Origin of the sequence: Lysobacter sp. 22409 (assembly GCF_052045105.1) — a bacterium.
Classification (GTDB): Bacteria; Pseudomonadota; Gammaproteobacteria; order Xanthomonadales; family Xanthomonadaceae; genus Lysobacter; species Lysobacter antibioticus_B.
Map to the genome: position 1 here is coordinate 1 of NZ_JBQEOE010000046.1, position 47,472 is coordinate 47,472.

Below are 47,472 nucleotides of genomic sequence, written 5' to 3' on the forward strand. Positions count from 1 at the left end.
GGACATCCCTGTCCCGATGAAAAACGGCGCGCATCCCTGCGCGCCGCCCTCCGGGTCTTCGATTGCCTTCGCTAGTGCGAATCGGCGCACAGCAACAGCAAAATCATTACGGCAACTGCCACGGCCACGGCCAAGGCCAAGGCCAAGGCTAGAGCTAGGCTGGGCTAGCAACGAATCTGAAACTGGAACAGCACCCAGCCGGGCCAGGCACCAACCCGGCGCGACGACCCATCGAGAGCCCCCGTCAGCCCGCCAGGAAATCCCGGTGCGCACGCATCATCGCGTCGACCATGTCGCGTTCGGCCAACGACAGCAGCGGGTTCCAGACGTCGAAGATCAACACCACGCGCAGTTCGTCGCTGTCGTTGTGCGCCTCGTGCTCGATCGAGTCGTCGAAGATCAGCACTTCGCCGACCTTCCACTCGCGCCGCTCGAAACCGACCCGGTAGCGGCAACGCTCGGGCACGATCAGCGGCAGATGCACGACCAAGCGCGCATTGGTCTCGCCGTGGTGCGGCGGGATGTGGGTGTGCGGCGCCAACGCCGAAAACATCGCGTTCGGGCAGACGTCGGCAATCTGGGCCATTTCCACCGCTTCCAGCGCGGCGCGGGTCTGCGGGCACAGCGCCAAGTGCTCGTGCACCGGCTGCGCGTAGCTCCACAGTTTGTAGGTGCTCCAGCGCCGCGAGTGGTTGAGCTCCTGCCACTGGTTGACCGGGTCGCCGGGCTGGTACTCGATATAGGGCGTGAACTCGGCCTGCTCGTTGCGCAGCACCTCGCGCATCTCGCGTTGGATGTCGTAGGTGCGCGCTTCCAGTTCGGGCACCCAGGGGAACTGGGCGCGGTCGTAGAACGGAATCGCCGGCAGCCGCGGTATGCACAGTTGGTTGCAATCGGAGTGATACGGCTTGCTGCGCCCGACCATGATCGAGGCGGCCTCGTCCCAGCGACCATGCACGCCGGCCTCCAGCGCGGCGCGCGGACCGCCGACGCGATGGGCGAGAAACTCGCTGAACTCGTCGGAATACTGCTGGACCTTGCTCTTGGCGTGGAGCAACTGGGTCTTCAGCATGTCCGGCCAATGCGGCTCCGGCGGCGCGACCGTCAAGGCGTTGCGATAGGCCTGCGCCGCCGCCCGCGACTTGCCGGTGCGTTCGAGGAAGGCGGCCTTGGCCAGCAGGCCGGCCAGGAAATACGGATCGGCGACGAGCGCGGCGCTGATCGCCTCCCACTCGGCGGTGGCGTCGCCGCGTTCGCGTTCGACCATGCCGATCGAGAGCAGGATCATCGGATCGTTCGGCGCGGCGCGATGCGCGGCCTGCAGCAGTTCGACCGCGCCGCGGGTGTCGCCGCGCTGCAGGGCGTGGATGCCGAGGCTGTAGAGGGCCTGCGGGTGCTGCGGCGCGAGGCTGCGCACCTGGCTCCAGAGCGCTTCGGCTTCCTGCCAACGGCCCGCGCGCGAGGCCAGGCCGGCGGCCTGGACGAGTTGATTGACCTGTTCGTTCAAGACCGCTTCCCTCGCCGGACGGAACTGCGACCGCGTCCCAGGGGCGCGATCGGCACTGCATCGATGGCGCGGCTGACGCGCCTAGGCGAGGAACATACACCGGCGGCGTTGCGCCGCACAGAGTGGCCGCGGTTACGGCCTGCGAGCCGGAGAAATAGGCGATTCCGGCAATCCCGGCGCGTGCACAGCGCTCAGTTCAGCTCCAGCGTCGCGTCGCCGGAGAAGGTCTCGATCTTGATCGAACCGCTGCCGTTGCCGTAGCGGTGCTCGAAGCTCGAACCCGGGCCGTGCTTGGGCCGGACGATCTGCGCTTCGGGCGCGCTCAGGTCGCCGCTGAAGCTCTGTCCGCGCACGGTCGCCGACAGCACGCGCGGCAGCGACAGGCGGACGTCGCCGCTGACCGTTTCCAGCGAGATCTCGCCGCCGTCGGCCAGGGCCCCGGTCACGCGCAGGTCGCCCGACACCGAGTTGCCCGACAGCTTGGCCAGACGCGATTCGCGGGTGGTCACGTCGACCTTGCCGGACACGGTCTCGATGTCGACCTCGCCGTTGAGCCGGCCGCGCAGACTGAGGTCGCCGCTGACGGTCTGGGCCGAGACTTTCGCGCTGTTGAGGGTCAGGCGCAGGTCGCCGCTGACGCTTTCGATTTCGGCCTCGCGCGGGGCCGCGGCGACGATCACATCGCCGCTGACGCTGTCGATGCTGAGGTCGCGCGGCGCGACGCCGTTGACGTCGACGGTGGCCGAGACCGCATCGATCTCCAGCTTGGCCTGCAGCGGCACGGTCAGGCGCAGCTCGGTCGGCTCGCTCTTGTCGCCGCCGACCAGGAAGCCCATGCCGCTGCCGCGGTTGGGGTAGCGGACCTTGATCGACAGATGCTCGCGGTCGCCTTCGATCTCGAGCTTCTCGACGCCTTCGCCGAGGCTGCCCTCGATCCTGACCTCGGGACGGTCCCAGGCGCGGACCTGGATCAGGCCTTTGACGTTGTCGATGTCGATGCTGCCCATCGGGTCGAGCGGACGGGTCTCGTTGATCGGCGTCGCGGCGCAGGCCGGCATCGCCGCGACCAGGGCCAATGCCAACAGGCCGAGCACGGGGGCGATATGGCGGCGATTGCGGAGAGCGCTGCGGTTGCGGGGGTGAGCGGTGGTCATCGTGGCGTCCTCCGTGGATCAGGTGTAGACCACGCGCTGTGCGAGCGCGAGGCGGCGGGCGTAAGTGCGGCGCAGTTGTTCGAGCAACAGTCGCGAATCGGGGTCGTGGGCGAGCGCATCGAGAATCAGCGCGGCGTTGCGGTCGAGTTCGTCGAACGCCGGCTGCATCACTTTCGCTTGTTCGGTGGCCGGGGCGATCTCGCGGATCGCGGCCTGGTATTGGCGGGTCATGCCGTCGGCTTCGCGCTGGACGAGGCTGGCAGGCGCCTTGGCCTGAGCGGCGACCGGCACCGACGTTTCGGGCTGGGCGCGGTACTGCCCGGCGATGCCGATCGCCAATGCGGCGACACTGGCCGCCAGCGCGAACGGCGCCATCCAACGGTTGCGGGTGGTTTCACGCGCTCGCAGGGCGGTCACCGGCGCGGTGGCTTGCGCTTCGGCGGCAACAACCGGCGTCTGCGCGGCGGCCGGCGGGGCCTGCTCGCCGAGGCGCGCGGCGATGCCGGGCCACAGATCGCGCGTCGGCGGCGCATCCCGGCGCAGCGCACGCAGCTGCCAACGCAAGGCGTCGGGCAGCTCGCCTTCCGGGGTGTTCGCTTCTGGGGTTCGGTTGTGGTCGCTCATGCCTGCTCTCCAAGTCGCGACCGCAGCAGACTGCGGGCGCGATGCAACTGTGCTTTGGAACTGCCGACCGCCATGCCGAGCTCGGCGGCGATCTCCTCATGCTTCCAGCCTTCGACGTCGTACAGCACCAACACGGCACGGGCGCGGGGCGGCAGCGTAGCGACGGCGCGTTCCAGATCCATCGACAAGGCCATCACATGACCGGCCGAGTCGACGCTGCCGATCAGCTCGAAAGCGTCCTCGTCGCTGTCCTCGAACGGCCGGCTGCGCCGTCCGCGCAGCTCCATCAGGGCGGTATTGACCGCCAGCCGGTGCAGCCAGGTGCCGAACGCCGATTCGAAGCGGAAGTTCGGCAGGGCCTGCCAGGCGCGGACGAAAGCTTCCTGGGTCAGGTCCTCGGCGCGGGCGCCGTGGTAACCGACCAGGCGGGCGATCACACCCTGGACCCGACCGGCGTGCCGGCGGTAGAGCGCTTCGAAGGCGGCGACGCCGCCGGCCGCCGCGGCGGCAACCAGGGCACGGTCGTCGTCGACTTCGATCGAGGCTGCGGTGTCTGGCATGTGGTCGTTCACGGCGGTCAGCATACTGAGTCCGATGCGGGGTCGGGGCTCAGGGTTTAAAGGCAGGAACGAGAGATCAGGAACGAGGAACGAGGGGCGTCGCCGGGCAGCTCCCTCCCCTGGCCCGGCGGAAGTCCTCGGCCGGGAAGCCGGAAATGGGGGAGACCGAGGTACCAGGAACGGGCAACGAGAGGCGCCGTGGCCAGCCCGTGCTTGGCCCAGCGATGCGCCCACCGAGCCGGAAACGAAAGAGGAACGAGCCCCGAGCAGGCTCGACTGCGGCCCACTCGTTACTCGTTCCTCTCCACTCGTTCCTAAGCTACGGCCTCAGCCCTTCAGCACTGCAGCGATCCGCTGCTGCTCGTCGTGCAGGGCCTGCGGCATGCGCGGGCCATACTCGCGCAGGTAGTCGCCGATGCTGTCGAACTCGGCGCTCCAACCGGCATGGTCGAAGCCGAACAGCTTCGCGTAGGCCTCGTCGCTGAGGCTGACGCCGGCGAGGTTGAGGTCCTGCGCATCCGGCAGGTGGCCGATCGGCGTTTCGGTGGCGCCGGCCTCGCCCTTGACCCGGCCGATCATCCACTCGATCACGCGCAGGTTGTCGCCGAAGCCCGGCCACAGGAACTTGCCGTCGTCGCCCTTGCGGAACCAGTTGACGTGGAACACCTTCGGCAGCTGCGCGCCGTCGCGGTCGAACGACAGCCAGTGGTTGAAGTAGTCGGCGAAGTTGTAGCCGCAGAACGGCTTCATCGCCATCGGGTCGCGGCGCATCACACCGACCGCGCCGGTCGCGGCGGCGGTGGTTTCCGAGCCCATCGCGGCGCCGACCAGCACGCCGTGGGTCCAGTCGCGGGCCTCGAACACCAGCGGCACCAGCGACGCGCGGCGGCCGCCGAACATGATCGCCGAGATCGGCACGCCGGCGGGGTTTTCCGCTTCCGGCGAGTAGCTCGGGCACTGCTTGGCCGACACGGTGAAGCGTGCGTTCGGATGCGCGGCCGGGCCCTTGGCGGCGTCATACGGGTTGCCGCGCCAGTCGGTGACCGGCGTCTGTCCGTTGTCGAGGCCTTCCCACCACGGCTGGCCGTCGGCGGTCACGCCGACGTTGGTGAAGATGGTGTTGCTCTGGATCGACTTGAGCGCATTCGGGTTCGACTTGGCCGAAGTGCCGGGCGCGACGCCGAAATAACCGGCTTCGGGATTGATCGCGTACAGGCGGCCATCGGCGCCCGGACGCATCCAGCAGATGTCGTCGCCGACCGTCCACACCTTCCAGCCGGCGTGGCGATAGCCTTCCGGCGGAATCAGCATGGCCAGGTTGGTCTTGCCGCAGGCCGACGGGAACGCGGCGGCGACGTAATGGGTCTCGCCGAGCGGGTTCTCGATGCCGACGATCAGCATGTGCTCGGCGAGCCAGCCTTCGTTGCGCGCCTGGTGCGAGGCGATGCGCAGCGCGTGGCACTTCTTGCCGAGCAAGGCATTACCGCCGTAGCCCGAACCGAACGACTTGATCGCCAGTTCGTCGGGGAAATGCATGATGAAACGGCGTTCGGGATCGAGCTCGCCGATCGAGTGCAGGCCGCGCACGAAGCTGCCTTCGCGCTCGATGCGGGCCAGCGCCTGCGCGCCCATGCGCGTCATCACGCGCATGTTGGCGACCACGTACGGCGAGTCGGTGATTTCCACGCCGCAACGCGCCAGCGGCGAATCGATCGGGCCCATGCAGTACGGAATCACGTACAGGGTGCGGCCGCGCATGCAGCCGTCGAACAGGGCGTCCATCTGGGCGTGCGCCTGCGCCGGCGCCATCCAGTGGTTGTTCGGACCGGCGTCTTCGCGCTCGTTGGTGCAGACGAAGGTCAGGTGTTCGACACGGGCCACGTCGTCGGGATGCGAGCGGTGCAGATAGCTGCCCGGGTGCGTGTCCTGATTCAGCGTTTCGAGGGTGCCGTCGGCCAGCATCCGGGCGACCAGGGCGTCGTATTCGGCATCGCTGCCATCGCACCAGTGAATCTTGTCGGGACGGGTCAGCGCGGCGACTTGCGCGACCCATTCGTTGAGTGCGACCAGCAGACTGCCCGCGCTCCCCGGCACGGCAGTCGCGGGGGCGGCGTCTTTCAAATTGGCATTCACGGCATTGCTCTCCAGCCGGGGGAACGGGAAAAAAAGCGAATCAAGTGGAAACAAGGTTCATGACGAAGGAATCAGCGTGGCCATCATGTGCTCGACATAGGCCTCGAATTCGTCGTGTTGCATGCGGGTCTGGTGCAACTGCAGGTTCAGTTGCAGGAAGCCGACATAGGCGGCGTAGAGCAGGCGCGCGCGATGCTGGGCATCGGTGCGGCTGAGGCCGGCCTGGCGGAAGGAGGCGGTGAGGTAATCCAGGCGGCGTTCGGAAACGCGCCCGATCACCGGCTGCACGGCGGGATGGTCCAGCGCCTTGAGCAACTCGGAATAGATGATGTGCGACTTGACCTCGTGGGCGACGAGGTGGAACAGCGAACGCAGGCGCTGGCGCGGATCGGGAATCGGCTCGAGCTGGCCGAACACGGTTTCCTGTTCGACTTTTTCCCAGCGCTCCAGCGCGGCGACGAGCAACGCGTCGCGCGACGGGAAGTGCCAGTAGAAGCTGCCCTTGGTGACGCCGAGACGGCGCGCGAGCGGTTCGACCGCTACCGCAGCGACGCCTTGTTCGGCGATCAAGTCGAGGGCGGCCTGGGCCCAGTCGTCGGCGCTGAGGCGGCCGCTGCGCTCAGGCTTGGCCTCCGGCTTGGCGTCGGCGGCCGAGACGGCGGGCGGGGTGTCGAGCTTCGGCTCGGGCTTGTTCGAGGCAGGCTGGTTCATGGATGACAAGTTTAACCATACGCCACGGTCGGGAACAGTACGCAGTGCAGCAAAAACGACGGGAATCGGGAATGGGGAGTCGGGAATCGTTCAAATAAAGAGCTGCAGCCCAATTCAGAGAACCCGCGCCGGCCTGCGTGCCCAGCGCCGATTGCCGATTCTCGATTCCCGATTCCCGCCTCGGTTGACAGCTCGAAACGGCGATTCCATACTCGGCCGTATGTTAAGTGTTTGATGCCAGCGTTTGAATGCCGATCGGCTTGCCGCCAGGGAGCATCGCTATCCGCACTGACATCACACATGCCCCATTAGCTTGAATCTCAGCTTGAGTCTTAGCCGCATCCTCCGGAGCGCCGCCATGAGTATCGCGATCCCCTTCCTTGCCTTCCTTCTGGTCGGCGCCATCGCCGCCTATCACCGCCTGCGCCTGCCGGTCTGGGCCGCGCTGACCGCGACGGTGCTGGTGGGCTGTTACCTGCTGGGCGCCAACCCCGTCGCGACCATCGTCGCCGCGGCCCTGGTCGCGCTGATCGCGGTGCCGCTGCTGGTGCCGGCGATCCGCCTGCCGCTGATCACCAAGCCGCTGCTCGGCTTCTACACCAAGATCCTGCCGCCGCTGTCGGAAACCGAGCGCACCGCGCTCGAGGCCGGCACGGTCGGGTTCGAAGGCGAGCTGTTCTCGGGCAAGCCCGACTGGCAGCAATTGCTGTCCCAGCCCAAGCCGGTGCTGAGCGCCGAGGAACAAGCCTTCCTCGACGGCCCGGTCGAAGAGCTGTGCAAGATGACCAACGATTGGCAGATCACCCACATCGATGCCGATCTGTCGCCGGAGCTGTGGGGCTACATCAAGAAGAACAAGTTCTTCGGCCTCAACATCCCGAAGGAATACGGCGGCCTGGGCTTCACCGCGCTCGCCAACCACAAGGTGATCCAGAAGCTCGCTTCGGTGTCCAGCGTGGTCAGCTCGACCGTCGGCGTGCCGAATTCCCTCGGCCCGGCCGAGCTGTTGATGCACTACGGCACCCAGGAACAGAAGGATCACTACCTGCCGCGCCTCGCCGACGGCCGTGAAGTGCCCTGCTTCGGCCTGACCGGCCCCTGGGCCGGTTCGGATGCGACCTCGATCCCGGACTTCGGCATCGTCACCATGGGCGACTGGAACGGCGCGCGCGTGGTCGGCGTCAAGCTGACCTTCGACAAGCGCTACATCACCCTGGCCCCGGTCGCGACCCTGATCGGCCTGGCCTTCCGCATGTACGACCCGGACGGCCTGATCGGCGACAAGCGCGACATCGGCATCACCCTGGCGCTGCTGCCGCGCGACACCGCCGGCGTCGAAGTCGGCCGTCGCCACTTCCCGCTCAATTGCACCTTCCAGAACGGCCCGGTCCGCGGCAAGGAAGTGTTCATCCCGCTGAGCCAGCTGATCGGCGGCGAAGCCTACGCCGGCAAGGGCTGGCAGATGCTGGTCGAATGCCTGTCGATCGGCCGCTCGATCACCCTGCCCTCCTCGGGCAGCGGCGGCGCCAAGATGGGCGCCATCGTCACCGGCGCTTACGCCCGCATCCGCAAGCAGTTCGGCCTGTCGGTCGGCCGCTTCGAAGGCGTCGAGGAAGCGCTGGCGCGCATCGCCGGCCATGCCTTCGCGGTCAGCGCTTTGTCGCAGGCCACCGCCGCCGCGGTCGCGCGCGGCGAAAACCCGGCCGTGCCTTCGACCATCGCCAAGTACCACTGCACCGAGATGGCCCGCGAAGTCGCCAAGGACGTCATGGACATCCACGGCGGCAAGGGCATCATCCTGGGGCCGAAGAACTACGCCGGCCGCAACTGGCAGGCGCTGCCGATCATGATCACGGTGGAAGGCGCGAACATCATGACGCGCTCGCTGATGATCTTCGGCCAGGGCGCGATCCTGTGCCACCCGTGGGTGCTCAAGGAAATGAAGGCGGCGATGCTGCCCGACGAGACCGAGCGCCTGCGCGAGTTCGACAAGAACCTGTTCGGCCACATCGGTTTCGCCATCTCCAACGCCGTGCGCAGCTGGTGGTACGGCCTGACCGCCGCGCGCATCGGCGCCGCCCCGGGCGACGCTTACACCCGCCGCTACTACCGCAAGCTCAACCGTTATTCGGCGACCTTGGCGGTGATGGCCGACACTTCGATGCTGCTGCTCGGCGGCAAGCTCAAGTTCAAGGAATCGCTGTCGGGCCGCCTCGGCGACGTGCTGAGCCAGCTCTACATCGCCAGCAGCATGCTCAAGCGTTACGAGGACCAGGGCCGACCGGCCGGCGACCAGCCGCTGCTGGCCTGGGCCTTCCACGACGCCGTGCACAAGATCGAGCTGGCGCTGTCGGGCGCGTTGCGCAACTTCCCGATCCGTCCGGTCGGCTGGCTGCTGTGGGCGCTGATCTTCCCCTGGGGCCGCCGCGCCCAGGCGCCGAGCGACCGCCTCGGCCACCGCGCCGCGTCCTTGCTGATGTCGCCGAACGATGCGCGCGACCGTCTCGCCGAGGGTCTGTTCATCACCCCCTGCGAGAACAACCCGGCCGGCCGCATCAACAGCTACCTGCAGAAGGTCATCCTGGCCGAGCCGGTCGAGCGCAAGTTCCTCAAGGCGCTCAAGAACAGCGACATCGAAGCGCTGGACTTCCCGAGCCAGCTCGACGAGGGCGTGCGCGAAGGCTGGATCACCGCCGAAGAACGCAAGCAACTCGAAGAGCTGCGCGAGATGACCATCGATGCGATCAGCGTCGACGACTTCGACGCCGCCGAGCTGCGTTCGGCCGGCTACAAGGCGCAGCACGCAGCCGACCACGGCGACGCCCGCGCCGCGGCATAAGCGCAGGCCTCGCATGCGACACGCTGCATGAATCGAAACGGCGGATCTTCGGGTCCGCCGTTTTGGTTTCCGGCATCGGTCGCTTAGCTTCCGACGCCCCACATCATGCCGCGCCGCCTCCTGCCGTCATCCCCGCGAAGGCGGGGATCCAGAGACTTCAGAGTTATGTCGCGATGAAGCTCTGGGTCCCCGCCTGCGCGGGGACGACGATCTGAAAATATCACCGCACTCAAACCTTCAACGACAACTCGGTTTCCAACACCCACACCGCACCACGTCTTCTCCTGCCGTCATCCCCTTCTCCTGCCGTCATCCCCGCGAAGGCGGGGATCCAGGGCTCCATCGCGACATGGCTCTGAAGTCTCTGCCGCCCGGCCAGGGCGCACAGCACCCTGGCGTTCATGGATGCGCGAGCCAGCGGCTCGCAAACGCATCCATTCGCCCCTTCTGCGCGGGGACGAGGGCAAGAAATAACTCGCGCCCCCTCCACCACCCATCCGGCCACCGCCCATGAGCACCGACGTCCTGTCCCTGTACAAGAAGATGACCCGCTGGCCGGCCGGCCACTGGCTGTTCTCGCGCGCCATCTGCTGGAACGCGCCCTACTTCGCCAGCATCTCGCCGCGCTTCGAATCGCTCGAACCCGGCCGCTGCAGCGCGACCATGCGCCACCGCCGCAAGATCACCAACCACCTCGGCACCGTGCACGCCATCGCCATGTGCAACCTGGCCGAACTCACCGGCGGTGTCATGACCGACGTCAGCATCCCGCGCTCGATGCGTTGGATCCCGGTCGGCATGAGCGTGGAATACCTCAAGAAGGCGGTCGGCAGCGTCCGCGCCGTCGCTACCCCGGCCGCGCCGATCGTCGAATCCGACAGCGCCTACGACCTGCCGGTCGACGTCGTCGTCACTGACCCCGCCGGCGACACGGTGTTTCGCGCCCGCATCGCGATGCGCGTCTCGCCCAAGCCCAAGCGCGGCTGATTCGCGCTCCCGGCACAGCCCGCGGCCGGGGCCCGGCGTAGCATCCAACCGGGAGCAATCAGCACCGGGAGACCCGTCATGAGCGCAAACGCCTGGATCTGGCTAGGCGGCCTGCACAGCCTGGCCTTCGCCATGTTCCATATGGCGTTCTGGAAACTGTTCGGCTGGCGCCGCAGCCTGCAGACCGCCACCGTCGCCGACCGCGCCATCCTGCAGATTCTCAATCTGCGCCTGATTTACATACTGCTCGGCATCGCTGTGTTGTGCTTCGTCTATACCGACGAACTGCATACCACCGCACTCGGCCGCGCGCTGCTGATCGGCATGTCGCTGTTCTGGGTCGGGCGGACGATCGAGCAGTTCGTGTTCCTGCGGATCAACCGGCCGATGATTCATGTGTTGACCGCACTGTTCGTGCTTGGCGCTGCGATCTTCGCGATACCTTTGCTGCTAGTGGCGTGATTGCACGCTGAGGGTGATGACTATCGATTCCGTAGTTTTCACCACATTCAATATCGTCGTGCATACGACAGTTGATACTGCGTTCTGGCGATAGCAATCTTTGCCAGGGAGCGTAGAAACTCCTCCCACAACAGCCCCCCCGAAATACCGGTGGCTTTTCGAGCCTGCGGTTTTCGGCACGCCCTACGCATGCGCCTCGCATCGGGAAGGCAGCTAATACAACGGCAAGGCATCGAGCGTCGTGGACGCTATGCCTGGCTGCTGTTCTTGCCCTCTACATATTCAATCGCCCCTTCCCAATGCGCGGATTCCAGCACATTGACGTCCCGCATGGCCATGCGCAACAAGTCCCTTTGCTTGCTTAAAAATGAATTCAACGCGTCGCTCGGCGCATCAATATGCACCAAAGTATCCAGATTTCCCTCCAACCACTGGAGGTACTCTCTAAACACCTTGTCTTCCTGCGCAACCATTTCCCACGAAGCATCCCAGATGTCTTGCGCCAGCTCGAGATAATTAAAATCGAGCATGCACCTGTCTATTTTTCTTAGCACATCATCAAGCACACCATCTCGCTCGCTCATTATTTTCTTCCACCACACGGATTGACTGTGAAGACCGAAAACGGGGTTAGAGCTACTTTTCAACTGCTGCAGTTGCAGCTCGGCCGCCTTACAGAGGTTTCGGCGAAGTTGAAGTCGCAAAGACCGCTCATGCCGTCACGACGGCCAGACCGAGCCGCGTCGAGGACTCACCGCCCCTCGTTCAACCCACGTATCTTGGATTGGCGAACGCAAGACCGGAGCAAGTAATGACGCCCTCGGACACTGATGCGTCTTCAAGCGTCTGAAGAATATATTTCTTGCTTTCGAACGACGATTCGTTGTCCTGGTACAGGTAGCCGACGAACTCCGCGGGCAATTGCTCTAGAATCAATCGGGCCAGAAGCCCTGGCTCGCGCTCGGCCATTATTGGAAAAGCAGGATAACCGGCGGATTTGAGTTCCAGATAAATCCCGCTGGGCTCATAGCCCGAGCCGTCGTCTTCGCTCTCTCTATCCAGGAAGTCGCTGAAGTACGCGCCAAAGCAGCCGTCCGCCGTGTCCACGTCGACGCGGATGCTGTAGGGCAGCGAATCCACTCCCGGATTTCGCCCGAACGAAACCAAGCCGACTCTGATCAGCGCGGGCTCGATTTCCACGGAGTCAATGATGCAAGTTTTCATTCAACGAAATCCCTTGGGAAGTGCGGTGATGGCTCAATTGGGACTGAACGAGATCGAGCCCGAAGCGGGAAAACGGGGTCAGAGCTACTTTTCAACTGCTGGCTCTATCGCAAAGGGGCTCTAACCCCCGTTTTGGTTCGTTCAGCGACGGCGCAGCCTGAACGACAGATACCAGAAAGCAGGCGGCAACACGGCTATAGCAAAAAGAAACAGCACGAATAACGAGTCCGGTAGCATTTGCGACAGCATCCAGATCGCGAGCAACGAACCCGCCATCGAAACAAGGGATCTGCCGAATATTGATGCGGCCGATCCAGGGTCTTTTCCGAAAAGCTTCCATGCGGATAACGCCAGCGTGACCAGCAGTTGGATGCTGTAGAAGCCCACCAAATACATCGCGATACCTGCCGAGTACATGTATTCGTCTCCGGCTGAAGCCTCGTCGGCGAACGAATTGCAGGCGCATGCCACTAAACCTAGCCCGGTAGCCATGGTTCTATAGCAGCGGGAGGAAGTAGCGATATCAGCGGCCATTGCCACACTCGGCGTCATTGAGGTAATTCCAGGGAAAGGGGCTCTGACCCCGTTTTGCTAGCATCAAACCCCATGACCATGGCGTATTTCTTGATCAACTCCGTTTGATCCGAGGGGCCGAGATTCGAATAGATGAAAAACTCTCCGCCCTCTTTGTATGTTTCATAATACCGCCGCAAATCAACCCCCACTCTTTCCGGAAAAAGATCCAGCATGTCGGGGCCGTTGCTTTCAACGATCAAATCAGCGACCGCCAGTGAAACAATATCCCACGGAAACGAACCGCTCTCGGCTTCGCGCGCGAGCGCCAAGATTGAATCAAGTCTCTGCTGAAGGTCGCTCATCATATTTCTCCCGCCTCCCGCATGGCTCTGAATTTCCTTAAATTATCGCCACCCTCGATCACTGCATTGTAATGAAGGTTACCAAACTCCCTGGGCCCAACCATCTTCCAGAATTGCGCATAAGGCATCTGCACCCTGCAAAACTGGGTCTGCAAAACTGAGTCAGAGTGCCTTTTCGTTGTCGGAAAGGCACTCTGACCCAGTTTCGATTCCTTCCGTTTTGCCTTCTCGGCAGTTTTCGTTGAACAGTTTTCGTTCGAGCCTGCCGCTCGAATAAGGATCGCGCGATTCGACCGGGCGGAACCGCGCGACCCATCGCCGCTCACGTCGCGCAATCCACCGCCTCGACCGGCTCCGGCCGGGCACCCACCGACATCAGCACCAGGCCCAGCACCACCGACACGCCCACGATCGCCGAGGCGACATAGCCCAGGCCGCCGACGCCGATGGCATCGATCACGCGGCCGCCGACGATGGCACCGACGCCGATACCCAGGTTGGCGCCGGAAATGTTCAGCGACGCGGCGAACGCCGGCGCCTCGGGCGCGGACTTCATCACCCGCACATGGCTGACCGGGAACAAGGCCGCCTGGGTGACGCCCCACAACGCCAGCGTGGCGGCGAACAGCGGCAGCGAGTGGATCGACGGCACCACCAGCACCAGGCCGAGCGCCATCGGCACGCTGAAGATCATCGAGGCGGCCAGCGGATTGCGGTCGACGATGCGGCCGCCGAGGGTGTTGCCGATCAGGCCGACCGCGCCGAACGCCATCAGCGCCCAGCCGACCACCGAACCGTCGAAGCCGGCCAGGCGCTCGAACATGTCGGCCAGATAGGTGTAGGCGGTGAACATGCCGGTGAACAACAAGACCGATAGCAGCACATGCCCGCTCACGCGCGGATCGCGCAGCACCCGGAACTGCTGGCTCAGCTTCACCTGCGGTTTGTCCATGCGGCTGTCCGGCAGGAACACGAACAGCAAGGTCGCCTTCAATAGCGAAGCGATCGACAGGGCGACGAAGGCCGCGCGCCAGCCGAAGGCATCGGCGATCAGGGTACCGGTCGGCACGCCGATCACGGTGGCGCAGATCACGCCGAAGGAAATCACCGAGATCGCGCGGCCGGCACGCTCCTGGCCGGCCAGGTCGACCGCGGTCTCGCTGGCCAGCGCCCAGAACACCGGCACGCCCAGCGCCGGGATCAAGCGCGCCAACGCCATCACGCCGAGGTTGGGCGCCATCGCCGCGACCGCGTTCGAGGCCGCAAACAACAACAGCACCACGATGAACAAACGCTTGCGTTCGAAGCGCGAAAAGTAAGCGGTCAGGAACGGACCGCTGGCGGCGACCGCGAAGGCGAACAAGGTCACCAGCAAGCCGGCCTGCGACACGCTGACGCCGAGATCGCGCGCCAACGACGGCAGCAGGCCGACCAGAATGAATTCGGTCGTCAGCACGGTAAAACCGGCCGCCGACAACAATAGAAGAGGCAGTAGCACGACAGACTCCGGAGACGAAGACGCAACGGCCCGATCGATCGGGCCGGCGCGGAAGGAAGAGGGGGAAAGATCGCGGCGCGCCGTGTGCGGCGCATGGGTCCAATCTAGAAAATCGCGGCGCGCGGATAAACCGCATCGCCATGCTTTCATCGTTCCGGACAGCGAACGATGGCCGCAGGCCGCACCGTTGCGCGCGTTCGCTGGTTAACGACGATTCGGGACTGTCAATCCCGGATCGCGCGCTAGTCGACGGCGGAACGATGCGGCAAGCTGTCGGGCCTGCGTCGCGAGCTCCGCGCGATCGCCGTCGCGCCGCGACATCGCCCCCGAACCGCGCCGGCCTAGGCTCGATGCCCTATTCGGCGACGAGGCTGCTGCGATGGCGAAGATCCTGGCGCTCTCACTCGGCCTATGGCCACATCGAGACGATGGCGCAGGCCGTCGCCGAGGGCGCGCGCGACGCTGGCGCGCAGGTCGACATCAAGCCCTCGCCCGAACTGGTGCCTGACGAGGTCGCGCGCAAGTCGCACTAGAAGCTCGACCAGCAGGCGCCGATCGCGAAGATCGCCGAGCTGGCCGACAGTTGCGTACCGCCCCAATCCCCGGTCCTATCCGCAGGCTCGAACTAGCGCACGCCACTCATCGCCGGCACATCCCGCACAAGCTTGTACAACTTCTGTATGTCCGAAGGATGCCCCTGCTTCTGGAACTGGCTGAAGATCAGGTAGCCCAGAATCGAGTTCCCCGTATCCCGCCGCGTCACCAGCGTCAGTTCCCGTGCCGGATCCACCAGCAGGTACTGGCCGCCCCAGCCGTCGGCCTGCACGGCCTTGAGCTCGGAGTTCAACCACCACGAGTAGCCGAACCCGTCGTAGAACGGGTTCTGCGTGGCGGAATACGACGTGGTGCTCCTGGCTATCCAGTCGGCTGAGACGACCCGCTTCCCGTTCCACAGGCCCTGTTGCGCTACCAGCGCCCCAAGCCGCGCAAGGTCGCGCGCGCTCATGTGGATGCGATAGGTTCTGTAATCGGAGTCGGAGCCGCGATTGTCATAGATCACGTGCTCGCGGTTGAAGTCCTGCATGCCCAGGGGTGCGGCCAGCCAGGTATCGATGGCCTCGCCAATGGACAGCCCCGTCTTGCGTTCGAAGATGGCGCCCAGAACGTTGAAGTCCCAGTTGTTGTAGAAGTAGTTCGCGCCCGGCGCGAACTGGCCGCGCTGCGGGCGGCCTTCCTTGTTTTCTACCGTCTCCGCGCCAGAAGGCAGGTAGATGCCTGACCTGGCTTGAAGGAGATGCTCGATGGTGGCTTGCTTCTCCGCCTGCGTGAGGGGCGTCCGGCTCTCGTCGATGCCGAGCGCTCCGAGCGTCTCGTTCACATCGATCAAGCCGCGGTCGACCGCCACACCGAACAGCAGGCTGAGGATGCTCTTGCGCGCGGACGCCAGGTTCATGGGCGTGCCGACCTCCCCGTACTCCATCAGCACCGTTTCGCCGCGCAGCACAACGAAAGCATCGATGCCGTCCGCCTCGGTCCTTATGTAGTTCTCGAGCCTCTTCGCCTGCTCTGGAGGCAGCGGAGCTTGCGCGAGGGGAAGGGGATGGGTGGCGGGCGCATCGCGGTCGATGAAGGGGCGAAGGCCCAGTACAAGCGATACCGCCAAGGCGGCAAGTAAGGCGATGCCCAGGTACTTCAGGATACGTCGCACAGATTGGCCCCCCGTTGAGTGCGGTGTCGGTGCCGTCCACCGGATCGGTGACGGAACACTTTGGGTCTGACGCGTTCTTTCGATCCTTGGGCCCGAGCGCGACCCGCATCTTCATGGCTGTGGCTGGATGGGGCCATGCCAGGAGGCGGGTTTGGCTTATGGGCTTTGGGGAGGTTGCAACAAAAGGGGGGCGGGTTCAACCGGTCAACGCAACAGCTGCGCTCGGCTTACAGGCTGGCGTCACGAATCCCAGCGTCTTTCTCGGACGCTGGTTTAAGCGCAGGGCAATCCTAGTCAGCTCGACTTGGCAATGGATCGACAGTTCGGTCCCCTTCGGGAAGTACTGTCCGAGCAAACCGTTGGTGTTCTCGTTGGTGCCACGTTGCCAAGGACTTTGAGGGCCGCAGAAAGACCTTCACGTCGGTGGCGATGGTGAACTGCTTGTGGCCGGCCAGTTCTCCGCCACGATCCCAGGTCAGAGACCTTCGCAGCTCCATCGGGAGCTTACCGACTAGGCGAGTCGATGCGGATACCACGCTGGCCGTGTCGCGGCCGTTGACGTTCACAAGCATCGTAAAGCGCGATTGCCGTTACACCACAGTTGCAATGTGAGTGTTTTGGGACCCTGTGATCGGATCACCCTCCCAATGACCGGGGATAGCCCGATCCTCGATTTCCGAGGGGCGCTCGCTGATGGAAATAGCATCTACGATCTGTCCGCGCTGTTGGCCTTCCGTGCTCGCCAACTTTGACTTTCGCATCTTGCGTCGCGAGCGTGGGTGCGCGGCCAGTTCCCCGGCTAGCCCAGGGCCCCGACTTCTCTCCATGACGCTTCATCATCCGCGTAATGTTGCATCGACCGGTTGAGTCCGCCCCTTGTTCTCGATCATCCCCCACCGGCTCCACTTCGGCGTGGTGATCGTCGGCCTCAACTACGGTTTCTCGGGGCAGACGCGTCTGGACGAAGTCACCGGCGGCGCGCCCTACGGCAGCGCCACCATCGCCGGCAGTTATGGTTCGCGCCAGCCCAGCGATAACGAACTCGACGCAGCACGTCATCAAGGCCCCGAAGTCGCCGAGGTGGCCAGAAAACTGCACGGTTGACCGGGCGACACCGGGCGGCCGGCAGCGCGGTGTGACTGACAACTCACTGCTCGTGGCCGCCCACGGCCGACTACAGCCCATTCCGGCCAATTTCGGCCGATTACGACAAACCATGGCCCTGTCGGCCACGCAATTGCGTACGTAAAGTACGACAGGTACCGCCGATGGCACCGCGCGCTTCTCCGGCGCCGCATCGGCAGCCGCTTCCCGGCATGCAGTTCCGCCGCGCACGGACCCGCACCTGTCGAAGGAACGCAACGATGTCGTCTCCCGCACGAGAATTGATCGAACGCCTGCCGCTGATCGGCGAGGGCGCCGCCGCCGCTCAGGCACGGGAGCTATTGGCGATGGATGTCGACTGGGCCTCGATCCGGGGCCAGGCCTCGTCCGCCGCGGCCTGGCGCCCCAGCCAAGCCTTCCTGATCGTCGAAGGCTCGCTCGACCTCGCCGGCAACGCGGTGATCGGCACCGGCGAGCACGATCGTGGCGCCCTGATCGTGCTCGGCGACCTGCGCTGCCGCAACCTGGTCGTGGCCCAGGATTTCCATTTGGTCGTCACCGGCGATCTGATCGCGAGCGAAGCCGTGGTCGCCGACCTCGGCGACAGCACCGCCCATGTCGCCGGCATGGTGCGGGCGCCGGTGCTGCTGTCCGGCGATGCCGGCTGGTTGACCCTGGACCGCGCCGACGGCCTGCGCGTGGCGCGCACCAGCGCCTACGTCATCGTCGACGAACAACCCCTGCCCTTGCCTCCGCACAGCCTCAGCGAGCTCGTCGACGACGGCGTGCTCGATCGCGAGGAATGGGACGGCCTGGACGCGGACGAACGCGAAGGCCAGGACATCGACGAGTTCGTCGTGCTCGACGAAGGCCGCGTGCTCAGGCGCCTCGCCGCGGGCGATTCGATCCTGCGCGGCTGAGGCCGCAAAACGGATTCGGCCTGCCCCTGCGACGGCAGGCCGTGTCGCGCCAGGCGGCGAGCGCGCTCAGTGCAGCCATACCGCGAGAAAGCCTAGCAAGGCCGGCAAGGCCTGGATGAAGAAGATGCGGCGATTGACCGTGGCCGCACCGTACACGCCGGCGATCACCACGCAGGCCAGGAAGAACAAGGCGACGTCCTGGCGCGTGCACAGCAGCGACCAGATCAGGCCGGCGGCGAGGAAACCGTTGTACAGACCCTGGTTCGCTGCCAGCACTTTCGACTGCTCGGCCTTCTCCAGGCTCTGACGGAACACCTTGAGCCCGAGCGGCCGGGTCCACAGGAACATCTCCAGGACCATGAAGTACAGGTGCAGCAGCGCGACCACAACGATCAGGGCGACGGCGATCCAGTGCATCGGCTGGCTCCTAGGCTAAGGCGAGTGTCGGAACCCCAGCATAAGGCTTCGGCCCGGCGCCGCGCAGCTGGGGGGAGTCGGCGCTGAGGAGTGAGGAGTGAGGAGTGAGGAGTGAGTAAAGCCCCCGGCGACCGGCTTTCGCTCACTTCTCACTCCTCCGCATTCACTTCTCCTACTCCTACTCCTTCCCCTTCGTCGCGTCTGCGCTCGCATGCCAGGCCTTCAACACCTCGGCCTCGCGTTGCGGCGCGATCCCGGCCTTGGGCTTGGCGCGGCGTTCGGCCGGCAGGCCCTGCCAGTAAGCGAGCGTGTCGCGCACGGTCTCGCGCAGCGGCCGATAGGTGAGGCCGGCCGCGCGCGCCTTCGCCACCGACGTGCGACCGAAGCCGGCGTACTCGCCGCGCGCCGGAATCCAGGCCGGCATGTCCTGCCATGGCGAAACTTTCTGCGCTTCGAGAAAATCCGCCGGCACCCAGGTAACGGTCGACTTCGCCTTGGCCGCGCGCTGCGATTCGGCCAGCACCGCGCCCATGCTCAGGGCGCCGGGGGCGGCGTCGGCGTTATAGATGCCGAAGTGGCCGTGCTCGATCGTCGCCAGCAGGAACGCCGCCAGATCGCGTACGTCGATGAACTGGGTCGGGTCCTGCGCGCTGCCCGGCGCGAGGATCTCGCCGCCGCGGTCGGCGCGCGCCGGCCAGTAAGTGAAACGATCGGTGGTGTCGCCGGGGCCGACGATCAGCCCCGGACGAACCACCGTGGTGCGCTTGGGCAGTTCGCGTTCGGCGGCTTGCTCGCACAGGGCCTTGAGGCCGCCGTAGGTTTCGCCGGTGACCTCGGTGACGTTGGGATCGGCCAGCACCGCGAGCGGCGAATTCTCGTCGCTGGGGGCATCGTTCTTGGCGTAGACCGAGATCGTCGACACCAGCACGTACTGCTTCACCCTCGGCGCCAGCAACTTGGCCGAGCGGGTCACGTCCTCCGGCAAGTAAGCGGACGTGTCCAGCACCGCATCCCACCGGCGCTCGCCTTCCAGCGCCTTCATGTCGGTCTTGCGATCGCCGTGCAGTTGCTCGATGTCGCTGAACTGCTCGCCGGAGAACTTGCCGGGATTGGTCTTGCCGCGATTGAACAAGGTCAGGCTGTGGCCGTGCTTGCGCGCAGCCTCGACGAAATGCGGGCCGAGAAAACCGGTGCCGCCGAGCACCAACAGCTTCAGCGGCGCCGGTTTGCGCAGACTGCGCGCGAACGACGGCAGGGCGAGCAGACCGGCGCCGGCGGCGCCCGCGGCCAGGAAATCGCGACGACTGGTTTTCATGCTTCACCTCGTAGAGAGCGGATGTCGGAAGGAAGAGTCGAAGCCGCGCCCGGCAGGCCGCGCTGGGCGCGCACGATGCTCCAGGCGCTCGCGGTCATGCCGGCGGCGGCGAGCACGCCGGCCGCGAATACGGCCTGGCTGCCGAACAGGGCCACGCCCTTGTGGATCCAGACGAAGGCCAGATCGGTGCCGCGGAAAACCGCGGTATCGATCACCGCCTTGCCCTTGTAGCGCGAGGGCCGGTCGACCCGCGTGTACAAGGTCTCGCGGGCCGGCTTGGCCAGGGCGAACTCGCCGGCGCGCTGCAGCACCTGCACGATCGCGACCATCGCCGGCAGCGGCGAGGCCAACAGCACGCCGAAGCCGAGCAACAAGGTCAGCCCCGGCATCAACAAGGCCGGGGCGACGCCGTGGCGATTCAACAGCCAGCGGGTCAGCAGCAACTGAGTGAGGATCGCAAGCAGATTGACCGCGCTGTCGATGCGGGCGAAATAGCGCGTCGCGGCTTCGGCGCCGGGATAGAACTCGCGCGCGATCGCCGCCTGCTGGTTGTAGAGCAAGGTCGCCGCGCCGACGCTGAAGAACAGGGTGATCGCCATCGCCCGCAACACCGGTCGCTGCCAGACCAGTTTCAGGCCGGCCCAGATCGAGCCGCCCATCGCGCCCTCGCCGCTGTCGAGGCCGTGCTCGCGTTCGCGCCGGATCGCCCACGGCCGCAGCCGCACGATACACAGCACGCAGATCGACAGGAACGCTACCGAGACCAACAACAGGTTGGCCACGCCCAAGGGCTGCACCAGCCACTGGGTCAGGATCGGCCCGAGCACCGCGCCGGCGGTGCCGCCGGCGCCGATATAGCCGTACAAACGACGCGCCTGGGCATCGTCGAACACGTCGGCCATGTAACTCCAGAACACCGTCACCGCGAACAGGTTGAACACCGCGGTCCAGACGAAAAACACCATGCCCCGCCCCGGCACGCCGGCATTGAACGCCCAATGGAACGCCAACAGGCAGGCGATGAACAAGGCATACACCACCGGTAGAAACACCCGCCGCGGGAATCGCGCGACCAGGGCGCCGTAGACCGGCTGCAAGGCCAGCATGGTCACGAAGGTGCAGGTGAACAACACCTGCAGCACGAAGTCCTTGAGCTGCAGACCGTGCGCCTGGGCCCAGGCGATCATCGCCTGCGGAAACACCGTGGCCGCATCGGCCGAAGCGCCCATCGCATCGCGCACCGGCCGCAACACGTAATAGCCGCAGAGCAGGCTGAAGAAGTACAGCAGCGACCACCACAGCGGCGCATTCGAGGACAGGCGCCGGCTCGGATGCGCATTGGCATACGCAGCGCTCATGTCCGTGCCCTGATCGCATCGACACGAGCGCAGCGCGTGGCGAACGACGCGGATACGCGTCCACCCCCGTCGTGCCCGCTCGGCTTGCGCATCGTCGCTGCTCCGGTTCCCCCGCCCAAACTAGCCGCGGGGCCCGCGCGCGGCCCCTGCGGATGGTCATACCGACCTTCGGCATGGTGGGGACGCTCCGAGCCTCGGCGTACGCAAGCCGTGATCGGGGACGCAGTCCGGTTCCCAAACGGATCGAGCGAACGCCCTGGGCCTGAACAAGCCCGGCAAAACCAACCGTCGTTTCCGTGCCGATGTGGGTGATCTGTAGGAAATGCCTGAATCGGCTGTCCGGAAAACACGGTTTCGGCGCCGGTTCGATTGTCCACGGGGCACCGCGGCAGTAGCCTGCGGATTCCCCATCGCATCAACGGAGGATGCCCATGCGCGCGACCGCCGCTCGAGCCGGCCTGCTTCCGGCCCTGTTCTGCACACTGATGTTCTGCGCACTGATCGCATCCTGCACCACCACGCCCCAGCCCCAGGCATCGGCCAAGGAGAATGCCGCCATGACCACGCAATCGCCGACCCTCGCCGACAGCGCTCGGCTCGATGCCGAACAAATCGGCAAGCGCGTGCTGAAACTGATCGACAGCATTCACGGTGCCCAGGACCTCTCTCCCGAGAACATCGAAAAGCAGACCGGCATCAAGGTCGAGATCCATTCCGAGGACCGCACCGAGTACGGCTTCGGCGGTGCGCTGACGAACGAGTGGTCGTACAGCCTGACCTCGGTGTCGTACAGGCAGGGGGAAAAACCCACGCGGTTGGATTTCCGCTTCCTGAGCCAGGCCCAAGGCGCCGCCGATATCGCGCCGATTTGCAGCATGGACTTCAAGGACTACAGCCAGGCATTGACCTCGGCGGGCTTCCAGGCTCAGAGCTTGCCGAGCAGCGACGGCAGCGACCCCGGCTTCGGCTACCGCGGGGTCGAGCCCTGGAGCTTCGTTCGCGGCAAGGTCGAAGTGGCGATCTACACCCACGGCAATAAGGACCCTGAGCAAGGTCGAGCCTGCATTTCCAGTCTCGCCATCAGCACCCAGGCCTGAAGGAGCCCGCCATGGCCACGCCCGCCGAAAAACTGGAAGCGATGCTCACGGATTTCGAGAGTACCAACGCAGCCGGTGGCAAGAACCTGCGCGACCTGCTCAAGACCACGCCCGAGTTGCAAGCGCGCATCGTCAAGTCGATCGAACTCGGCAATCTCGACACGATCAAACCGCTCGACCCGGCCCTGCGCTCCAGAGGCGTCATGGGCGGTTTCAATCCGGTCGACAAATCCATCGCGCTGCCGATGGACATGCTCAACAGCGCCGATACCAATCCCCGCAACGCCAATACGCTGCGGCTGGTGTTCGGCCACGAGATCGAACATTCCGTCAACAAGCAGGCCATCGCCGACGGAAACAAAGCATTCGAGGACAAGGTACGGAAGATCGCCGAAGGTCCGTCGCCGCACGATTACACGACTCTCGTCAAAGACCGCGACACCGAGAGCCGCAAGCGCGAGGCGAACGACCAGATCGCCGGGTTCAACGTGCTAGCCGCGCACGTGCGCAGGGAAAACCCGAAAGCCAGCAAGGAACAGCTTTACGACAAGTTGTTTCACTCCTCCAACCAGATGGAGCAGTACTTCGATGTCGGCGGCACGCCGGGAAAGGAAAAATACACGCCGAAAGCCGGGCTGACGATCGACAAGAACGGCAAGATCGCCGCGACGAAGGCGAATATCGATGCCATCGGCGAGCATTTCTACGAGGCCAACGGCTACCCGAAGGTCTACGGCCCACGGTCTCTGGCCCTCATCAACAAGATAGAGAACGAGACCCTGGCCGCCGCCAGAGTCGGCAACCCCAGCCACCCCGCACCTGAGATCAAGGTCAATCTCAAGGAACTGGGCCTTACCGGCCTCAGATTGCCGCCGAGCTTTACCGATACCAGCCCGAGCCTGGCCCGCCCGACCCCAGCCGTGCCTGCTCCAGCCCTGCCTGCTCCGGCCGAGTCCCCGGCACCGGTCACCCCAACCGCGGCGAGCGCGCCTGCAGCGGCCTCGCGCGATTTCCGCGACCTCGGCCACCCGGACAACGGCTACTTCCAACTGCTGCGCGACAAGCTGCCGGCCAGCGTGCCGGACAATGCCGTGGCGCATGCGATGTTGCTGACCAAGCAAGGCGGCCTGACCGATCCGTCGAAAGTGAACTCGAACGAGATCGGCCTGGTAGGCGGCAAGATCTGGGTCGGCGGCCATACTCCCGGCTTTCATATCAGCGCCGATCCTGCGCAATCCCCACCGATGGAGCAGGTTTCGCAGGGACTGAGCAAGCTCCAGGCACACACCACGCAGGCGCAGGAAGCGCAGAACCTGCGCGGCCCGAACGATCCGCAACCGCAGGCCATCGCGCGCTGAAGCGCCAGCCGCTCGATCCGGACCGGTGCCGTCTTCGGCCCGGCTTGGTCTGGCCTGGTCGGGGCGAACGATTCGACGACACGGTTGCTCAGCTGCCGCTGGCGCTTATCGAAAGCCCGTAGCTGCAGTTTGAGACAACGGCTCAATCGGGTGCGTGTCGCTCCCGACCCGGCACGGCCGCACGCAGCGTCAAGCGCGAAATCTCCGGCGGCACGCCGAAGCGGACCGGCAAGATGCTAGTGCCGATGCCGGTCGAGACGAACAGGGACTTGCCGTCTTCGATCAGATAGCCACCGGCATAGCGTTGGTCGGCCGGCAGCACCGGGGTGCCGATCCACGGCAGGCGCACCTGGCCGCCGTGGGTGTGCCCGGCGACGGTCAAGGATGCGCGTGGCGGGACCTCGGGAAACAGGTCGGGGTTGTGGGTCAGGGCCAGCACCGGCGCATCGTCGGCGACGCCGGCGAAGGCGCGGTCGATGTCGTGGGCGGCTTCCCATTTGTCGCCGATGCCGACCACCCACGCCCGGCAGGCGCCGAGCTGCACCGCCTGCGCCTGGTCTTCGAGCACGATCACCCCGGCCGACTCCAACGCGGCGCGTACCCGCACCCCGTCCTTCCACCAATCGTGGTTGCCGAGCACCGCATAGACCGGCTTGCGTCGGGTCAGGGGTCGCAGATGCGGCGCCATCTGCTCGGCCGAGATGTAACTGCCGCCGAGCACGCTGAGAATCACGTAATCGCCGGCCATCAACACCGCCTGGGCGTCGCTCGCGACCAGCCGCTCGACGATATGGTCTAGCCGGTCGAGGCCGTTGTGCGGCGAGCCGGTATGCAGGTCGGCGACCACGTCGATGCGCAGGCCATCGCAGTCGCGCGACCAGTGCGGCAGGCGAAATTCGTAATCGCGCTCGACCAGTTGCCGCGGTTCCCAGAAGAACCCCCAGGCGAAGCATCCGACACCGGACAGGACCACGCCGACGAACAAGCGCTGCAGCCACAACTGACGCGGCCACGGCCGCCAACCGCGTTTCATGCTTTCGAGGTCTCTCGTGTGTCTGAGGCGCCGCCACGCTGCACCCAGCGCGCGACGTTCCAACCGATCAAGCCGGCGCCGGCGGCGACCGCCGCGCTGATGCCGGCCAGGCCGGCGACACCCACACCGACGCCGCGCAGGCCGACCATCGCGGTCGCCACGGCGACGTCGCCGAAGCGCCAGGCGGCGGTGTCGACTGCGTTCTTGCCCTTGTAGCGCAGGGTGCGCGCGGCGCTGCTGAACAGACTTTCGCGGGCCGGGCCGACCATGCCGTAGGCGAGCCCGCGGCTGATCACCAGCGCCATCGCCACCGCCGGCATCGGCAGCAGCATCGCCGCCATGCCCTGCGGCAGCATCGCCACCAGTGCGCCGTAGCCCGGGAACAATTGGGTCAGCGGCGCATGCGGGTCGGCGACCAGCGCGACCAGCGCCAGGATCGACACCGTCACCACCGACCACACCCCGATCACCGTGGCCGCACCGCGTCGCGCCAGCAACCAAGGCGTCAACAGCAACTGCGCCGCCAACGCGATCATGTTGGTCATCAGGTCCAGGTCGGCGGCGAAACGGGTGCGCGCGACCGCATCGACGAAGGTCGCCTTCGAGTAGTCCACCACCAGGCCGTAGTTGACCGTGCCGATCCAGTCGCCGAGCAACAGCAGGATCGCCATCGAGCGCATGAAGGGATTGGCGAACACCTGCTTGAGGCCGTCGAGCATGCCGCCGCCGATCGCCGATTCGTGCGAGGCCTCGAAGCGGCGAGTGCCGTGGATGCGCGACCAGCGCCCTAGCAAAGCGACGAACAGCAATGCCAGGCCGAGCAGGCTGGCCGAGACCATCAGCAGCGGCGCCACGCCGATCACACCGACCAGCAACCGGGTCAGGACCGGACCGGCGAGCGAACCGAGCGTGCCGGCGACCGCGATCAACGGGAACAGACGCCGCGCCTGGCCCTCGCTCCAGATGTCGGTCATGAAACTCCAGAACACCGACACCACGAACAGATTGAACACGCTGATCCAGACGAAGAACACGGTGCCGAGCGCGCGCGGGCTGAGCACGCCGTGCGCGCTGAACAAGGGCACGAAGGCGAGCAGGCAGGCGATGAAGAAGCCATACACCAGCGGCACCACCACCCGGCGCGGATAGCGCGAGACCAGGGCCGAGAACACCGGCGTCAGCGCCAGCGTCGCGACGAAGGTCGCCGCGTAGAACCAGGGCAGTTGGGTCGAACCGACCGCGGCGCTGAGCTGGTCGCGGACCGGGCGGATCACGTAGTACGCGGTCAGCACGCAGAAGAAATACGCCAGCGAGAACGCGACCGCGCGCCATTCCCCGCTGTGGACGCGCCCGGTCTGCAGGCTGGCGTCTTGGACTGCCGACATTCCGTCGCTCCGTGTGGGACTGCCGGCATGGCCGACGGTTGGCGGGTCATCGGCGCGGCCGGGCCGGGCCCGGTCTCCTCGCCGCTGGCGGTGCCGGAAAGCGCCGGCCCCGTTCGTTGCCGGCACGGTAGCCCAAGGCGTCCCACACCGCCAGCACGGCGTCTGGCGGCTGCGGTATCGCCATTGGGAGCATATGCTCTAGTTTTGGCGCTTACGTTCGCCGCACGGTAAAGCGACCGATGCAGAGCAGCCCGAGAATGCCCCAAGAGTTCGACTACATCATCGTCGGCGCCGGTTCGGCCGGTTGCGTGCTGGCCAACCGCCTCAGCGAAGATCCCGACGCCCGAGTGCTGTTGATCGAGGCCGGTCCGCGCGACCGTCATCCCTTCATCCACATGCCCGCCGGGCTGGCCAAGCTGGTCGGCAAGAAAGGCGTGAACTGGGATTACGACACCGCCCCGGAGGCGCAGCTCAACCGGCGCGTGCTGTGGTGGCCGCGCGGCAAGGTGCTCGGCGGTTCCAGCTCGATCAACGCCATGTGCTACATCCGCGGCGTGCCCGGCGACTACGACGACTGGGCCGCGGCCGGCGCCAGCGGTTGGGGCTGGAGCGACGTGCTGCCCTACTTCCGCCGTTCCGAGCGCAACAGCCGCGGCGACAGCGCCCTGCACGGCAGTCACGGCCCGCTATACGTCTCCGACCTGCGTTACACCAATCCGCTGTCGGGCGTTTTCATCGAAGCCGGACAACAGGCCGGCTATGCCGCCAACCCGGATTTCAACGGCCCGAAACAGCAAGGCTTCGGTCTTTACCAGGTGACCCAGAAGAACGGCGCGCGCTGTTCGAGCGCGGTCGCCTACCTGGACCCGGCGCGCGAACGCCACAACCTGCACATCGTCACCAGCGCCCTGGTCAACCGCATCACCATCGAACGCGGCCGCGCCACCGGCGTGACCTACAGCGTCGGCGGCCGCGCCTATCATCAGCACGCGACGCGCGAGGTGCTGCTGAGCGGCGGCGCGATCAATTCGCCGCAGCTGCTGATGCTGTCGGGCATCGGCCCGGCCGAGGAATTGCGCCGGCACGGCATCGAGGTGCTGCACGACGCGCCGCAGGTCGGGCAGAACCTGCAGGACCATCTCGACATCTGCACCCTGCAGCACTCGACCCGGCGCGTGACCTACGACCGCGTCAGCGATGTGCGCATCGCCTTCGACTATTACCTGCGCGGCCACAGCGGCCCGGGCAGCAGCAACATCGCCGAAGCCGGCGCCTTCGTGCGTTCGGCGCTGGCGCCGGACGAGCGCGCCGACATCCAGATGCATTTCGTCCCGGCCATGCTCGACGACCACGGCCGCCACCGCCTGCCCGGCGACGGCTACACCGCCCACGCCTGCTTCCTGCGTCCGCGCAGTCGCGGCCGCATCGGCCTGGCCAGCGCCAGCGCCGGCGACAAGGCGCGCATCGAAGCCAACTACCTGAGCGATGCGGAAGGCTTCGACCTGAAGATGATGGTCGAGTGCGCCAAGCTCTCGCGCACCCTGTTCGCGCAGAAGGCCTTCGACCCGTATCGCGGCGCACCGATCTTCCCGGCCCGCGACGACCTCAGCGACGCCGAGTTGGTCGAGTTCGTCCGCGCCAAGGCCGAGAGCGTCTACCACCCGGTCGGCACCTGTCGCATGGGCGACGACGACGCCTCGGTGGTCGACTCGCGGCTGCGCGTGCGCGGAGTCGAAGGGCTGCGCGTGGTCGACGCCTCGGTCATGCCGAGCCTGATCGGCGGCAACACCAACGCGCCGACGATGATGATCGCCGAGCGCGCCTCGGACCTGATCAGCGGGCGCATCTGAGGCAAGGTGGCGGGCGAATCGGGGCGTCGCGGCACCACCGCGGCGGCCTGCAGTCGGGCCACCGCAACCGCTCGTCGCCTGCGTCGACAAGTTCCTGAACCAAGCCGCAGCAAGGCCTGTTCATCAGGCCATTAAAGCCTGAAAAATCAGAATCCTGAATGCGCTTGTTGTCCAATTCCCTGAGATCGGCGCTAGAATCGTTGTAACCCGGCTCACGCAGGCGCTGCGACCGATGAAACACGACAAGAATCCGGGCTCGCCCCGGCGGTCACTCAATCCCTGGCGCCTCGGCACGCTCGCTGCCCTGCTGACCTTGACCCTGGGTTCGACCGCACAAACTTCCCTGCGCTGGCAGAGTCCGCAGCCGCAGGCACCGGTCGCGCGCGCGCAAGGTTTCGACGGCACGCTCGCGCCGGGCCAGCACATCGTCTCGGCGCAGAATCCCTCCGGCCGCGTGTTGCCGCTCGCCAGCGATTTCGACGTCCGCCAATTCGAGGCGATGGCGCAGCAGCTCGTCGCCGACCAACGCATTCCGGGCATGGCCATGGCGGTCGTGCACAACGGCCAGGTTCTCAGCGCGCGCGGCTACGGCATCACCGACGTGCGCAACGCCGAGCCGATCGACGCCCACACCGTGTTCCGCCTGGCCTCGCTGTCGAAGAGCTTCGCCGGCACTCTGACCGGCCTGCTCGTCAACGACGGCACCCTGCGTTGGGACAGCAAGCTGGTCGATTACATGCCCAGCTTCCAGTTGGTCGATCCGAACGCCGCGCGCCAGATCACCGTCGCCGACCTGCTCAGCCATCGCGTCGGCCTGACCCACAACACCTACGACCGCGATCTGGAAAACTACGCCGACTACCGCGTGCTCACCCAGAAGCTGGCCTATGCGCCGATGACCTGCCAGCCGGGCACCTGCTACGGCTACCAGAACATCGCCTTCAGCCTGATCGGCGACGTCGTGTTCGCCGCGACCGGCGACTTCTACAGCCAGGAAGTGCAGCGCCGCCTGTTCAAGCCGCTCGGCATGAACGACGCCAGCCTCGGCCTGGAAGGCATCACCGCCAGCGCGCGCTGGGCCCGTCCGCACGTGCGCGCTCGCGGCGGCTGGGCCTCGCTGACGCCGAAGCCGACCTATTACCAACTGCCGCCGGCCGCCGGCGTCAACGCCAGCGCCAGCGACATGGCGCAGTGGCTGATCGCCCAGACCGGCCACCGCCCCGACGTGCTGCCGCTGCCCTTGCTGGCGACGCTGCACCAGCCCTTGGTCGACACCCCGACCGAGATCCGCGGTTCGAGCTGGCGCCGTCAGCGCCTGAGCTCGGCGGGCTACGCCCTGGGCTGGCGCGTCTACGACTACGCCGGCCACCGCATGGTGTTCCATGCCGGCGCGGTGCAGGGTTATCGCGGCGTGGTCGCACTGCTGCCCGAACGCGACCTCGGCATCGCCCTGCTGTGGAACAGCGAAAGCGGTTTGCCGACCGGCCTGCTGCCGACGATCCTCGATCGCGCCATCGGCCTGCCGCCGGAGCGCTGGATCGATGTCGGCTTCGACGACCCGGGTCTGTACGCCGCCGAGTCCAACCCGACCCAGCAGCGCGATCCCAACGGCAGCAACGCGCAGAAATCGACCGCCGCGCCGCGCTGAGGCGCGAGCGCACCACCGGCGCGACCGGTGGCCGGATACGCAACGGGCCGCGGCAATGCCGCGGCCCGTTGCGTTTCGAGCTGGGTGCGTGTCGATGGCGCGACCGAGTTTCAAACCCGCTGGCGCGGCCCGAACGCGGGCCGCTCGCCGATCACAGGCTCGCCGTCAGCGCGGCTGTTCTTCGAGCACCCGCTTGAGCTTGGCCAGGCCCTTGTCGTAGTCCTTGCCGACCATCTTGTCGAGCACCAGACCGAACCAGCGCGAGACCAGATTGTTGCCGTGCGCGCTGTCGAGCGACCAGGTCACGCGGGTGCCGTCGCCCTCGGCCTTGAGGTCGAAGGTGCCGACCGCCTGGGTGCCGTCGAAGTCGAGCGCATTGACGACCTTCTGCTGCGGCACCGACTCGGCGATGCGCTGGCTGCCCTTGCCGACCTTCACGCCCTCCCAGGCAAGCGACGCGCCGACACCGGCTTCGGGACCGCTGTAGACGTATTTCGCGGTCGGCTCCAGCTCGTACCACGGCGACCACTCGTTGAAGCGCTTGTAGGAATCGAGCATGGCGTGGACTTCGCCGGGCGGCCGGTCGATCGCGATCGATCGTTCGACGTGGGTCTTGTCCGGCAGCAGGAAGCCGCCGACCACGAACACCAGAGCGAGCAGTACGACGAGATACAGCAATCCCTTCAGCAAGGCTTTCATGGCGCTTCCCGGGCATTGGACCAGGCCCGATCCTAACCGCTGCCGCGGCGATCGGAAGCGGTTGCGGCGAGCTCGCCGACGAGAGGCGCGCGGCGCGGCATGGGAGCGCAGCCGCGCCGCCCAGCGGTCGTCACTCCGAGACGGCGGGTTCGGCCTGGCTTTGGCTGAGTCCGACGGCAGGGGCTTCCCCCGGCAGAACGCTGAAGTCTCTGGATCCCCGCCTTCGCGGGGATGACGGCTGGGAACACGCGCAAAGGCGCGAGCCAGTGGCTGGGAAGTCTTTCGCCCGCCCGGCCCTCGCGCACAGCGCTCGGGCGTTCGCAAAGGCGCGAGCCACTGGCTCGCAAGCGCCTTTGCTCACCCCAAAAAAAAACTCTCCCCCCGCCTGGGCTGCGGGGAGAGAGCTTGATTACGGCTTAATCGGGGTTTTTCTTATTTAGATCAGCGGAGCCGGGGTGGCCGGCAACGCAGCTGCAGCCTTGGACTTGCGGGCCTTCTTGGCGGCCTTCTTCGGGGCCTTCTTGGCGGCCTTCTTAGCAGTCTTCTTGGCGGCCTTCTTGGCAGTCTTCTTGGCAGCCTTCTTCGGAGCCTTCTTAGCCGCCTTCTTGGCGGTCTTCTTGGCGGCCTTCTTCACAGCCTTCTTGGCGGTCTTCTTGGTCGCCTTCTTGGCTGCCTTCTTAGCAGTCTTCTTGGTCGCCTTCTTCGCAGTCTTCTTGGCCGTCTTCTTGGTGGCCTTGCGTGCGGTCTTCTTGGCGGCCTTCTTCACGGTCTTCTTGGCTGCCTTCTTGGCGGTCTTCTTGGTGGCCTTCTTGGCAACCTTCTTCGCGCCAGCTTTCTTGACAGCCTTCTTCGTCGCCTTCTTGGCGGCGGACTTCTTAGCAGCTTTCTTAACGGCCATGGTATGGCTCCTCGTCAGTGGTGATCAGGGATTGATCAGTGGTGGTGCGGTAAGCCCAGTGGAAAGGGACTCTGTGAAGACAGAGCCGCGGGAGTCGGACCCGCGTGCAACCGCCGACGCGCACTGCGCGCCGGAACGGATCGGGGATCGCATCCGGCCGCAGGCGCGGCGGGACCGATGGCGCATCCGCCCGGAAGGCGGACGGAGGGGGCCGCAAAGGGGCGCGGCCAAACAAAAACCCGGCCCGCCGAACGCGAACCGGGTTGCTTGGAACAGGACGCCAACGATGTCATCTGGGTTTTGGATGTCATCGGCGAAGAGAGTGCGGTCAACATTTCTGCAGAGGAAGCGAATCCTGCGTCCACCGTTTTGACTGTCCGGGCGGAGGTCCGTTTTGTGCTGCATGTTGTCGCGCTGGGTTTTCTCACTCTCGTCTGCAGGAAACGTCTGCTGGGCGAAACCTAATCACGCTTTTTCATACTGTCAACAACCGAGCCTATTTTTTTTCCGGGCCGCCCGCCCGGACGGCGGCGGCATCGGCGGCGCACGCGTTCGTCGAGTGCGCGCGCGCGCATCCGACCGATTCGCGATGCGTTTCTTTCGACATCGCTGAAACCCAAGCGTGGCGCGGGTTTCGGCGATGCGATGTTTTTTCGCGCGGAGTTTTTTCGATAACGCGCATCGCCGCGCGAGGCTGTCGAAGGCGATCTACGAAGGCGAATCCGGAAGAAAAAATTCCGGTCCGCGGCGGCCGCGGATTTCGCGTCGCACAAGCCGAATTGCGCGAAACTGCGCGAACCGTTTTCGGCCTCCGGCGACGTTCGACGACCGCCTCGTCGGAGCGACGAGCATGCCGACGCGACGACTCGCTCGCTCGAACGACGGCGACGAACGACGTCGCCGAGCATGTGTGCCTGCACCTCGACGGCACCGACGAACGGCAACGTCGGCACGCGAGGCGACGACCGTTCGTCTGCCGAAGTCGCCGCGCTNCGGCGAAGTGGAAAGCGTTTTCCGACAGCCGCGACGACCGACCCGACGACCGCGTCGGGCCTTCGCCGACGGCATCGCCGATCCGCCGCGACGATGCGCCGGCTCGCAAAAACCGCTTGTTTTCGGGGCTGCGGCGTTGAGCGCATCGATCGCGCACGACTCGGCCCGCTGCCTCGAAGAGCACGGCAAGGGTCGCGCCACGCCGGTCTCGACCGCGCCGCTGCGAGTCGGCGCAAGCGGCATCGACGGCCGACGACGCGAGGTTCGCGGCGAGCGAGCGGCGTGCTCTTCACGTCGAGTCCACGCGTCGCGCTCGGACGTCGTGTCGGGGCGAGGTGCCGTCGTCGGTCGGGTTCGCGACGGCGCGACCGGGTTCCGGCGAACCGGCGACGCACGCGACGGCATCGGCGGCGTCGCGATGTCGACCGCCGCCGGAACGCGTCGGCCGATCTCCGGTTCGCCGTCGGCTCAGCGCCGCCTCGTCGCTCCACATCGACCGCTCGTCGGCCGCGTTCGCCGGGCGCCGCGGCGAAGCCGGAGTCGAACGCGCGCGCCGCCACCGCGCCGCCCAAAACGAAAACGGGGAGCGGAGAGCCGGCTGCCGCGATCGCGGTCCGGTTCTGCGCTCCCCGCTGCCGCCGCCCTCAGGGCGACGGTGCCGGATCGGCTGGGATCAGTGGTCGTCTTCTTCGAGCAGCTCGGCGTAGTCGTCCGGAGCGAGCAGTTCGTTGAGCTGGTCCGGCTCGTCGATCTCGACGGTGAAGATCCAACCCTCGCCGTAGGCGTCTTCGTTGATCGTTTCCGGCTTGTCCGCGAGCGCGGCGTTGACCGCGGTCACGGTGCCGGAGACCGGCGAATAGACGTCGGAGGCGGCCTTGACCGACTCGACCACCGCCGAGGCGGTGCCGGCTTCGACGCGGTCGCCGATGTTCGGCAGTTCGACGTAGACCAGGTCGCCGAGCAGGCCTTGGGCATGGTCGGAGATACCGACCGTGACTTTGCCGTCGCCTTCGACGCGGGCCCACTCGTGGGATTTCATAAACTTCAGATCGCCGGGGATTTCACTCATGGCTGGCCTCGAACGTGACGGGAGCGGCTGGTAATGGCGGGTAGTTTAACGATGCGGGCGCGACATGCCACAGGGGCGGCGGCCGGGAGGGCGACGGGCGCGTTCAACTCGCCCTCCCGCCGTCGTCGATCCGGTACGGCGCGCGGGCGCTGAGCAGCGCCTCGACGCGATCCTGGCCCCAGAACGGTTCGCCGTGCAGCACGTAGCCGGGCAGGCCCGGCAGGTCGGCGGCGATCGCCTGTGCGGTGTAATCCCGATAGCGCGCGGCGACCTCGGCGGTCTCGGCGGCGGCGATCGTCGCCGCCGCATCGTGACCGTGATCGCGCAACAGGCGCGCGACCGTGTCGCGATCGGCCAGGTCCTGGTCGTGCGCCCAGATCGCCCGGAACGCGGCGTCCATGTAGGCGGCCGGATCGGCGCCGGCCTCGACCAGGGCGATTGCGCAGCGATCGGCCAGGCCGGGATCGACCGGGAAGAACTTCGGCGCCAGGTTCAAGGGCAGCGCGCGCTGTTCGCGTGCGCGCTGCAACTCGTACAGACGGTAACGCTGCCGGGCCGGCGCGCGCTGGCCGAGCGGCAGGCCGCCGTTGGCGGCGAACAGCTCGAAGATGCGCACCGGCTTGTAGACCAGGCGCGCACCGCTCGCCTGCGCCGCCTCGAGCACGGCGGCGTGCCCGAGGTAGGCATAGGGCGAGATCAGGCTGAAGTAGTAGTCGACGAAGACCATGGTCGAGGCGTCGGTCAGACCAGCACGCCGTCCTGGGCCTGGCCGTCGCGCACGAACGGGAACTTCACCACCCGCACCGGCACTTCCTTGCCGCGGATGTCGACGCGGACGTTACCGGCGCTGCCGAGCGGAATCTCGCCGGCCGGCACGCGCGCGAACGCGATCGACTTGTTCAGCGTCGGCGAGAAGGTGCCCGAGAGGATCTCGCCCTCGCCGTGCGCGGTCAGCACTTTTTGGCCGTGGCGCAGCACGCCCTTCTCGTCCATGACCAGGCCGATCATCTGGCGCGCGGCGCCGCTGGCCTTGAGCTGTTCGAGCGGCTGGCGGCCGATGAAGTCGCGGCCTTCGTCGAGGGCGATGGTCCAGGCCAGCGCGGCTTCGTACGGCGACACGCTGTCGTCCATGTCCTGGCCGTAGAGGTTCATGCCGGCTTCCAGGCGCAGGGTGTCGCGCGCGCCGAGGCCGGCCGGCTTCACGCCAGCGGCGAGCAACGCATCCCACAGCGCGACCGCCCGGTCTTCCGGCACGACCACTTCGAAACCGTCTTCGCCGGTGTAGCCGGTGCGGGCGACGAACAGCTCGATGCCGTCGGCGGTCCGGGCCTGCCCGGCGACGAACTTGCCGAGCTTGCCGACGCGGGCGCGGTCTTCCTCGCGCAGCAGGCCGATCAGCTTGTCGCGCGCGCTCGGGCCCTGCACCGCGATCATCGCCAGTTCCGGACGCTCCTTGACCTCGACGCCGAAGGCCTTGGCCTGCTCGCCGATCCAGGCCAGGTCTTTTTCGCGGGTGGCGGCGTTGACCACCAGACGGAAGAATTCTTCCTCGAGGAAATACACGATCAGGTCGTCGATGACGCCGCCCTGCGGATTGAGCATGCAGGTGTACAGCGCCTTGCCCGACTTCTGCAGCTTGTCGACCGAATTGGCGACCAGGTGGCGCAGGAACTCGCGCACGCGCGCGCCGCGCAGGTCGACCACGGTCATGTGGCTGACGTCGAACATGCCGGCGTCGCGACGCACCTGGTGATGCTCTTCGATCTGCGAGCCGTAGCTGATCGGCATGTCCCAGCCGCCGAAATCCACCATCTTGGCGCCGAGTGCGCGATGGGCGTCGTTGAGGATGGTCTTCTGGCTCATGGGGCGCTGCCTGCTCTGCTGGGGAGGTTGAGCCGGCGATTATCCCAGAAGCGCGCGCCGCCCGTGGCAACGTATTTTCGGTACGCAAGCGCATGGAAGCGCGCCGCGTGCTTCAGAAGTGGGCAGGAGCGGCGCGAGCCGCGACCGCGAAACTGTGCCGACTATGCGCGAAGGTCAAAATCGAGGGCGCGCACTCACGGCTCGCATCGCTGCTGCCAGGCAGCGAAGGGTTCGCGGCGACCTGATGCCGGAGCCGGGAACTGAGGGGCCCTGCGACGGACTTCGCGGTCGCGCGGTGGCTGCTGTTGCGCGGCCGGCTCTATTCCCCTTCGGCGCCTTCGTTGTAACAGCTCACTTCGGTCGGCCGGACTTCGACGAAGCGACCTTTATTGCGGTCCAGGCGCACCGCCCAACGCGAGGCCTCGAACATCTCGCGCGCTTCGGCGTTTTCGACCGCGGTATCGATGACGGCGATCACACCCGGATCGCCGACGCCATCGATGACACAGGTCGAAATCGACACGCGTTCGCCGCGCAGCAGCTTGGGGTACGGCACCACGTCGGTGATCTTCCAGCGCGCCTCGTTGCCGATCCGGCCGACCAACTCGGCGGCGTAGAACTTCAACGAGCGGTCCTCGGCGTCGTCGATGGTGCCGATGCTGCGCGCGCAGATCTGCTCGGCGCTGCGCCCGGAGCCGACGCAGCCGCCGGTGTTGGACTTGAAGCCGTCCGGGAACGGCGGCACCACGCGTCCGATCCAGGTCTCGCTGCCGTTCGGTTCGCCGGCCGGACAGGGAACGACCATGCACAGCAACGCGACCATCGCCGATGTGCGCAGAGCCGTCATCGCCTCAGGTCACCGCTTCGACCCGCAGGGTCATGCCGTCGGTGCCGATCACCCGCACCGCGGCGCCGGCCGGCAGCTCCGGGCCGGTCACGTCCCAGTACGCGTCGGCGATCTGCACCCGCCCGCTGCCCTGGACGATGCCGCGCTCCAGGGTCACCACACGGCCGACCAGTTGTTCGGCGCGACGGTTGAGCAAGGGCCGGTCGCTCTGGCGCTCGCGGCCGCGGAACCAGGTGCGGTAGACCTGGATCGAAACGAAGCTGAGCAACACGAAGGCGGCCACCTGGGCCAGCACGGTCAGCCCCGGGAACACCAGCACCAGACCGAATACGACCGCCGCGGCCAGGCCGAGCCAGAGCATGAAAGCGCCGGGCGCCATGGCTTCGGCCGCGAACAGCAGCAACGCGATCGCGGCCCAGGTCACCGTCTGCCAGTTCCACGACATGGCTCAGCCTCCGCTGCGCGGCGGCAACGGCGGCGTCGCCGGTGCGCGGCTGGGCTGGCGCTCCAGCGCTTCCTTGGCCAACTCGCCGATGCCGGCCAGCGAGCCGATGATGCCGGCCGATTCCATCGGCATCATCACGAACTTCTGGTTCGGCGCCTCGGCCAGCGACTTGAAAGCCTCGATGTACTTCTGCGCGATGAAGTAGTTGATCGCCTGCACGTTGCCCTGGGCGATCGCGTTGGACACCACCTCGGTCGCCTTGGCTTCGGCCTGGGCCAGGCGCTCGCGCGCTTCGGCCTGGCGGAACGCGGCTTCCTTCTCGCCTTCGGCTTCGAGGATCACCGACTGCTTCTCGCCTTCGGCCTTGAGGATCGCCGCCTGGCGGAAGCCCTCGGCCTCGAGGATGTTGGCGCGCTTCTCGCGCTCGGCCTTCATCTGCCGCGCCATCGAGTCGACCAGGTCGCGCGGCGGCTGGATGTCCTTGAGCTCGATGCGGTTGACCTTCAAACCCCAGGGATGGGTCGCCGCGTCGACCGCGTTGAGCACCTTGGTGTTGATCTCGTCGCGCTTGGACAGCGACTCGTCCAGGTCCATCGAACCGATCGCGGTGCGGATGTTGGTCATGACCAGGTTCAGGATCGCGATCTCGAGCGTCGCGACCTCGTAGGCGGCCTTGGCCGCATCCTGGACCTGGAAGAACACGATGCCGTCGACCTTGACCACCGCGTTGTCCTTGGTGATCACGTCCTGGCTCGGCACTTCCAGGACCTGCTCCATCATGTTGATCTTGCGGCCGACCCCGTAGATCACCGGGATCAGGAAATGCAGGCCCGGGTCCATGGTGTGGGTGTAGCGGCCGAAGCGCTCGACCGTCCATTGATAGCCCTGCGGCACCATGCGCACGGTCTTGAACAACAGCACCACGCCGGCGAACACCAGCACTGCAGCGAGCAACGTCGGTCCCATGTCTCCCCTCCTCCCTGTCCGTTGACTCAGTATAGGCCTTGGCTACGGCTGCGACCCTTCACGCCCTTGGCGCATCCTTGTCCTGGAATGCCGACCGAATCCCCGCCATTGCCGTCCATCCCGCCCGAGCCGGCGCGCCCGCTGTCGAGCTTCGCCATCGACGTTCCGGAGGCGCTGCTGAGCCGCGCCCGCTCCGGCGAGGGCGCCGCGTTCGAGCAGATCTACCGCTGGTTCGAGCGGCCGGTTTTCACCCTGGCGATGCGGATCGCCGGCGACCGCGACGAGGCCACCGAAGTGCTGCAGGACACCATGCTCAAAGTGCTGACGCGGATCGGCGACTTCCGCGGCCACCGCGACGGCAGCGGCACCCCGTTCTGGGGCTGGCTGCGGCAGATCGCGGTCAACGAATCGCTGATGCGTCTGCGCAGCCAGCGTCGCCACGAACATGCGGTCGAGCCGGAGGACGAACACCTCGCCGACGACCGCACCCCGCCCCCGCCCGCGGCGGCCGATGCGGCGGCGCTGGGCCGCGCCCTGGCGCAGTTGCCGGCGCCGACCCGCAGCGTGCTCTGGCTGTACCACGCCGAGGGCTACACCCATGAGGAGATCGCGGCGCTGATGCAGCGCACGCCGAGCTTCTCCAAATCGCAACTCGCTCGTGGCGGTCGACGCCTGCGCCAGTTGCTGGAGTCGGGCATCAAGCACAACGATCTGGAGCAGGCCCATGCCTGACCGCACCCCTTCCGCGCCGCAGAACTGGTCGTCGGCGTTCGCGCAATTGCCGCCGGAGATGCCGCCGGCCGATGGCTGGTCGCGTATCGCCGCCACCCTCGCCCAGCGCGGCGTCCTGCCGACGCCGGCCGAATCGTCCGCGGCCGAACCGATCCGCTCGCAGCCTTTAAGGAACGGTTCGGCCCAAGTCGAACCGCGGCGCGCCGCGGCGAACGCACGGCCGCGCCAGCGCTGGATGATGGCGGCGATGCTGGCCGCGGCCCTGCCGCTGGGTCTGTGGCTGTCGCTGCGCAGTCACGCCCCGGACCCAACCGGCGTCGGCGCGGAAGCAGTCGCACATTCCGGCGCCGCTCCAACGACGGCGAAACCAGCGACCGCGAAGCCCGCCGCCGATGCTGGCCTCGATCCGCGGCACGGCGCCACCGCGCCTGCGACCCGGATCGTCGACGCGTCGACCCCGAAGGCCTCGTCACGGGCGGTTCCGACAACGGCGACCAAGCCGGTGCGCACGCCGAGCCCGGCGACTGACCGCATCGCGTCCACACCGGCACCGCGGCGCTCGCAAAACCCGCCGACTCGCTCGGCCGCACACGACGCTGGCGCAGCCACCCATCCCGCCTCGCCCCAGGTTGCTGCGGCCACGACGGTGGCGACCGCACCCGCAACCCTGGAGACGGCGTCCATCGCCGCGACCGCGCTCGCCTCCGCCGACGGCGAGGCCCGCCTGCTGCGCGAACTCGGCGAACTGCAGGCCGAGTCGGCGCAGCTCGAAGCCCTGGTCGCACTGACCCGCGACGAGCAGGTCGGCAGCGCCTCCGCGACGGTGATGAGCTCCGAACTCGACGAACGCGTGCGCCTGATCGACGCCACGCTGATCGCCGGTTCGCTGCCTGCGGCGCAACGCCTGTCGCTGTGGCAGCAGCGCGTCGGCGCGCTGCGCACCCTGGCCGGCGTGGAAAGCACGCAACGCTGGTTCGCCGCTCGCGGCGAACGCTACGACGACGCCCTGGTTCGCGTCGACTGATCCCTTTCATGCGGCACCGGAGACCTTTATGCACCGCTTCACTCTGACTGCACTGCTGCTGTCCACCGCGATCGGCAGTGCCCTGGCCTACGCGCCGGCGGGCACGCCGAACGGCGCAACGTCCCATACGCCGGCACCGCAGGACGACGCCTCCCCGAGGGTAATCGTGCGCCGCTCGCACGGCGAACGTCCGCTGGTGATCGCCCAGGTGCGGCCGCAGGTCGTCCAACAGATCCGCGGCCTGCCCGATCCGGTGACCAAGCCGGTGTTGATCCGCGACGAGATTCGCGGCCCGCAGTTGGGCGTGATCCTGGCGCCGGACGACAAGGCCGGCGCGCGCATCATCGCGGTCACCCCCGACAGCGCCGCGGTCAAAGCCGGCCTGCGCAGCGGCGACCGCCTGCTCGCAATCGGCGGCAAGACCATCGCCGGCGCCGATGGCGACGCGCGCCTGGCCGACGCCCGTGCGCTGCTCGGCCGGCTCGAAGCGCGCAAACCGATGCGCATCCGTTATCAACGCGACGGCCGCGACGTCACGGTCGAGGTAACCCCGCAGCTCGGCGAACGGGTGATGGTGTTCGAGAGCGGCGACGGCTCGCAATTCGTCACCAGCGGCCAGGTCATGATCCGCCGTTCCGTCGACGGCGAGATGGAGGTTTCCGGCGACCGCATGGAATTCACCCCGGCCGATGCCGTGGTCGCCCCACGCCTGCGCACCGAGATCGTTCGCCTCGGCCCGGAGGATTGCAAAGACAAGCCCTGCTTGCTGCCGACGATCAGCGACGCCCTGCGTTGGAACGGCCTCAACCTGGCTTCGGTCGACGCCAAGCTCGGGCGTTATTTCGGCGCCCAGCGCGGCGTGCTGGTGCTCAGCACCGGTCCCGAGCTGAAGGGGCTGGAACCCGGCGACGTGATCCAGACCATCGACGGCCGACGCGTCGACACCCCGCGGCAAACCATGGAAGCGCTGCGCAACCAGGCCGAGGGCGCCCAGGTCGAGGTCGGCTATCTGCGCGACCGCGCCACCGCCAGCACCAAGCTCAAGGTGCCCAAGGCGGTGCAGTGGACGCCGCCGCGCCCGCCGCTGCCGCCGCCGGCCCCGGCCGCACCCCGTGCGCCGCTGCCGCCTGCTCCGCCCGCACCGCCTGCCCCGCCGACGCCTCCGCAGGCCAAGGCGCCTCCGCCGCCGCCCGCACCGCCGGCCTGGGCGATAGCCCGCGGCACCCACGTGCACCGGGTCTACTGAGCCGGGCGAAGCGGCCTGCAGACGCAAAAAGAAAGGCCGGGCGATCCGCCCGGCCTTTCCCGTTTCTGTGTTCCGCGTTGCGCGCGGCCTGGCACACCGCGCCGAGCGGCGCCGCTTACTCCGCAGGCGCGGCGGTCACCCACTTGGCGAACACCGCATCGATCTCGCCGTCGCCGACGCTCTTGCCGTCCTCGAGTTTTCCGGCCTGCTCGAATAAGGGAATGATCATCGCCATGCCGTCGATCTTGGTCTTGAGCCGCACGCCCGGCGCGCGCTGCAGATAACGGTCCCAATGCGTCCGGACCTTGCCCCAGAAACCTTCGGTCGCCTTCCAATAAGTATAGGCCGGCTTGAAATCGACCTCGGCGGTCTTCTGGTAATCGTTGAAGCCGAACTCGCGCGCCAGCTCTTCCTGGCTGCCGTCGGGCTTTCGCAGCACCTTGGTGTTGAACTGCTCGTGGGTCCAGCCGTTCGGCGTGATGGTGTGGCGATTGACCGCCGAGACCGCGTTGTAGTCGCTGCGCTTGGTGTACTCGCGTCGGGGCAGCGGGCGCCAGCTGGCGTCGCTGGTCCAGGTCGCGATGCCGTTGCGATACTCCCAACGCCCGGTGCCGCAATAACGCGGCGCATCGCTGACCTCGTACACGCACTGGGTCCAGGCGCCGCGATTGAGTTCGGCCGGAATCTTGCGCACGTGCCAGGTCTGGTCGGCGCTGAACTCGAAACGCTGCGGCGCCTCATAGACCCAATCCTGGCGCCAGTGCTTGGTCACGTGACCGCTCTTGGCATCGACCAGGATGTGCTGCAGCACGAGCTTGCGCGGGCTGTCCTCGACCACGATGACGGTCTCGTTGCCGCCGCTGCGCATCGCCGGCGCGCGCTCGTAGCCGGGCTTGAGCAGCACGGTTTCGTCGAAGGCGAAGTCGACGATGTATTCGCCCTTCATCGCCAGGATCGAAGCGCGGTCGCGCTCGGTCGAGGCCTCGGCGGCCGGCGCGGGAGACAAGGCCAGCACGGCGGGGCTGGCAAGAACGGTGAGGGCCAGCAGGCTGGCGGGGTACAGACGTGGGGTCATGGCTGAACTCGATGGTTCTCGGTTGGCTGAAGGATTCGGAATAGACAGACGAAGCGGTCGGCTCAGGCGTACTGCGGCGGCGCGCCGTCGCGCAGGCCCGAGGCCATGCAGCAGCACACGTGCGCCTGCGGGCGCAGGCGCGCGCCCTCGCCGGCGGCGATGCGGCGCGCGTGCGCATGCCCGAGGTCAGACAGCTCGGCCGCATCGGCGAGCAGGACGCAGTGCCCGGCTTCGTCGTGCAGCACATGCAGGCGCAGGACCTCGGCGCACCAGCGGCCGCGCAGACGACGCCACCAGCGTCGCCGCAGACGCGGCCACAGGCCGCTGCGCGCCTCCGCGCCGCGATGCACCGGCAAGTCGGCGGCGGCATCGTCCCAGGCCAGGAAATCGCTGTCCGGCAGCAGATACAAACGCCAGCAGGCGCGGCCGGCGCCGTTGCGGAACAGCAAGGCCTCGCACGAGGCCTCGCCGTCGTGACGGACCAGCCGCTCGGCGCTGTGCGCCTGCAGCCAGCCGTCGAGAGCGTCGCGATGGCGCGAGGGATACACGCACAACACCGTCGCGACCGCCGCCAAGCGTTCCGGCGCCGGCAGGCCGGCGCGGTCGAGCGTGGCGGTCGGCGACGGCGCGCGCATGGCTTACCAGCTCACCGCCACGCTCATGCCGAGGTTGCGGCCGGGCGCGGTGTAGCGGTCGACGATGGCACTGCCGGCACTGAGGCCGGGCAGATTGGCGCCGTCCCAATACTTCTTGTCGGCGAGATTGAACACGCCGACGTTGAACTTGGCGCCGGGCGCGAAGTCCCAGTGAGCGAGCAGATCGAGCACGCCGTAACCGGGCGTAGCGAAGCGGTTCGGCGCCGGCAGGTCGGTCTTGCGGTGGGCGAAACGCCCGGCGAGTTCGACGCCCCAGCTTTCGCGGTCGTAGGCCACGCCGAGCGTAGCGGTCAACGGCGCGATCGACTCCAGCGGCCGGTCGGCGGTCTTGTCCTCGCCCTCGCTCCAGGCCGCCGCGCCGCGCAGCGACCAACCGGCGAGACGGTCGGAGAGCTGGCCGAAGTCGACCCCGCCGCGCAGCTCGACGCCGCGGATGCGCGCCTTGGCGACGTTCTGCGACTGGAACACGATCAACGGCGTCTGCGGCGGCGCGCTGACCTGGCGGTTGGATTCGATGAAGTCCTTGTAGTCGTTGGAGTACACCGACAACTGCGCATAGGCGGCCGCGGTGCTGAAGCGCAGACCGAGCTCGTAGCCGTCGCTGGTTTCGGGCTTGAGGTCCGGGTTCGGGATGGCGGTGTAGCCGAACTGCAGATTGGTGAAGCCCAGGTTGACGTCGTTGTAGGGCGGCGCGCGGAAACCGCGCTGGTAACCGCCGAACAGCGACCAGTCCTGGGCGAAGTGCCAGACCGCGCCGAGCTTGGGCGACACGCTGGTCTTGCTGAGGTCGCTGATCTTCACCCCCGGGTTGTCGGCGTTCCAGATCGGATCCTGCTGCGGACGCAGTTCGTAACGGTCCACGCGCACCGCCGGCACCAGGCGGAACTCGCCGTCGGCGAAACGGATCTCGTCCTGCACGAACACGCCGGCGTTGCGGGCCTTGCTGACCGGGAAATCGCGCACCGGGAAGGTATCGGGCGAAATCACGCTGCTGACCGCGCCGGTGGTCAGGTTGACCGCGCGGCCGTCGCGCTTCTGCCGGAACTCGGTGTCCTCGTACTCGAAACCGTAGGTCAGCGTGTGCTCGACCCCGCCGGTCGCGAAATCCTTGTGCGCGGTGGCCTCGGCGCCGTACACGCGTTGGTCGAAATCGAACTCGCGCAGGCGAAGGGTCGGGCTGACTTCGCGACCGCCGATCACGCTGACGCGCTGCTCGCGAGTGCGCTGGGTGGTCTCGCTGTCCTGGCGATAGACCTGCCAGCGCAGCGAATCGGCCAGCACGCTGTCGAGGCTGTCGATTTCGTGCGCGAACGCGACCCGTGCGCGGGTCTGGTGGTCGTCGCCGGTCTGCGACAACACCCGCACCTGCGGCGCGCCCGGCATCGACAAGGCGGTGCCGCGGGCGCTGAAGACCTGGGTATCGGTCTGGTCTTCGCTGCCTTCCACGGTCAGGCGGAAGCGCTGCCGGTCGCTGGGCGCGTACACCAGCTTGGTCAGCAGGCTGCGGCCTTCGTTGCTCTGCGGGTTGGGGCGGGTGCGGCGTGCGTCCAGCGCGGCGTTTCCGCCCTGGTTGCCGGTCTCCTCGCCCTGGTGATGATTGAGCACGACCAGGCCCGACCAGCGCTCGCCGCCGAACGCCGCGGCGCCGCCGCCGAACAGGCTTTCGTTCTTGCCGTCGTAACCGGCCTTGAGGCCGAAGTAGCTGCCGGCACCGTCCTTGAGGTAGTCGGCCGGATCCTTGGTCACGAACGACACCACGCCACCGAGCGCGTCGGAACCGTGCAGGGCGCTGCTCGGGCCGCGCACGACCTCGACTTCCTTGACCGTATCGAGGTCGACGAAATTGCGCCCGGCGTTGGAGAAGCTGCCGATCGAGAAGCTGTCGGACACCGAGATGCCGTCGACCAACACCCGCACGCGGTTGCCGCCGAGGCCGCGGATGCGGATGTCGCCGAGGCCGAAGCGCTCGCTGTTGGCGCCGACTTCGATGCCCGGTTCGTAGCGGAACAGGTCCTTCAGGTCGCGGACCAGCTCGCGGTCCATGCGTTCGCGGTCGATCGCGCCGACCGTCGCCGCCACGTCCTCGACGGCGCGCTCGGTGCGGGTAGCGCTGACCACGACGCGCTGGAGTTCGTTGACGTCGGCGCTGTCGGCGGCATCGGCCGCGGCGGCGACTGCCGGAAGAGCCAGCAACAAGGCCAGGGCGAGCGCGCAGCGCGCCGGTACGCGCAGGGACGGGGAAGTGGAACGAGCGGGCACAGCAGTAGTAAGAACGCAGGACATTCGGTCGGACTCGGTAATGGATTGGCCGAGGCGAGCGGGCGTCCGTTGCAACGACTGTGCAAAGCGGAGGGCTGGCAGCCTTGAGAGAGAAGGTGCTGGCGGGTCGGCCGGAGCCGACGCGCCATACCGCCCTCCTGCCGGGAGCGCGGTATGGCGGATGACGCGGGCGTTGCGTTGCGATCGGCCTGGGACTGTCGATGGACCCATAGGTCCAGACATCGATCCAAACATCGATCCGCCATTCCCATTCAAAGAACGGATGGGGCGGGACGGGCTTGGCTGGACCGCGCCAATCGCCGGGTTACTTGGATTACGCCGATCGCGGTGTTACGCGGAACTGCATCGCAGGATTACTTCGTAAGGATCAGCTTGTCGTTGCGGGTGTGACGCAAGCGATAGACCTCGCCGCCATGGCGGATCAACACTTCACGCGCGCCGCGAAGCAAGGCCGTGCTTTCGACCAGGACGCCCTGGGCGGCGGCGACGACGGCCGAGGTCGCCGAGGCCGAAGCGATGGAGGGCACGGCGACGGGCGCCGCGACCGCAGCCAGGGGACGATCGCTACGGGGTTTCAATTGCAGCACCGGATTGCGCAGAGACATGACGGTGGCTCGTTGGGGGTGGGCTCGACAAGAATGATAATGATTCTCATTTGACAGTCAACACCCCAACCGCCGGTTCTGCGACCCCGGTCATGCGCGGTCCGCACCTCACCCAACTCAAGCCGCGTCAGGCCGTCTCGCGCTCCACCCGCTGCCAACCGGCCTCGTCGATGCGATCGACCCAGTCCAGCGCCTGCAGGTTCTGCAGCAGTTGCTCGGTGCGGCTGGCGCCGAGGATCACGCTGGAGACGTGCGGGTTGCGCAGGCACCAGGCGATCGCCAACGGCGCCGGCTCCGCGCCGAGCTCGCGCGCGACCGCGACGAAGGCGTCGGCGCGTTGCGGCCGCCGCTGGTCCGAGCTGCCGAGCACGATCCGCTGCAACCATTGCTGGTCGGCCTGGCCGAGCCGGCTTTGCGCGGAAATGCCGTCGCGGTATTTGCCGGTCAGCAAGCCCGAGGCGAGCGGCGACCAGATCGTCGTGCCGAGGCCGAGCTCCGCATACAGCGGCGCGTATTCCAGTTCGACCCGCTCGCGATGCAGCAGGTTGTACTGCGGCTGCTCCATGGTCGGCGCATGCAGATGATGAGCGCGGGCGACCTTGTGCGCCTCGCGGATCAGCGCTGCCGGCCATTCCGAAGTGCCCCAGTACAAGACCTTGCCCTGGCGGATCAGCGCATCCATCGCCCACACGGTTTCCTCGACCGGCACGTCCGGGTCGGGGCGATGGCAGTAGTACAGATCGAGATGCTCGACACGCAGCCGACGCAGCGCGTCGTGGCAGGCTTCGGTGACATGCTTGCGCGACAATCCCTTCTGGGTCGGACCCGGCTCCTCGACCGAGCCGAACATGACCTTGCTCGACACGCAGTAGCCGTCGCGCGGCAGGCGAAGATCGGCGATCGCCTCGCCCATCACCCGCTCCGCCTCGCCGTTGGCATAGCCTTCGGCGTTGTCGAAGAAATTGATGCCGTGGTCCCAGGCCGCGGCGATCAGCTCGCGGGCGGTGTCGCGGCCGATCTGCGCGCCGAAGGTGACCCAGGCGCCGAACGACAGCGCCGAAATCTGGAGGCCGGATGAACCGAGGCGACGGTACTGCATGGATGCACTCCAATCTGAGCGGTGACTGCGGTCATGCTACGCCCCTGGACGATGCGACAAAGGACTGCATGTGGCGACGACGAACCTGAAAACCCGAGGCCTGATCGTGATCTTCATCGCGATCGCAGTCGCATTGTTGGCCTGGCAACTATGGCGCCTGCGCACGCCGGCGCCGGCGATGCCCGAACCCGACGCCATCCAGGCCGATATCGCCGACGACGCGCCCGAGGCGACCGACACCGCACCGGCCGCCGCCACGCCGCGCAAGATCCAGCCCGCCGCCGGCGACTACCGCAACCCGGCCCTGGCCGAGCTGAAGAACCGCGCCGACGCCGGCGACAGCCGCGCCTCCTGCCAGCTCGGCATGGAGCTGCTGCGCTGCACCGACCTGTCCGCCGCCGAGCAGGTGCTGGCCGCGGCCGACGACAACGCCCGTCCGGACATGCCGGCCGAGCAACGCGCCTACATGAGCAAACTCGAAAACCGCGCGCGGCACATGGTCGCCGAATGCCGCAGTGCGCCTGCCGATGCCTGGAAACAAGGCAACCATTACCTGCGCCAGGCCGCCCTCGCCGGCGAACCCGAAGCGATGTACCGCTACGCCCGCGGCGACTCGGTGCTGATCGACTACTCGCGCATGGGCACGCCTGAGTTCGACCGCTGGCGCGCGGAAGCCGGCAACATGATGCAGCTCTCGTTCGAAGCCGGTTACCTGCCCTCGGTGTTCGACCTGATGGTCGGCTACAGCGACAACTCCTCGCCGATCACCGGCCTGATCCCGAACGACCCGACCAAGGCCCGCGCCATGCGCCTGCTGATCGGCCGTCTCTCCGGCAAGCCCGCCGACCGCCCGGAAGCGCGCCATGCCACGCTGGAACCGGCCGCCGTCGCCCTGGCCGCGCAATGGCAGCGCGACTACTTCCCGACCCTGAAACCGCCGTTGCAACGCATGCCGCGCGTGATGCCGGCCGGCTTCGCCTCGTTGTATGCGGACGAGAACGTCGAGAGCCCGTGTTCGCAGTGACCGCGTTTGTTGCGGTCGGTGCATTTGACGCCGACATGGATAGGCGCCGCGATGGCTTGGGGCGCATCGCTCTAACCAAATCAAGATCTAGATCAAACGCGAAAAGCTTCCGCCACTAAAGCGGCGGGTTACTTTCTTTTGTCTAAAGCAACAAAAGAAAGGTAACCAAAGAAAAATGCTT

General features: G+C 66.8%; 43 protein-coding genes and 1 pseudogene. 14 read left to right on the forward strand and 30 right to left on the reverse strand.

Annotation, left to right across the window (positions count from 1 at the left end):
• Positions 1-244: 244 nt before the first annotated feature.
• The 6 genes from ACTJJK_RS19510 to ACTJJK_RS19535 form a co-directional block, all read right to left on the reverse strand.
• Positions 245-1,507, reverse strand: a complete 1,263-nt coding sequence (locus ACTJJK_RS19510; protein ID WP_440731009.1) for an aspartyl/asparaginyl beta-hydroxylase domain-containing protein — start codon at positions 1,505-1,507, stop codon at positions 245-247.
• Positions 1,508-1,698: 191 nt separating this feature from the next.
• A complete protein-coding gene (locus tag ACTJJK_RS19515; RefSeq protein WP_440731010.1) occupies positions 1,699-2,661 on the reverse strand; it encodes a DUF4097 family beta strand repeat-containing protein in 963 nt (320 codons plus the stop codon).
• An 18-nt stretch (positions 2,662-2,679) separates the two neighbouring features.
• A complete protein-coding gene (locus ACTJJK_RS19520) occupies positions 2,680-3,285 on the reverse strand; it encodes a hypothetical protein (RefSeq protein ID WP_051885190.1) in 606 nt (201 codons plus the stop codon).
• Entirely contained in the window at positions 3,282-3,845 is a 564-nt protein-coding gene (locus ACTJJK_RS19525; RefSeq protein WP_036149175.1) for an RNA polymerase sigma factor, read from the reverse strand. Before ACTJJK_RS19525 ends, ACTJJK_RS19520 begins: the two co-directional genes overlap by 4 nt.
• 327 nt (positions 3,846-4,172) lie before the next feature.
• Positions 4,173-5,978: a phosphoenolpyruvate carboxykinase (GTP) gene (locus ACTJJK_RS19530; protein ID WP_440731011.1), complete on the reverse strand. Its 1,806-nt coding sequence runs from the start codon at positions 5,976-5,978 to the stop codon at positions 4,173-4,175.
• 57 nt (positions 5,979-6,035) lie between these two features.
• Positions 6,036-6,689: a TetR/AcrR family transcriptional regulator gene (locus ACTJJK_RS19535; RefSeq protein WP_051885191.1), complete on the reverse strand. Its 654-nt coding sequence runs from the start codon at positions 6,687-6,689 to the stop codon at positions 6,036-6,038.
• Positions 6,690-7,047: 358 nt separating this feature from the next.
• Between ACTJJK_RS19535 and ACTJJK_RS19540 the strand changes: the two genes are divergently transcribed.
• The 3 genes from ACTJJK_RS19540 to ACTJJK_RS19550 all read left to right on the forward strand — a co-directional run bounded on the left by ACTJJK_RS19540 (position 7,048) and on the right by ACTJJK_RS19550 (position 10,977).
• Positions 7,048-9,528, forward strand: coding sequence for an acyl-CoA dehydrogenase (locus ACTJJK_RS19540; protein ID WP_031373039.1), 2,481 nt, complete (start codon positions 7,048-7,050; stop codon positions 9,526-9,528).
• Between the two features lie 510 nt (positions 9,529-10,038).
• Complete coding sequence (locus ACTJJK_RS19545) at positions 10,039-10,515, forward strand: hotdog fold domain-containing protein (RefSeq protein ID WP_440731012.1); 477 nt, start codon at positions 10,039-10,041, stop codon at positions 10,513-10,515.
• A 78-nt stretch (positions 10,516-10,593) separates the two neighbouring features.
• The gene (locus ACTJJK_RS19550; protein ID WP_223619844.1) at positions 10,594-10,977 is read left to right on the forward strand and encodes a hypothetical protein; all 384 of its coding nucleotides are present in this window, start codon (positions 10,594-10,596) and stop codon (positions 10,975-10,977) included.
• A gap of 248 nt (positions 10,978-11,225) precedes the next feature.
• On the opposite strand, the gene ACTJJK_RS19555 is transcribed toward ACTJJK_RS19550, so the two are convergent.
• The 6 genes from ACTJJK_RS19555 to ACTJJK_RS19580 form a co-directional block, all read right to left on the reverse strand.
• Positions 11,226-11,561, reverse strand: coding sequence for a hypothetical protein (locus tag ACTJJK_RS19555; RefSeq protein ID WP_223619843.1), 336 nt, complete (start codon positions 11,559-11,561; stop codon positions 11,226-11,228).
• A gap of 181 nt (positions 11,562-11,742) precedes the next feature.
• On the reverse strand, positions 11,743-12,201 hold the full coding sequence (locus ACTJJK_RS19560; protein ID WP_223619842.1) for a hypothetical protein: 459 nt from the start codon (positions 12,199-12,201) through the stop codon (positions 11,743-11,745).
• A gap of 141 nt (positions 12,202-12,342) precedes the next feature.
• Positions 12,343-12,735 (reverse strand): hypothetical protein, encoded by a 393-nt coding sequence (locus tag ACTJJK_RS19565; RefSeq protein ID WP_223619841.1) that lies wholly within the window; start codon positions 12,733-12,735, stop codon positions 12,343-12,345.
• Positions 12,736-12,749: 14 nt separating this feature from the next.
• On the reverse strand, positions 12,750-13,079 hold the full coding sequence (locus tag ACTJJK_RS19570; protein ID WP_223619840.1) for a hypothetical protein: 330 nt from the start codon (positions 13,077-13,079) through the stop codon (positions 12,750-12,752).
• A 322-nt stretch (positions 13,080-13,401) separates the two neighbouring features.
• Positions 13,402-14,577 (reverse strand): MFS transporter, encoded by a 1,176-nt coding sequence (locus ACTJJK_RS19575; protein ID WP_223619839.1) that lies wholly within the window; start codon positions 14,575-14,577, stop codon positions 13,402-13,404.
• Positions 14,578-15,202: 625 nt separating this feature from the next.
• Positions 15,203-16,285: a serine hydrolase domain-containing protein gene (locus ACTJJK_RS19580; protein ID WP_440731013.1), complete on the reverse strand. Its 1,083-nt coding sequence runs from the start codon at positions 16,283-16,285 to the stop codon at positions 15,203-15,205.
• A gap of 876 nt (positions 16,286-17,161) precedes the next feature.
• Here ACTJJK_RS19580 and ACTJJK_RS19585 point away from each other — a divergent pair.
• Positions 17,162-17,389, forward strand: a complete 228-nt coding sequence (locus tag ACTJJK_RS19585) for a hypothetical protein (RefSeq protein WP_223619836.1) — start codon at positions 17,162-17,164, stop codon at positions 17,387-17,389.
• A 260-nt stretch (positions 17,390-17,649) separates the two neighbouring features.
• Positions 17,650-18,309 (forward strand): polymer-forming cytoskeletal protein, encoded by a 660-nt coding sequence (locus tag ACTJJK_RS19590; protein ID WP_152566312.1) that lies wholly within the window; start codon positions 17,650-17,652, stop codon positions 18,307-18,309.
• Positions 18,310-18,375: 66 nt separating this feature from the next.
• On the opposite strand, the gene ACTJJK_RS19595 is transcribed toward ACTJJK_RS19590, so the two are convergent.
• The 3 genes from ACTJJK_RS19595 to ACTJJK_RS19605 form a co-directional block, all read right to left on the reverse strand.
• Positions 18,376-18,726 carry a DUF1304 domain-containing protein gene (locus ACTJJK_RS19595; protein WP_031373047.1) on the reverse strand — a complete coding sequence of 117 codons (351 nt, stop codon included), beginning with the start codon at positions 18,724-18,726 and terminating at the stop codon, positions 18,376-18,378.
• A gap of 178 nt (positions 18,727-18,904) precedes the next feature.
• Positions 18,905-20,041, reverse strand: a complete 1,137-nt coding sequence (locus ACTJJK_RS19600) for an NAD-dependent epimerase/dehydratase family protein (protein WP_440731014.1) — start codon at positions 20,039-20,041, stop codon at positions 18,905-18,907.
• Positions 20,038-21,399: an NTP/NDP exchange transporter gene (locus tag ACTJJK_RS19605; RefSeq protein WP_440731015.1), complete on the reverse strand. Its 1,362-nt coding sequence runs from the start codon at positions 21,397-21,399 to the stop codon at positions 20,038-20,040. The genes ACTJJK_RS19600 and ACTJJK_RS19605 overlap by 4 nt, the downstream gene beginning before the upstream one ends.
• A 431-nt stretch (positions 21,400-21,830) precedes the next feature.
• Here ACTJJK_RS19605 and ACTJJK_RS19610 point away from each other — a divergent pair, with 431 nt between their 5' ends.
• Together ACTJJK_RS19610 and ACTJJK_RS19615 are read left to right on the forward strand one after the other, a co-directional pair.
• Positions 21,831-22,496, forward strand: a complete 666-nt coding sequence (locus ACTJJK_RS19610) for a hypothetical protein (protein WP_440731016.1) — start codon at positions 21,831-21,833, stop codon at positions 22,494-22,496.
• Positions 22,497-22,507: 11 nt separating this feature from the next.
• Positions 22,508-23,854, forward strand: a complete 1,347-nt coding sequence (locus tag ACTJJK_RS19615; protein ID WP_440731017.1) for a hypothetical protein — start codon at positions 22,508-22,510, stop codon at positions 23,852-23,854.
• A gap of 142 nt (positions 23,855-23,996) precedes the next feature.
• Here ACTJJK_RS19615 and ACTJJK_RS19620 read toward each other — a convergent pair whose 3' ends face one another.
• Together ACTJJK_RS19620 and ACTJJK_RS19625 are read right to left on the reverse strand one after the other, a co-directional pair.
• Positions 23,997-24,887: a metallophosphoesterase gene (locus ACTJJK_RS19620; RefSeq protein WP_440731018.1), complete on the reverse strand. Its 891-nt coding sequence runs from the start codon at positions 24,885-24,887 to the stop codon at positions 23,997-23,999.
• Positions 24,884-26,272 carry an NTP/NDP exchange transporter gene (locus tag ACTJJK_RS19625; protein ID WP_051885195.1) on the reverse strand — a complete coding sequence of 463 codons (1,389 nt, stop codon included), beginning with the start codon at positions 26,270-26,272 and terminating at the stop codon, positions 24,884-24,886. The genes ACTJJK_RS19620 and ACTJJK_RS19625 overlap by 4 nt, the downstream gene beginning before the upstream one ends.
• A gap of 257 nt (positions 26,273-26,529) precedes the next feature.
• Between ACTJJK_RS19625 and ACTJJK_RS19630 the strand changes: the two genes are divergently transcribed.
• Both ACTJJK_RS19630 and ACTJJK_RS19635 read left to right on the forward strand, forming a co-directional pair.
• Positions 26,530-28,122, forward strand: coding sequence for a GMC family oxidoreductase (locus ACTJJK_RS19630; protein ID WP_440731019.1), 1,593 nt, complete (start codon positions 26,530-26,532; stop codon positions 28,120-28,122).
• 232 nt (positions 28,123-28,354) lie between these two features.
• The gene (locus ACTJJK_RS19635; RefSeq protein ID WP_440731020.1) at positions 28,355-29,770 is read left to right on the forward strand and encodes a serine hydrolase domain-containing protein; all 1,416 of its coding nucleotides are present in this window, start codon (positions 28,355-28,357) and stop codon (positions 29,768-29,770) included.
• 165 nt (positions 29,771-29,935) lie between these two features.
• Here ACTJJK_RS19635 and ACTJJK_RS19640 read toward each other — a convergent pair whose 3' ends face one another.
• Both ACTJJK_RS19640 and ACTJJK_RS19645 read right to left on the reverse strand, forming a co-directional pair.
• Positions 29,936-30,469 carry an SRPBCC family protein gene (locus ACTJJK_RS19640; protein WP_223619828.1) on the reverse strand — a complete coding sequence of 178 codons (534 nt, stop codon included), beginning with the start codon at positions 30,467-30,469 and terminating at the stop codon, positions 29,936-29,938.
• Between the two features lie 436 nt (positions 30,470-30,905).
• A complete protein-coding gene (locus ACTJJK_RS19645) occupies positions 30,906-31,367 on the reverse strand; it encodes a hypothetical protein (protein WP_031373057.1) in 462 nt (153 codons plus the stop codon).
• Between the two features lie 177 nt (positions 31,368-31,544).
• Between ACTJJK_RS19645 and ACTJJK_RS19650 the strand changes: the two genes are divergently transcribed.
• Positions 31,545-31,832: a hypothetical protein gene (locus ACTJJK_RS19650; protein ID WP_031373058.1), complete on the forward strand. Its 288-nt coding sequence runs from the start codon at positions 31,545-31,547 to the stop codon at positions 31,830-31,832.
• Positions 31,833-33,033: 1,201 nt separating this feature from the next.
• Here the strand turns inward: ACTJJK_RS19650 and gcvH are convergent.
• From gcvH to ACTJJK_RS19680, 6 genes are all read right to left on the reverse strand, one after another.
• A complete protein-coding gene (gene gcvH, locus ACTJJK_RS19655; RefSeq protein WP_031373060.1) occupies positions 33,034-33,429 on the reverse strand; it encodes a glycine cleavage system protein GcvH in 396 nt (131 codons plus the stop codon).
• Between the two features lie 103 nt (positions 33,430-33,532).
• Positions 33,533-34,156 (reverse strand): 2-hydroxychromene-2-carboxylate isomerase, encoded by a 624-nt coding sequence (locus tag ACTJJK_RS19660; RefSeq protein ID WP_440731021.1) that lies wholly within the window; start codon positions 34,154-34,156, stop codon positions 33,533-33,535.
• A gap of 14 nt (positions 34,157-34,170) precedes the next feature.
• Complete coding sequence (gene gcvT, locus ACTJJK_RS19665) at positions 34,171-35,292, reverse strand: glycine cleavage system aminomethyltransferase GcvT (RefSeq protein WP_031373062.1); 1,122 nt, start codon at positions 35,290-35,292, stop codon at positions 34,171-34,173.
• 319 nt (positions 35,293-35,611) lie between these two features.
• A complete protein-coding gene (locus ACTJJK_RS19670; RefSeq protein WP_440731022.1) occupies positions 35,612-36,139 on the reverse strand; it encodes a hypothetical protein in 528 nt (175 codons plus the stop codon).
• Between the two features lie 4 nt (positions 36,140-36,143).
• On the reverse strand, positions 36,144-36,584 hold the full coding sequence (locus ACTJJK_RS19675; protein WP_031373064.1) for an NfeD family protein: 441 nt from the start codon (positions 36,582-36,584) through the stop codon (positions 36,144-36,146).
• Positions 36,585-36,587: 3 nt separating this feature from the next.
• Entirely contained in the window at positions 36,588-37,550 is a 963-nt protein-coding gene (locus ACTJJK_RS19680; RefSeq protein WP_031373065.1) for an SPFH domain-containing protein, read from the reverse strand.
• 108 nt (positions 37,551-37,658) lie between these two features.
• On the opposite strand from ACTJJK_RS19680, the gene ACTJJK_RS19685 reads away from it, so the two are divergent.
• The 3 genes from ACTJJK_RS19685 to ACTJJK_RS19695 are packed head-to-tail and all read left to right on the forward strand — an operon-like array spanning position 37,659 to position 40,552.
• On the forward strand, positions 37,659-38,282 hold the full coding sequence (locus ACTJJK_RS19685) for an RNA polymerase sigma factor (RefSeq protein WP_223619824.1): 624 nt from the start codon (positions 37,659-37,661) through the stop codon (positions 38,280-38,282).
• Positions 38,275-39,306 carry a hypothetical protein gene (locus ACTJJK_RS19690; RefSeq protein WP_440731023.1) on the forward strand — a complete coding sequence of 344 codons (1,032 nt, stop codon included), beginning with the start codon at positions 38,275-38,277 and terminating at the stop codon, positions 39,304-39,306. Before ACTJJK_RS19685 ends, ACTJJK_RS19690 begins: the two co-directional genes overlap by 8 nt.
• Before the next feature lie 28 nt (positions 39,307-39,334).
• Entirely contained in the window at positions 39,335-40,552 is a 1,218-nt protein-coding gene (locus ACTJJK_RS19695) for a PDZ domain-containing protein (protein WP_440731024.1), read from the forward strand.
• A 115-nt stretch (positions 40,553-40,667) separates the two neighbouring features.
• Here the strand turns inward: ACTJJK_RS19695 and ACTJJK_RS19700 are convergent, their stop codons facing one another.
• The 5 genes and pseudogenes from ACTJJK_RS19700 to ACTJJK_RS19720 form a co-directional block, all read right to left on the reverse strand.
• Positions 40,668-41,627, reverse strand: coding sequence for a DUF6607 family protein (locus tag ACTJJK_RS19700; RefSeq protein WP_440731025.1), 960 nt, complete (start codon positions 41,625-41,627; stop codon positions 40,668-40,670).
• Positions 41,628-41,689: 62 nt separating this feature from the next.
• On the reverse strand, positions 41,690-42,262 hold the full coding sequence (locus tag ACTJJK_RS19705) for a Hemin transport protein (RefSeq protein WP_440731026.1): 573 nt from the start codon (positions 42,260-42,262) through the stop codon (positions 41,690-41,692).
• 3 nt (positions 42,263-42,265) lie between these two features.
• Positions 42,266-44,566, reverse strand: a complete 2,301-nt coding sequence (locus tag ACTJJK_RS19710; protein WP_440731027.1) for a TonB-dependent hemoglobin/transferrin/lactoferrin family receptor — start codon at positions 44,564-44,566, stop codon at positions 42,266-42,268.
• A 350-nt stretch (positions 44,567-44,916) separates the two neighbouring features.
• Positions 44,917-45,024, reverse strand: a pseudogene (hemP, locus tag ACTJJK_RS19715) (hemin uptake protein HemP); the annotation flags it as partial.
• A 271-nt stretch (positions 45,025-45,295) separates the two neighbouring features.
• Positions 45,296-46,267, reverse strand: coding sequence for an aldo/keto reductase (locus tag ACTJJK_RS19720; RefSeq protein WP_440731028.1), 972 nt, complete (start codon positions 46,265-46,267; stop codon positions 45,296-45,298).
• Positions 46,268-46,337: 70 nt separating this feature from the next.
• On the opposite strand from ACTJJK_RS19720, the gene ACTJJK_RS19725 reads away from it, so the two are divergent.
• Positions 46,338-47,291, forward strand: coding sequence for a hypothetical protein (locus ACTJJK_RS19725; RefSeq protein ID WP_440731029.1), 954 nt, complete (start codon positions 46,338-46,340; stop codon positions 47,289-47,291).
• The last annotated feature ends 181 nt before the right edge of the window (positions 47,292-47,472 follow it).

Bases quoted from the DNA above. Each gene is read 5' to 3' on its own strand.
- ACTJJK_RS19630 (WP_440731019.1), top strand. From the start codon at position 26,530: ATGCCCCAAGAGTTCGACTACATCATCGTCGGCGCCGGTTCGGCCGGT.
- ACTJJK_RS19720 (WP_440731028.1), bottom strand. From the start codon at position 46,267: ATGCAGTACCGTCGCCTCGGTTCATCCGGCCTCCAGATTTCGGCGCTG.
- ACTJJK_RS19600 (WP_440731014.1), bottom strand. From the start codon at position 20,041: ATGAAAACCAGTCGTCGCGATTTCCTGGCCGCGGGCGCCGCCGGCGCC.
- gcvH (WP_031373060.1), bottom strand. From the start codon at position 33,429: ATGAGTGAAATCCCCGGCGATCTGAAGTTTATGAAATCCCACGAGTGG.
- ACTJJK_RS19690 (WP_440731023.1), top strand. From the start codon at position 38,275: ATGCCTGACCGCACCCCTTCCGCGCCGCAGAACTGGTCGTCGGCGTTC.
- ACTJJK_RS19620 (WP_440731018.1), bottom strand. From the start codon at position 24,887: ATGAAACGCGGTTGGCGGCCGTGGCCGCGTCAGTTGTGGCTGCAGCGC.
- ACTJJK_RS19570 (WP_223619840.1), bottom strand. From the start codon at position 13,079: ATGAGCGACCTTCAGCAGAGACTTGATTCAATCTTGGCGCTCGCGCGC.
- ACTJJK_RS19710 (WP_440731027.1), bottom strand. From the start codon at position 44,566: ATGTCCTGCGTTCTTACTACTGCTGTGCCCGCTCGTTCCACTTCCCCG.
- gcvT (WP_031373062.1), bottom strand. From the start codon at position 35,292: ATGAGCCAGAAGACCATCCTCAACGACGCCCATCGCGCACTCGGCGCC.
- ACTJJK_RS19545 (WP_440731012.1), top strand. From the start codon at position 10,039: ATGAGCACCGACGTCCTGTCCCTGTACAAGAAGATGACCCGCTGGCCG.
- ACTJJK_RS19515 (WP_440731010.1), bottom strand. From the start codon at position 2,661: ATGACCACCGCTCACCCCCGCAACCGCAGCGCTCTCCGCAATCGCCGC.
- ACTJJK_RS19705 (WP_440731026.1), bottom strand. From the start codon at position 42,262: ATGCGCGCGCCGTCGCCGACCGCCACGCTCGACCGCGCCGGCCTGCCG.
- ACTJJK_RS19540 (WP_031373039.1), top strand. From the start codon at position 7,048: ATGAGTATCGCGATCCCCTTCCTTGCCTTCCTTCTGGTCGGCGCCATC.
- ACTJJK_RS19565 (WP_223619841.1), bottom strand. From the start codon at position 12,735: ATGGCCGCTGATATCGCTACTTCCTCCCGCTGCTATAGAACCATGGCT.
- ACTJJK_RS19695 (WP_440731024.1), top strand. From the start codon at position 39,335: ATGCACCGCTTCACTCTGACTGCACTGCTGCTGTCCACCGCGATCGGC.
- ACTJJK_RS19625 (WP_051885195.1), bottom strand. From the start codon at position 26,272: ATGTCGGCAGTCCAAGACGCCAGCCTGCAGACCGGGCGCGTCCACAGC.
- ACTJJK_RS19670 (WP_440731022.1), bottom strand. From the start codon at position 36,139: ATGACGGCTCTGCGCACATCGGCGATGGTCGCGTTGCTGTGCATGGTC.
- ACTJJK_RS19520 (WP_051885190.1), bottom strand. From the start codon at position 3,285: ATGAGCGACCACAACCGAACCCCAGAAGCGAACACCCCGGAAGGCGAG.
- ACTJJK_RS19590 (WP_152566312.1), top strand. From the start codon at position 17,650: ATGTCGTCTCCCGCACGAGAATTGATCGAACGCCTGCCGCTGATCGGC.
- ACTJJK_RS19560 (WP_223619842.1), bottom strand. From the start codon at position 12,201: ATGAAAACTTGCATCATTGACTCCGTGGAAATCGAGCCCGCGCTGATC.
- ACTJJK_RS19595 (WP_031373047.1), bottom strand. From the start codon at position 18,726: ATGCACTGGATCGCCGTCGCCCTGATCGTTGTGGTCGCGCTGCTGCAC.
- ACTJJK_RS19555 (WP_223619843.1), bottom strand. From the start codon at position 11,561: ATGAGCGAGCGAGATGGTGTGCTTGATGATGTGCTAAGAAAAATAGAC.
- ACTJJK_RS19640 (WP_223619828.1), bottom strand. From the start codon at position 30,469: ATGAAAGCCTTGCTGAAGGGATTGCTGTATCTCGTCGTACTGCTCGCT.
- ACTJJK_RS19605 (WP_440731015.1), bottom strand. From the start codon at position 21,399: ATGAGCGCTGCGTATGCCAATGCGCATCCGAGCCGGCGCCTGTCCTCG.
- ACTJJK_RS19660 (WP_440731021.1), bottom strand. From the start codon at position 34,156: ATGGTCTTCGTCGACTACTACTTCAGCCTGATCTCGCCCTATGCCTAC.
- ACTJJK_RS19650 (WP_031373058.1), top strand. From the start codon at position 31,545: ATGGCGCATCCGCCCGGAAGGCGGACGGAGGGGGCCGCAAAGGGGCGC.
- ACTJJK_RS19550 (WP_223619844.1), top strand. From the start codon at position 10,594: ATGAGCGCAAACGCCTGGATCTGGCTAGGCGGCCTGCACAGCCTGGCC.
- ACTJJK_RS19680 (WP_031373065.1), bottom strand. From the start codon at position 37,550: ATGGGACCGACGTTGCTCGCTGCAGTGCTGGTGTTCGCCGGCGTGGTG.
- ACTJJK_RS19635 (WP_440731020.1), top strand. From the start codon at position 28,355: ATGAAACACGACAAGAATCCGGGCTCGCCCCGGCGGTCACTCAATCCC.
- ACTJJK_RS19615 (WP_440731017.1), top strand. From the start codon at position 22,508: ATGGCCACGCCCGCCGAAAAACTGGAAGCGATGCTCACGGATTTCGAG.
- ACTJJK_RS19645 (WP_031373057.1), bottom strand. From the start codon at position 31,367: ATGGCCGTTAAGAAAGCTGCTAAGAAGTCCGCCGCCAAGAAGGCGACG.
- ACTJJK_RS19610 (WP_440731016.1), top strand. From the start codon at position 21,831: ATGCGCGCGACCGCCGCTCGAGCCGGCCTGCTTCCGGCCCTGTTCTGC.
- ACTJJK_RS19700 (WP_440731025.1), bottom strand. From the start codon at position 41,627: ATGACCCCACGTCTGTACCCCGCCAGCCTGCTGGCCCTCACCGTTCTT.
- ACTJJK_RS19535 (WP_051885191.1), bottom strand. From the start codon at position 6,689: ATGAACCAGCCTGCCTCGAACAAGCCCGAGCCGAAGCTCGACACCCCG.
- ACTJJK_RS19675 (WP_031373064.1), bottom strand. From the start codon at position 36,584: ATGTCGTGGAACTGGCAGACGGTGACCTGGGCCGCGATCGCGTTGCTG.
- ACTJJK_RS19525 (WP_036149175.1), bottom strand. From the start codon at position 3,845: ATGCCAGACACCGCAGCCTCGATCGAAGTCGACGACGACCGTGCCCTG.